The following is a 56130-nucleotide window of genomic DNA, read 5'->3' as shown; positions in this document are numbered from 1 at the left end:
GCCGCGATGGAACGGTTCGGTGCCGGCATCGCCGCGCAACTTCGCGCCGGAGATGTCGTGGCACTTTCGGGCGAACTTGGCGCGGGCAAGACGACGCTGGCCCGGGCGATCGTCTCCGCGCTGGGCCACGAGGGCGAAGTTCCGTCGCCAAGTTTCGCGATTATCGAGCTTTACGAACCGCCTGCAGTACGCCTGCCGCTCGTCCATGCCGACTTCTACAGGCTCTCGCATCCCGGGGAGGTCGAGCAGCTCGGCCTCGACGACTATCGCGAAGGTGCGGCGATGCTGGCCGAGTGGCCCGAGCATGCAGGTGGTTTCGGCCACGAGCCAGCCTGCCTTTCGATTGGGCTCGAGCATGCGACGAAAAGTGCGGAAACGGGACGGATTGCGATTGTCGAACCCGGTCCCGATTGGCTAGGCCGCCTGCCATGTCCGTAACCCTTCCCGAAGGTATCGAGCCGTTTCTCGACAAGGCCGGCTGGTCCGGCGCGAAGATCGAGCCGCTGGCGGGCGATGCCTCGTTCCGCCGATATTTCCGCGTCCGCCGCGATGGCGAGACCGCGATGCTCATGGATGCGCCGCCGCCCGAGGAAGACCCGCGACCGTTCCTGCGCGCCGCCCGGTGGCTCGACGAGAACGGCATGCGCGCGCCGCGTATCCTCGCCGAAAGTCCCGCTCGCGGACTTGTCCTGCTCGAGGATTTCGGCGAGGCGCGGATGCGCGATTATCTCGACCAGTGGCCCGACGACGAGGAGGCGGTGTACCGCACGGCGGTCGATGCCCTCGTCGAACTGCATACGCTTCCTCCCGGACCGTTCACGGCCTACGGACTTGCCGAGTACCAGCGCGAGGCGAAACTGCTGGTAGACTGGTATTGTCCCGCCCGGAACCTTTATGTCGACGGTCCCGGTTACGCGGCCGCCTGGGAAGAAGTGCTCAGTCCGTTGCTTCCGCGCCAGCGCCCCGGCGTAACCGTGCTGCGCGACTACCATGCCGAGAATATCATGTTGCTCGGCGCGCTCCAGAAGCAGGGCCTGCTCGATTTCCAGGACGCGCTGGTCGGGCACCCGGCCTACGACCTCGTCTCGTTGTTGCAGGATGCCCGCCGCGACGTCGCGCCCGATCTCGAACAGGGGATGCTCGAACGCTACCTGACCCGGACCGGCAGCGACAGGGAGACGTTCCTTGCCGACTACGCGCGGCTCGGCGCGCAGAGGAACGCCAAGATCGTTGGCATCTTCGTGCGCCTGAACCAGCGCGACGGAAAGCCGCGCTATCTGAACTACATTCCGCGCGTCTGGCGCCTGCTCGAGCGCGATCTCGCGCATCCGGCGCTGGCCCCGGTGGCGAAGTGGTTCGACGCCAACATCCCGGAAGCGCTGCGGCAGGCCGACGGCGGAGAATTCGGTAAATGACGAAGCTGGCCAGCGATACCGCGATGGTCCTTGCCGCCGGTCTCGGCAAACGCATGCGACCGCTCACCGCCTCGACTCCGAAGCCGCTGGTGCGCGTCGGAGGAAAGGCCCTTATCGACTACAGCCTCGACCAGATCGACGATGCGGGAATTCCGAAGGCCATCGTCAATGTCCATTACCTAGCCGATGCGCTCGAGGCGCACCTCGAGAAGCGCAAGCGTGGCCCGGAAACCTCGACTTCGGACGAGCGGGCGCTGCTGCTCGAAACCGGCGGCGGCATGACGAAGGCGCTGCCGCAGCTGCCCGACCCCTTCTTCTGTCTCAACAGCGACAATATCTGGCTCGACGGTCCGCGCAACGTGTTCGCCGAGCTTTCCGCGGCATGGGATCCCGAGCGGATGGATGCGCTCCTGCTCGTCGTTTCGCATGTCAGGGCGCTGAACTATCGCGGGAAGGGCGATTTCTACCTCGATCCGTTGGGCAGGGTCGCGCGGCGCAGGCCTGGCCGGATCGCGCCCTTCATATACACCGGGATACAGCTCGTGTCGCACCGCCTGATGCGCAATGCACCGGAAGGACCGTTCTCGACGAACGTCTTGTGGCAACGCGCGATCGAGGAGGGCCGACTGTTCGGCGCGGCGCACACCGGGCTGTGGTTCGAGGTCGGCGAACCGGCGGCGATCAGGCCGACCGAGGAGTGGCTGGCGCGTGCCTGAGGCGCGCGGTCCCCAGGTCTATTCGATTGCCGCGCATCGCGGTTTTGCAGATGCCCTCGTCGCCGGTCTGGTGCCCCGATACCGCGAAGAGGGGTTCGGACTTGCGCGCCTGACCCTGCTCTTGCCGAGCCGCCGAACGGTGCGGACCGTCACCGAGGCATTCGTGCGCCATTCGGGTGAAGGGCTCTTGCTCCCGCGCATGGCCGTCGTGGGCGATCTCGACCTCGACGAGACGCTCGGGCCGTTGCTCGATCCGCTCGGGGCGGGCGCGGACATTCCCCCTGCGTCCGATCCGACCCGGCGCTGGCTGAGGCTCGCAGCCATCCTGCGCGAAGTCGAGGGCGATGCGGCGGCCAGCGGTCCTGCCCTGCTTCGCCAGGCGTTCGAGATCGCCCGCACGATGGACCGACTGCTGGTCGAGGGTATCGCACCCGACGACCTCCTTTCCGAACGGGTGAGGGGGATCGTCAGCGAAGTTGCGAAACACTGGACGGACAGCACGCGCACGTTCCTGATGGTGCAGGCCCACTGGCTCGCCGAACTGGCCGAACGCGGGGAGGTCGATCCGCCGGCACGGCGCAATCTCCTGTTCGAGGGGGCTGCGCGGAGCTGGAGCGGCGATCCGCCGGGCCATCCGATCGTCGCTGCCGGCGTGACCAGTGCATCGCCCGCTCTCGCACGCCTGCTGCGAGTCGTGTCAGAACTGCCCATGGGAGCGGTGATCCTTCCCGATCTCGACCTTTCGCTCGATGAAGAGGTGTGGGATGCGCTGGGGACGGCAGGCAAGCCAGCAGCCGCTGGAGACCCGCCGTTCGGGACGCGGGACTGCAACGCGCACCCGCAATATCACCTCAAGCTGCTGCTGAACCGGATGGGTATCGCGCGAGAGGAAGTGCGGCCCTGGCATCGCGCGGGAGTATCCGCGGCACCGCCTGAGCGCAGCAAGGCGATTTCGAACCTGTTCCTGCCGCCTGCCGCGAGCGCGCGCTGGGTCGACCTTCCGGCCGAGCGACGCCGGCTTTCGGCGGTTCGCCTCATGGAAACGGCGCACCCCGGCGAGGAAGCCCAGGCCATCGCGATCCTCATCCGGCGCGCGCTTGACGAGCCGGAGAAGCGGGTCGCGCTCGTCACGCCCGACCGGGGGCTTGCCGCGCGGGTGGTGGCGCACCTGCAGCGCTGGGGCATCGTCGCCGACGATACCGGCGGACGACCGCTGTCGCAGACGGCTGCCGGGCGCGTCTTGCTGCTGCTTGCCGAAGTGGTGGCGGAGAGCGCGGCACCGGTTCCGCTCGTCTCGCTACTAGTCCATCCGATGGTTCGCGACGGGGAGGGGCGGGCGCAATGGCTCGACCATGCGCGCAAATTCGACCTTGCGCTGCGTGGGCCAAGGCCGGCGCCGGGCCTTGCTCCGCTGCGACTTCTCGCGGCGGAAAACGAGCTTGAAGCGTGGTGGGCGGAGGTCGACGCGATCCTTGCGCCGCTGTTTGGGCTGGGCGAGGAGGCAGCACTTGCCGAGTTGATCGAAACCCTGTGCAGCGCGGCCGAGGCCTTGTGCGGTGATCGCCTGTGGAGCGAAGCGCAGGGCAAGTCGCTTTCAGCCTTTGTCGAGAATTTGCGCGAAGCTGCCCGCGATGCCGGAACGCGCCTTGCCCCTGCGGACCTTGCGGCCGTACTGCGCGATGCGATGGACCGCGTTTCGGTACGTCCCCCGTGGGGCGGGCATCCGCGCGTCTCCGTCTATGGCTTGCTCGAAGCGCGCATGAGCCGCGCCGACCTCGTCATTTGCGGCGGTCTGGTGGAAGGGGTGTGGCCAGCCAGCCCCCCGACCGACGCGCTTTTGCCGCCCGCCGTACTACGCGCGCTCGGCGTGCCGGGAGCCGATTTTCGCACCGGCCTTGCCGCGCACGACCTGGCCGCCGCGCTGGGCGCGCCCGAAGTCGTGCTAAGCCACGCGCAACGCGACGAGGGCGGGCCGGTCATCCCCTCGCGTTTCGTGTTGCGCGTTCGCGCGCTGCTCGGCGACCTGCTCCCCGCTCATCTCGAAACCGAGGCGGTGCGGCTTGCGCAGGCTATCGACGATGCCGCGCCCGCTCCTTCCTATCCCCGGCCCGAACCGCGCCCCAACGCCGCGCAGCGCCTCGTCGATATATCCGCCACCGGCCTCGACCGGCTGCGCAGCGATCCGTACCAGTTCTACGCGGCCTCGATCCTCAACCTGCGGTCGCTCGACATCCTCGACGCTGAGCCGACGGCGGCGTGGAAAGGCATCGCGGTCCACGAGATCCTCGAGGCCTGGCATGCCGAGGGCAATCCTGCCGGGGAACTTGTCACCGTTGCCGAGGACGTGCTCGACCGGATGAGCGCTCACCCGCTGATGCGCTCGCTCTGGCGTCCGCGCCTGGTCGGTGCGCTCGAATGGATCGACCGGGAAATCGTGCGGCTGCGCGACGAGGAGGGCCGCACCGTCGCGGCATCGGAGGCGTGGGGCGACATGACCGTGCGCGGAGTACGCATCCACGGGCGCGCCGACCGGATCGACATGCTCCACGACGACGCACTCGCGATCGTCGATTACAAGACCGGCAGTCCGCCCACTCGCCGCATGGTCAAGGAAGGCTTCTCGCTCCAGCTTGGCCTGATCGGTCTCATCGCGCAGGCAGACGGCTTCGAGGAGGTACGCGGCGAGCCCGTTGATTTCGAGTACTGGTCGCTTTCCCGCGATCCCAAACGGCGCGACGAGGACGGGTTCGGATTTTGCTTCGAACCCTTTCGCACGTCCCGCGCCGACGGCGTGGCCAAAGAGGATTTCCTGGCGGCTACCGAAGCCTATCTTCACGATGCGCTGGACCGGTGGATTCTCGGCGAAGACCCGTTCACCGCGCGGCTCAATCCCGACGTCGGCAGTTACAACGACTACGACCAGCTCATGCGGCTCGACGAGTGGTTCACCCGGCTCGGCGAAGACGGAGGCGCGGCATGAGCGGCAAGGTCCACCCGCTCCACGGCAACCAGATGCGTGCCGTCGAACCAGACGAGACCGTCTGGCTTTCGGCCTCGGCAGGTACCGGCAAGACGCAGGTTCTTTCCTCTCGCGTGCTGCGCCTCCTGCTGCAGCGGGGTGTCGAGCCCTCGCAAATCCTGTGCCTGACGTTCACCAAGGCCGGGGCGACCGAGATGGCCGCGCGGATCAACGAACGGCTCGCGCGCTGGGTACGACTGCCCGCGACAAGCCTTGCCGAGGAGTTGCAGGCCATCGGTGCCGCGATCGATCCTGCGACGCAGGACCGCGCGCGTACCCTCTTCGCGTCGGTGCTCGACTGTCCCGGCGGTGGCCTGCGGATCGATACGATCCATGCCTTCTCGCAGTGGCTGCTCGGTGCCTTCCCGCTCGAAGCGGGATTGTCGCCGGGTACGCGGGCGATGGAAGATCGCGACCGGATCGTGCTGTTGCGCCAGGTGCTCGCGGACCTTCTCGTCAGGGCCGAGAGCGAACCGCTTTCCGATCCCAGCCTTTCGTCGGCGCTTGCGGACCTGTCGCTGCGCATGGGTCCCGACGCGGTCGAGGCCTATCTCCTTCGCTGCGCCGAATCGCGCGAGGCGTGGTTCGGGCCGGGAGCCTGGCAGGAACCGCTGCGGCCACGTGTGCTGCAACTTCTCGGGCTGCCTGCCGATGCCGACCGATCGCAGCTTGCCGGGCTGTGCGGAGACGACGTGTTCGATGTGGCCTCGCTCAGGAGCTGCATGGAGATCAACGCCGGGTGGAGCGCCGCTACCGGGCAGCACGCCGCCGCCGCAATCGCCGGGTGGCTCGCGGGCGATGCCGAGGCGCGGGGAAGGGGCCTCGATGCGCTTGCCGCTGTCTTCCTTACCAAGGACGGGAAGCCGCGCTCGACACGCTCGCAGGACAAGATCGACCCGGAATATGCCACGCACTGCGAGCGTGTCATCGCGTGCATCGCCGCCGTGGCCGAAACCCGGGCTCTGCTCGATCTTGCCGAGCGGCTCGTGCCGGCCCTGCGGCTCGGGCGTGCGTTCGCGCTTGCGTGGGACGAAGCGAAGCGACGCGAAGGTTTTATCGACTTCGACGACCAGATTCGCATCGCCGCATCATTGCTCAGCGACGCCGACTACGCGCAATGGATCGGCTATAAGCTCGACCGGCGCTTCGATCACATCCTCGTCGACGAGGCGCAGGACACCAACGCCTCGCAGTGGCGGATCATCGATGCCCTGACGCAGGAATTCTTCGCGGGCCTGGGCCAGCGCGGCGATGTCATGCGCACGCTCTTCGTCGTTGGCGATTACAAGCAGGCGATCTTTCGCTTTCAGGGCACCAGCCCCGAAAATTTTGAGCGCGCAAAACAGCGGGTGCGCGATGCGATGGCGGGTGCCAAGGAAAACGCCGAGCGCCAGCGTAGCAATTACAGGGCCCGCGAACTGCGCGACTACGGGCTCGACCGCAGCTTCCGGACGGCGCAGACGGTGCTCGACTTCGTCGACGCGGCGATTGCGAATATCGGTGCCGACGCATTCGGGCTTCCCGAGGCGCCCCAGAAGCACGAGGGAGAGGACCGGCCCGGCTATGTCGCGATTTGGCGTCCCGTGGGGGCAATCGACGAGGAAGAGGAGGACGAGCCCGAGGAGGGGGCGCAAGGCTGGCTCTCGCGGCCAGACCGGCAAATGGCCGAAAGGATAGCGCGGCAAGTCGCGCAATGGATGGACCCCGCCGGTCCCGGCTTTCCGCTGGTGAAAGGCGGCAAGCGGAGGGCGGGTCCGGGAGACGTCATGGTCCTGGTTCGCAAGCGGCGGGATCTTGCGGGCCTTGTCGTCGCACGCCTTCATGCCGCCGGCGTGGCCGTTGCGGGTGTCGACAGGCTGAGGCTCGGGGCACCGCTGGCGGTCCGCGATCTCGTTGCCGCGTTGCGCTTCGCCGCACAGCCGTTCGACGACCTCAACCTTGCCTGCCTGCTCGGATCTCCGCTCGTCGGGTGGAGCCAGGAACAGATACTCGAGCATTGCTACAGGCCAAAGCATACCGGGCTGTGGTCGCACCTGAGGCGGTCGAGCCACCCCGATGTGGCGGCGGCGATGGAGCTTCTTGGCGCCCTGCTGCGCCTTGCCGATTTCGAACCACCGCAGGCCCTGTTGCACTGGCTGCTCGTCGGTCCCTGGCAGGCGCGGCGCAAGCTGGTGGCGCGGTTGGGGCGCGAGGCGAACGATCCCATCGACGAATTGCTCAACGCCGCCAATTCCTTCGCCGCCAGCCACACGCCGGGGCTTGCAGCCTTCCTCAACTGGTTCGACGCGGGCGAGGGCGAACTGAAGCGGGAAGCGGGCAGCAGCGACAATCTCGTGCGCGTAATGACCGTCCACGGCTCGAAGGGATTGCAGGCACCCATCGTCATCCTAGCCGACGCTACGGGAAATCCGGACAACAGCCGCACCTCCGACCTGTCGCTGCCAGACCCGGCCGCGCCCGATCAGCGCAGCATACCGCTGCCCGGCCTCCGCAAGGAGGAGATCGCAGGCAGGCTGAAGGATCACGCGGAGCAAACTGCGCTCGCCGACCGTGAAGAGCACTGGCGGCTGCTCTACGTCGCGATGACCCGAGCCGAAGAAGCGCTTTTCATCGGCGGTGCGCTTGGCGCGCGCGAGAATGAGCCTGCCGATGACAGCTGGTATGCCAGGTTGCGCGGCCTCTTCCCCGCGGACGACTGGCGGGCCGATCCGATCTTCGGCGGCAGGCTGGAATGGGGGGAGATGCCGGAAACGGTGCCCAGCGATGACGCCGCGATCACGGGCCTGCCGCTCCCCGAGCCGCTGCCGCGCTGGCTTACGATCGTTCCTCCCGCCGAAGCACGCCCGCCAAGGCCGCTCGCACCGTCTGCGCTCGGCGAGGAGGAAGAGGCTCCCGATCCGCCCTATCCACCGGGAGCAGGGGAAGACGCCGCACGGCGCGGTACGACCATCCACAAGTTGCTGGAGCGTCTGCCCGATATTCCGGACGATCTTCGCGAAGAGGCCGGTAAGCGCTGGCTGCAGCGCAATGCCGCTGACTTCACGGAGGTCGACCGGGCCGCGATGCTGGACGGTGCGCTCGCCGTACTGCGCCATCCGGGCTGGCAGGAGCTGTTCTCGGGCGAGAGCCTTGCGGAAGTGCCGTTCGCCGCGACTGTCGGCGGCAGCGTCGTTGCCGGATCGATAGACCGGCTGCTCCTCGCGCCCGACCGTATTCGTGTCGTCGACTACAAGACCTCGCGGCGTCCCCCCGCCGACATCGCGGCGGTGCCGCGTTCGATCATGCGCCAGATGGCCGCCTATGCAGCCGCTCTCGAAAGCATCTATCCCGGACGCACGGTCGATGTCGCGCTGCTTTATACCTCCGTGCCGCTTCTGCTGCCGATCCCGCAGGACATGCTGGCGGAACACAAGCAGGCCTTGGTCGGTTCGGAGTAAAGCTATCGGCTGCGCGCCGTTGTCATTGTGCCGCGTGTCCCTAAATATTCGGCAAAGGCCAGACAGGAGTTCATAAATGCCCACCAAAGCCGTCACCGACGCCAGCTTCGAAGCCGATGTGCTCAACTCAGATACGCCCGTCCTCGTCGATTTCTGGGCGGACTGGTGCGGTCCATGCAAGATGATCGGCCCCGCGCTCGAGGAAATCAGCGAGGAACTGGAAGGCAAGGTGACGATCGCCAAGATGGACATCATGGCCAATCCCGACGTCCCGGGAAAGATGGGCGTCCAGTCGATCCCCTACCTCGTCCTGTTCAAGGATGGCGAGCCAGTTGCGCAGAAACTTGGCGCCGCGCCGAAAAGCCAGCTCAAGGGCTGGATCGAGAGCGAAATCTAGATCCGCGCCATTCTCCCGGCGAGTTCGTCCCACATGGCGGGCGTGGCCGCTCCGATCAGTCCGGGGCGGCCTTGCTCGTCCACGCGATAGGGCGAACCGTCGGGCCGTGCGGCCTTGCCCCCGGCCTCGTTCAGAAATAGCACGCCTGCCGCGTGGTCCCAGGCAAGCGTCCGCTCGAAGATCGAAACGTCGTTCTGTCCCAGGGCAAGGCGTGGGTACTGTTCGGCGGCGCAGCGCGGAATATCGACCAGCCGGTAATGTGGCGCGATATGCTCCTTCAGCTTCTCGCGCTGCGCATCGTCGACGAAAAGAAGCGAGATCGCCGCGACCGGTGGGCTTTCACCGCTGGGCTGCGCGGTGATCCTCTCTCCGTTCACGAATGCGCCGCCACCCGCCAGTGCGTGACAGAACCGTCCGGTCAGGCAATCGAAAATCCAGCCGCCTACCGCGATGCCATCCTGCGCCAATGCGACGAGCACGCCAAAAGGCGGTTTGCCGGCGGCGAAGTTGTTCGTCCCGTCGAGCGGATCGACGATCCAGCACAACTCCGCGCCGAGGGCGTCCAGCACCGCCGGGTCCTTGTGCGCCGCCTCCTCGCCGACGAAGGCAGCTTCCGGCAAAAGCGCAGGGAGGCGTTCGGCGAGGATCGCCTCGCTTTCACGGTCCGACACGGTGACGAGGTCGTCCTCCGCCTTGCTGGAGACCTGCGCTTCCGAAAGCGAGCGGTAGCGCGGCATGATCGCGCGGTCGCTCGCTTCCTGCATCGCCGACCTGACGCCCGCGGTCAGGCTTTCGGCGATCAACTGCGGTAGTCCGCGTTTATCGAGATGTATCCGTGCGTAAGATCGCAGGTCCAGACCGTGGAGCTCCCCTGACCCAGGCCAAGATCGATCTCGATCGAGACTTCGGAGCGCTTGAGGTGCTTCGCGACCGGTTCCTCGTCGTAGTCCGGCAATGGCTGCCCTTCGCGCGCCGCCCAGATGCCGCCGAACCCGATCGACAGCCGGTCGCGGTCGGCGGGCTCTCCCGCCTTGCCGACGGCCATGACAACGCGGCCCCAGTTGGCATCCTCGCCCGCTATGGCGGTCTTCACCAGCGGCGAATTGGCGACTGCAAGGCCGACCTTGCGAGCGCTCTCGTCGCTGATCGCACCGCTGACCGAAACCGAGATGAATTTCGTCGCGCCTTCGCCGTCGCGCACGACGAGGTGCGCGAGTTGCCTGCACACGTCACGCAGGGCAGCTGCGAAGGCGTCCGCGCCTGGATCGTCGAACGATGCAAGCTGCTTATTCCCAGCTTGCGCGGTAGCGAAAGCGAGCACGGTGTCGCTGGTAGAGGTATCCGAATCCACGGTGATGCAATTGAAGGCTTCGGCATTCGCCGCCGAAAGGCATTGCTGCAGGAAGGCAGGAGCGACGTCCGCATCGGTGAAGACATAGCCCAGCATGGTTGACATGTCGGGCGCGATCATGCCGCTTCCCTTGACGATCCCCGCGATCTCGATCCTTTTTCCGTCGACGATCGCGCTTGCCATTGCTCCTTTCGCAAAGGTGTCGGTAGTGCCGATCGTGTTGGCGGCATCCTCCCACGAACAGGGCTGAGCGCCGAACACCCTGTCCAGTCCCTCGCGCGCCTTGTCCTTGGGCAGCGGAACGCCGATAACCCCCGTGGACGAGACGAACACGTCGCCGGGCAGACAGTCGAGGTGCTCCGCGACCTGTTGCATGATCTGTTCGACTGCCTCGCGCCCGCGGTATCCGGTGAAGGCATTCGAGTTGCCAGCATTGACCACCAGCGCCCGCGCCGAACCGCGCGCAACGTTCTCGCGCCCGATCTCCACTTCCGAAGAGCAGCAGATATTGCGCGTGAAGACGCCCGCGACCGCCGTACCCTCGGCAAGTTCGACGTAGGTGAGGTCGCAGCGGCCCCAGGCCTTGTAGCCCGCGCGGGCGATGCGCGGCACGGCGCCCGATATCGCGGGCATATCCGGAAAGGGGACGGCAAGCGGCGAAGTCAAGTGGCTCATGCACCCGGCGCTAGCGCGTCGTCGCGTCAGGTCAAGCGGTAGCCGCAGCCCGCGCCGCGCGCCGCTGCCTTGACTTGCGCGCGGAGAACGCCTCGGTAGCGACCGCCATCGCCTGCGCGGCCAGCAGCGATACGGCGATGCCGCACACCGCGAACCATCCCGACTTGCCGAAACTCGCCGTCCACAGCAGCAGTGGCAGGTGAACGGCGTACAGCGGGAACGAGAGCGCTCCCAGCTTTTCGAGGACCCGATGGACCGAGGCCGGCGGCGTCGCCAGGGCGCACGCCCAGAAGAGGGCGGGGAACACAAATATCGTCACGAGCATGTCGCCCACCGGTCGGCTGATCGGCAGGTAACGCAGCGACATCGCGATCGCGATCGGACCGATGAGCGCGGCGCTCCACGAAAGGATCGGTTTGTACTGCCCCTTGGCAAACTTGCGACCGAACCAGATGCCGATGATGTAGGAGAATGCGATCCGGGGGAAAGACCAGGCGAAATTGCCCGCGTCCGGACCAAGGCCGTTCGCGCCGAAATGCAGGATTGTCCAGGCCAGCAGGGTGCCGGAGAGGAGCGCGACGGCAAGAAGTGTCCGGTCGCCCAGATAGCGCAGCAGGAAGGCATGCGCGATGTTGGCGACGATCTCGTGGAAAAGCGACCATTGCGGTCCGTTGAGCGGAAAGACCTGCCAGGACATCGTGAATGTCGGGATCATCGCCAGCGCCATGACGAGGAGAAGCGGAACGTCGCTCCAGCCCTCCGTGCTGCCCATGACCGCCGCACCGATCAGCGCGCCGACCGCGATTGTCGGCCAAAGCCGTTTCACCCGCGCGGCAAGAAATCCGAGGCCGGTCTGCCCCTTCGCCATCCGAGGCTCGGCCACGAGCGTCAGCACGAAACCGCTGAGGACGAAGAACATGTCGACGAAAAGGTAGCTGCGAGAGAACGGGGTCGAAATCCCGAACACGGTTCCGACATGGAAGAGCATGACGGCAATCGCGGCGATACCGCGCAATCCGTCGAGTTGTATCAGTCTTCCCGCATGTACTCCGGGCTGCATGAACTTCGTCCCCTCGTTTGGGCGACGAATAATCGGGAAATGGTTAAATCCCCGCAAAAGCACGGGGACTATTCGCCCTCGCCGTACTGGACGCGTCGGGGCGGAGCCCTTATCTGGCAGCAATGGCATACCGCCTGCTCCTTGCGATCGTGGCCCTGCTGTCCGGACTTGCTGCTCTTGCGGCCCCGACAAGTGCGCGCACGATCTACGGCGGAAATTGCGAGGTAAGCGCGCTCTCGCTCCCGGCTGCGACGCAGCCCGGCAAGGTGTCCGCAGCGTCGGTGTCCTTCGTGGACAGGACGCCCCGAACCACGACAATGCGGGCGTCCTCGCCGACCGGGTCGCGTGTCGCGCCCCCCGTTTCCACGGTGCAGACCGGGATCGACCGCGCGCACGAATAGCGCGTTCGCCCCTATCCGATCCCTTGGGGCAAGGTCGGCGTCAGCACGACCCGCCAGTCTGCATCCATCGATACGAAATCAGGAATTAAGCCATGTTCGGCAAGCTCGCCAAGTCTCTCTTCGGTTCGTCCAACGAGCGTTACGTCGCCTCGATCGAAAAGATCGTCCACCGGATAAACGCACTCGAGCCCGACATGGAGGCCCTCTCTGACGATCAACTGACGGGCCAGACCGCCAGGTTCCGCGAAATGCTCGAGGGCGGAAGCACGCTCGACGATATCCTTCCCGAAGCATTCGCGACCGTTCGCGAAACCTCGCGCCGGGTACTCGGCATGCGGCACTTCGATGTGCAGATGATCGGCGGTATCGTGCTCCATCGGGGCGAGATCGCCGAGATGCGCACGGGCGAGGGCAAGACGCTGGTCGCGACGCTCGCCGTCTACCTCAACGCGCTCGAGGGCAAGGGCGTCCACGTCGTCACCGTCAACGACTATCTCGCCCGTCGCGACGCGGAGTGGATGGGCCAGATCTACACGTTCCTCGGCCTTTCCGTAGGCGTCATCGTCCCTAACCTTGCCGAGCATCAGCGCCGCGAGGCCTATGCCGCCGACATCACCTACGGCACGAACAACGAGTTCGGCTTCGACTACCTGCGTGACAACATGAAGCATGAGCGGACACAGATGGTGCACCGTCCGTTCAACTACGCCATCGTCGACGAGGTGGACTCGATCCTTATCGACGAGGCGCGCACCCCGCTCATCATCTCGGGGCCCACCGATGACAAGTCCGACCTCTACATCGCGGTCGATGCCATCGTGAAGCGCCTCGAGCCCGAGGATTACGAGACAGACGAGAAGAGCAAGAACGTCACGCTGACCGAGGACGGCGTCGAGCGCGCCGAGCGCCTGCTCGAAGCGGAAGGTCTGCTCGTCGGATCGAACCTCTACGATGTCGAGAACACGCAGGTTGTCCACCATCTCGACCAGGCGCTGCGCGCGGTGGTCATGTTCAAGCGCGATACCGACTACATCGTGAAGGACGACAAGGTCGTCATCATCGACGAGTTCACCGGCCGCATGATGGACGGTCGCCGCTGGTCGAACGGCCTGCACCAGGCGGTCGAGGCCAAGGAAGGTGTGCAGATCGAGCCCGAGAACCAGACGCTCGCCTCGATCACCTTCCAGAACTACTTCCGCATGTATCCGAAACTGTCGGGGATGACCGGCACCGCCGCGACCGAGGCCGCGGAGTTCTTCGACATCTACAAGATGAACGTCGTCACGATCCCCACGAATGTGCCCGTGCGCCGGATCGACGAGGAGGACGAGTTCTACAAGAACACGACCGACAAGTTCCAGGCGATTGCGAAGCTGATTCGCGAGAAGAACGAGATCGGGCAGCCGGTTCTCGTCGGGACGGTGTCCATCGAGAAATCCGAACTGCTTTCGGACTACCTCAACAAGGAAGGCGTCGAGCACTCGGTGCTGAACGCCCGCTTCCACGAGATGGAAGCGCACATCGTTGCGCAGGCGGGGCGCCTCGGCGCGGTCACCATCGCTACCAACATGGCGGGGCGCGGCACCGACATCCAGCTTGGCGGCAATGTCGAGTTCCGCATCGAGGACGAACTGCGCGAAACGCCAGAAGGACCCGAGCGCGATGCCGCCATCGAGCGGATCAAGGCCGAAGTCGGGGAAGAGAAGCAGAAGGTGCTCGAGGCAGGGGGACTTTGCGTCATCGGCACCGAGCGGCACGAAAGCCGCCGTATCGACAACCAGCTTCGTGGCCGTTCGGGACGCCAGGGCGACCCGGGTCTGTCGAAGTTCTACCTGTGCCTCGAGGACGACCTCCTGCGCATCTTCGGACCCGACACCCTCTTCGCCAAGATGATGAACTCGAACCTTGCCGACGGAGAAGCGATCGGATCGAAGTGGTTGTCCAAGGCCATCGAGACCGCGCAGAAGAAGGTAGAGGCGCGCAACTACGAGGTGCGCAAGCAGGTCGTCCAGTACGACGACGTGATGAACGACCAGCGCAAGGTCATCTACGAGCAGCGTGCCGACATCATGGATGCCGATGCCGTGGACGACGTGTGCCACGACATGCGGCACGACACGATCAACACCATCGTGGCCGATGCCTGCCCGCCGGGTTCTTACCCCGAACACTGGGACATCGAGGGGCTGAAGGAGCGCTCAGGCGAAGTCCTCGGGGTCGATGCGCCGATCGACAGCTGGATGGAAGAGGACGGGATAGAGCCCGAGGTCATCGAGCAGCGGCTGACCGAACTCTCCGATGCGCACATGTCGGACAAGACGAAGGACGACGATCCCACGATCTGGCGCTCTGTCGAAAAGAGCATCCTGCTCGACCGGCTCGACCATCACTGGAAGGAGCACCTCGCCACGCTCGACGCGCTCCGCCAGGTCGTGTTCCTGCGCGCCTATGCACAGAAGCAGCCGATCAACGAGTACAAGCAGGAAGCCTTCAGCCTGTTCGAGCGAATGCTGGAGACGATCCGCGAGGACGTGACCCGCATCCTCTCGACCGCCAAGCTGCAGCTTTCCGCACCGCCCGCGGACGTCGAGCTTCCCGAATTGCCCGAATTCATGACCGGACAATTCGATCCGTTCTCCGAAGACGGCGAAACGATGATCGCGCCCCAGTCGGCCGGTACGGCGTCGGGTGCGGGCCTCGAACCGCTTCCACAGGGAACCGCTCCGCGCACGCCGGGGCAGGATCCCTACAAGGACATGGGACTGAGCCGCAACGCGATCTGTCCGTGCGGATCGGGCAAGAAGTACAAGCACTGCCACGGCGCGCTGGCGTAAGCCGGCTTCCGGGAGGGGGTGGAACGTGGACGAGCTGAAACAGAAGGCGGCGATCCCGGCGTTCGCTTCGTGGATCGATGCCTATCAGGTGCCCGGCGGAGCAGGCCTGAACCGGCGCCTGCGTGAAGCGATTGCGGCGCTGCAGGCCACGGACGGGGGAACGGAGCGCAGCAACCACGCCGGCTGGCATTCGCAATCCGATATCTTCGAACTCGCGGACCCGTCTTTCCGCGAGCTTTGCGTGCATCTCAGGGAAGGGCTGACGAAGTCAGTGCGTCGCTTCTGGAAGGACTTCGATCTTGCAAGGCATCGGCACAAGCTTGACGGCTGGGTGAACGTCAACCCGCAAAACGGCTTCAATGCGCCGCACGATCACGCGAGCAACCACCTGTCGGGGGTCTATTACGTTGCCTGCCCGATTTCCCGGCGGGACCACGGCGCAGCCATCGAATTCCTCAACCCCGCGCTGACATTCGAGGCACCGTTCGCACTGGGGCGCAAGATGTATCCAAAGCGCATGCTCGTCCGGCCCGGCGAGGGCGAAATGCTCGTCTTCCCCAGCCACCTCTGGCATTGGGTGCATCCGAACATGGCCCGGGACGAGCGTATCTCGATCGCCTTCAACATGACGGTGCTCGAAAAGGAAATGAGTTGAGGGCGTATCAGTACGGGATGCGTTCGCCGTCCCATGCAAACTGGTGTCCGCTGTCTTTCCCTTCCAGACCGTCGATGACCGAAAGGAGACGCTCGGCCGAGTAGGCGGGCGTGAACAGCTTTCCTTCGGGTACGCTCGACTGGAACGGTTCCGAAAGCGCGGTGTCGACCGTGCCAGGATGCAGCGTTACCGCGATGGCGCCCCTGTTGCGGCGACCGAGTTCGAGCGCGAAGTTGCGCACGATCATCACGAGCGCGGCCTTCGACGCGCGATAGCTGTGCCATCCGCCGAGCCCGTTGTCCCCGATCGAGCCGACACGTGCCGCCAGCGCCGCGAAAACGGGACGGCCCTCGCGCCTCAGAAGGGGGATGAAGTGCTTGCCGATCACCGCCGGCCCGATGGTGTTGATCGCGAACACTTCGGCCATCGCTACGGGATCGATTGCCGACCAGCTTTTCTCCGGACCGTATGCGTCTGTCTGGAGTACGCCCGTCGCCACGATGACGAGATCGAGCGGCCCGTGCTCACCGATGCGTTCGGCGGCGGCCTCTATCGACTGTTCCTGCTTGAGGTCGAAAGCGAACGGCTCGACCCTGGGGCGCCTTTCGACGGATTCGACGTTTCGCGCCCCCGCATGAACGACCGCGACATCTTCGCGATGCGCGAGTGCTTCGCAAAGCGCACGACCGACACCACCGGACGCGCCGAACACGCATGCGTTCAGGCCGGGAGATCCGTCATTCGTATCGACGATGCCGGACTATCCTCAGGGAACGATGATCGCCGCTTCGACCCGGCGATTTTCCGGCGCGGTAGCGTTGCGGTCCGGCAGGGGCTTCTGGAAGCCGTAGCCCTTGGTGACCAGGCGCGAGGTGTCGACCTGCAGTTCCTCGAGATACTTGGCGACCGAGGACGCGCGCTCACGCGATAGTTCTTCGTTGTAGGACGCCGAACCCGTCGCGTTGGTATGGCCCGAAATCTCGAACTTGCGGTCCGAAAGCTGCGGCGTCTTGAGCGCCTGGGCGAAGACGCGGATGTTCGCCTTTGCCTGGTCGGTCAGTTCGTACGAATTGTTGCGGAACGAGACGAGAAGGTCGTTGCGGCTGACCCCGATGGTCGGCTTCGGCGCGGGTTCGGCCTTCTTGCGCGGCGCGGGCCGGACGGGTGCGGTCGGACGCGAAGCGGGGCGGGCTGCGGCCTGCGCCGGCGCAGCAGCGGGGCTGGGTGTCGTTGCCTTGGGCTTGTTCTGGTGCGGCTGGAAGGAGAAGCCGCGCGTCGGCGCTTCTTCCTTGGCCTGCGAGGCATCGGCTTCGCATTCGCCCGTATAACGGCATACGATGTCGTCGACGGTAACCTGAGCCTGCGGTTCCGCGGCCTGTACCGCGACGGGCGCGAGCAGCGCCCCTGCGGCAAGCACGCGCATGGGTACGAAACTACGCATCCTGCTTCTCCCGGTAAGGAAATGTATGGCTACAGGATACCCGATTGGGCGATCTTTACAATGCACATCGCCCCATAATTGAATTACGCGTCAGTCGCGACGGGCATTAGACGTCAATGCGTCAGAACAAACGCATGATTTCAAACAGATGGATGAGGAGGAGAATGCCGTGCGAGCGGCGTCCGAGCGATTGGCGCTTGCGGAAGGAAAATGGCTCCCCGAGTAGGAGTATAACTGGCCTGTCCTGGGCGTTTCAGGATGTTGCACGGTGTAGCTTGAAAATCCCCAGAAAACCGAGCTTTCTTAGGATTTCCTGTTTCACAATGTCGCTTGACGTCTCGCCAAAGCGCACTACAAATGTGGGAACTGGGTGTGGGAACTGGAGAAATGGCTTCCAATGGGAAAGCTCACCGAACTCAAGGTCAAGAACGCCAAGCCGGGCGTCTACGGCGACGGCGCCGGGCTTTACCTGAGGGTGAAGCCGAGCGGTTCGCGTTCGTGGATATTACGGGTGCAGTTTCAGGGCAGGCGGGAGGATATCGGGCTCGGGGGATACCCAGCCGACCTTACGTTGGCCGAGGCGCGAGAGAAAGCCTACTATCTGCGCAAGCTGGCTCGCCAGGGGAAGAACGCGCGCGAGGAACGTGATCGCGAGAAGGTTCGCATTCCGACCTTCAGGGAAGCGATGCAGAGCGCCCACAACGAACTCTCGAAGGGCTGGAGCGAGAAGAACGCCGCCGCATTCAAATCTTCGCTGAGCGACCACGTGCTTCCCAAGCTCGGCAGCAAGCGGGTCGACCAGATAACCACGGCCGACGTGATCGCGACGCTGTCGCCTATCTGGACCGAGAAGCCGGCGATCGCGCAAAAGGTCCGGGTCCGCCTGATGCAGGTGCTGAGCTTCTCCAAAGCGCGTGGATGGCGCGCGGCTGCGTTGCCAGATTCGCGCGAACTGCGCGATGGCCTCGCAAAGCAGCCCAAGAGCGGAAACTTCGCCGCGATGCCCTACAAGCAGGTCCCCGACTTTCTTGCCGGGCAACTGGCGCTCGAACAAACCTCTGGGCGACTGGCGCTGCTCTTCACGATCCTGACGGCCGCGCGCAGCGGCGAGGTTCGCTCGGCGCGATGGGAGCATATCGATATCGAGGGCCGCAAATGGACGCGGCCCGCCGAACTCATGAAGACCGGCATCCAGCACGTCGTCACGCTCAACGATGCCGCGATCGCCATTCTGGAGCACGCCCGCAAGGCATTCGGCGAGGATGGGCTGATCTTCCCCGGTAGCCGCCGAGGCTCCTCGCTGAGCGACATGACGCTGACAAAGGTGATGCGCACGGCCGGCGAAGAGGCGACGGTGCATGGTTTCCGCTCCGCCTTTCGCGACTGGGCAGCCGAGGCAATGCCGACCGTCCCCGCGATGGTCGCGGAAATGGCGTTGGCGCACAACGTCGGCACGAAAACCGAGCAGGCGTACCTGCGGTCCGATCTTCAGGACCTGCGGCGCTCGCTCATGGATGCATGGGGCAGGTTCGCCGCCCCGTCTTTGTCAGGAGATGGAACCAACGTCGTGCCGATCGGCGCGGCTCAGAAATCGGCGTGAGCCGATAACAAGCGGGCCAGCGTTGGGGTGCCTCCCTTCGCTGGCCCTCACCACAAACCGACTAACCAAGGAGTCGAGAATATGGCTGAGACAGCCCTTAGCGCGCCCCAAGGCGCAAATGCACCCTTTACCTCTATGGCACCGCCCGCCGCTCTCATGCGCGTCCTGGGCCGTTTCGATCGCCAGCAGCTCGAAGGCTTTATTGCGGTGGCGATCGAGCTTGCCGACCTGCAGGATGGAGATCCGGACTGCGAGGGTCTGTGCGATGAGGACGAAATATCGCGCTGCACTGATTTTGGTCTCGCGGTTCGATCGGACGGCCCGGGCTGCGTTATTGGTGATCCCGATCGTGGCGTCGACGACGATGGCGAGGAAACGATGGCAGAGGACGCTTTCTGGCATGGTCCGATCATCAACGCTGGCCCCGGTTGCCCTGTCGCCGATCCGGGCGGATGCGAGCATGACGGACGCGAACAACAGGACGGTTACTGATCGCGTCCTGTCAGCCGGGCTTGTCTGCGAATGACGAGCCCGGCAATCTTTGCTCGCGAGGAATTACTCATGATTTCGAACCAACCGTTAGTGGCAAATTTCCGCGGAACGCCCATACTGATCGAAGTCAGCGCGCAAGGCGCTGCTCATCTGCTCGGGATTCTGGCCAAGCCGGGGACGCCTAATTCCGGAGCAAAAAAGCTCTTAGCTTGGAAATACCTCAACGACGGCGTGAAGCTACCGGGCCATCTGAGTTCTAACGAAGCTCGCCTTGGTGTCGAGGATGTTGGACGGCGCCTTCAACGGGCAGTTAAGGTCGGAGCAGCCTTCGAAATGAAGCTTTCCGAGATGATCGACCGTGCAGGGCTTGTAGAAGACGTGAAGCTGAAGGCTTTTGGCGCGCCAATTTCGGATACCTTGTCGATCCTGAAAGACTCCGCGGAGTGGGATTCGAAGTGGTCCAATTGGCGTCATGCCGCTCACCTCGCAGCGTTTCGCGCATGGTTATGTTCCAAAGCTGTAAGACAGATGTTCGTCGGCTCATCGCTTACAGAAAGATGGCCCAGTTTTTCTCTCTATCTACTGAACCAACCCTCGGATTGGATGCCGGAAACCGTCGATAACAGTTATGGCCGCCTTCAATTTGCAGGCGCCGTTGGAATGCAGTTTCCGAAGAGCACGCTCACGCCTGTTCTAATTTCCGAAAAATCCCCCCCCGCCTCGAAGTAGGTAAACGAGCAATGTTGCCCGCGTCGCAAGCTGACGCAGGAGACAACATGGAACAGATCACTGTAAGCATCTCGAAGGCTGCGGAACTCACGAGCCTTCACCGCGCCACCCTCTATCGGGCGATGGAATCTGGCAAGCTGCGTTCGTTCAAGGTCGGCAGCCGGCGTCTGATCGACGTCCAGAGCCTGCGCGAATTCGTGGGAGTGGCGGAAGCATGACCCCGGAACGAAAACGCCCCGCACGGGGCGGGGCGCTGATCATTCCTGGACCGGGCGATCAGCAATCCACATACTCCGAAACGCCCCGCACGGCAAGCCTTCCCGACCTTATCGCCCGCCATCTTGGCGAGCGCTTCGTGGCCGAACTGGCGGGAGGTCGGACATGACGGTGCTGCTTTTCGACGGGCTGATGGAGCGGGCCATCGAATACAGGGAATGCTCAACAAACCGGTGGCAGGCACGCTATATCGACGGCGGACTTCCAAACCTGCAGTCCGATCACTTTGCCACCCGGCATGAGATGTTCGAGTGGATCGATCGCACCTGTCATCGCAAGGCAGGGCTCCCCATCATTCCGTTCGATCCGAAGCGTCGCAAGCCTTCGGAGATCGAGCCCGAGCCTGTCCTTACCGACAGCGAGCGCTACGAGCAGGCCGTCGAGGAGCAGCGGCAGGGCGGTAAGACGCCGTCCGGGTGCACGGTGCTCACGTGGCGCCCGAGAGGGCTGGGAGGGCGGTCATGAGCCTCATCCTGTCCAGATTGTCCGGCGAGATCATCGCTCGAACCTGTCGCGGCCGAATATGCGAGGCAGGCTCTCCGCAGGCAGGGTGCTTTCGTCCGGAGCGCCGCTGCCGAAAATTCGAGCGGCCGAACCGTCCGTCGAAGAGGAGCGCGCAATGGTAGCGCTTAATCCCAAGCTCACGGGGAGCACGGACGTCCTTTCGAGGCCTACCCAGTCTTCCGATTGGCGTGAACGCCGCGTCATGACCTTCCGAGGGCAGCACGACACACACATCAAGACCGGGGAGGATTACTCGACGATCAGCCTGGGCGAGATATTCCGGGCAACACCGGCGCGGCGGGCAAAGTCGCATGCGCCGGCGATGATCCCGAGCACCTATCACGACTTCGACGGCCGCAATCACAAAAGGCAGCAGGAGGAGGGCACCTTCGTCGCGCTCGCGGGCGATATCGACGACGGCGATCATCCGCTTGAGACCGTTGTCAGGCTCGTGAAGGATTTCGCGGGCGCTTCTGCCTGGCTTGTCTATTCGAGCTCAAGCTCACGGCCCGGCAATCGCAAATGGCGGATCATTCTCCCCTTGGAAGAGGCGGTGGCGTTCCCGGAGTGGAACGACGCGCAGAACGCGTTCTTCGACGTCATGGAGAACCATGGCGTCAAGATGGACCGTGCGCTCGGGTACGCCGGGCAGCCTGTATTTCTTCCGAACGTTCCTGACGTCCATGACGGGACCGGGACCCGGCTGCGCAACGAGGATGGCTGGACACTCTACTACGAGAGGGAAACCAGCGGTGCGGACGCGCCCGGCTTGCCGCTCGATCGCGGGCCTGTTGCGGAGCGCATCCGGGTCATCGAGGAGCGCAGGGCGAGGGACGATGCCCTCAAGGAAAAGATCAGGCGCGAGGCCCAGCGCAAGCGTCAGGAGCGGATTGCTGCGGGCGATGAGAGCCTGATCGATGCCTTCAACGCGGCCAACGACGTCGAGACGCTTCTCCTGAGCCATGGCTATAAGCAGAGCCCGCGCAACCCGAAGGACTGGCGCTCGCCCAACCAGACGAGCGACAGCTATGCGACGCGCGTCGAGGGCGACAAGTGGATATCGCTCTCTGGCAGTGACGCTGACGCAGGGCTCGGCGCGCGTCATCCTTCCGGCTGCTACGGCGATGCGTTCGACCTGTTCGTCCACTACGAGCATGGGGGAAACCGCAATGCGGCGTTTCGAGCACTGCATCAGGAGCGCGGCGGTGAAACTCCACTTCACTGGCGAAATGACAATTTGGCTACCAACCGAGCGGAGCATAGTCCGGCCAATCCAGAGCCGAGCGCGACGGATGGTCCACAGCCGCTATTCCGCGAGGTTGGAGCACCGGCCCCATATCCCGTCGACGCCATGGGGCCGGTGCTGGCTCGTGCAGCTTTGGCACTTGAGGCTCTCGTAGATTTGCCGATCGCGAGCGCCGCGAATTCGGTTCTCGCTGTCGCATCGCTTGCCGCTCAAGGATGCGCGAACGCGATACTTCCTATCGATCAGGGTACCCCCGTACCACTGTCCCTCTACCTCCTTACGGTCCTGGACAGCGGGGATCGGAAGTCGACTGCGGACAAGAAAGCGCTCAAGCCAATCCATCAATTCGAACGCGAACTGAAGGAGATCGAGGCGGGCCAGCGGCAGAAGTACGATGCTGAAATGGCGGCCTACGACACGCACATCAAACACCTCAAGAATAAGCTGAAATCCGATCGGCATGCTCTTCAGGCAGCTCTCATGGAAATGGGCCCACCGCCTCACCCCCCTCTTTCCTCTGTGATTGCTCCGGCCGGCGATCAGACAATTGAGGGCCTATTCCGGATTTATCAGTATGGGCGCCCTTCGCTGGCAATGCTGTGCGACGATGCCGGAACGTTCCTCGGGGGATACAGCCTCAAGGCCGAGCAGAAAATCAGTACAACAGGCATCCTTTGCCGAGCCTGGGATGGTTCAAAGCTCGAAAGGATTCGTGGAGGCGATGGCAATACGATGCTGTACGATCGGCGCCTTGCCATGCACCTGATGGTACAAAGCGGGCTTGCACAGGACTTTCTCGGAGACGAGCGTTTTTCCGATCAAGGGCTGCTCGCTCGCTTCCTTATTGCGGCACCGAAAAGCTATGCAGGCAAGCGCATCCGCGACGATGTGCTTTATCAGCAGCAGGTCAGCCACAAGGAAGCTCATCTAGCGGCATACCACGACGCCATCGATCGGCTCGTCAGGCGGCCGATCAGATGGAGGGACAGCCGTGACCCCTCGCTGGGTGTCGAATTGGACAGCCTTCATCTCACCGCAGAAGCTCGCGCGCTCTGGGTCGATTTCGCCAACGAGTTGGAGCAAAAGATGGGTCCCGGCGGCGAGCTAGCGAGCCTGAAGGCTTTCGCTTCGAAGCTCCCGGAGAACGCGGGACGTATTGCAGGCATTCTCACCCTGGTAAACGATCCTGATGCTGTTGTGATCGAGCGGGATACGCTCGCTTCCGCGATAACGATCGCAAACCATTATCTATCGGAAACTGTCCGGCTCACGAACGCCGGTGGTATCGATCCCGAGCTTCGTAGAGCGGCCGAACTGCTGAAGTGGCTTAATGAACGCGGAGACCCCGTCATCGGCCTGTCCACTATCTACCAATACGGGCCAGCGTCTATCCGCGATGCGAAGAAGGCTCGGGAAGCGATGGGCGTTCTGGCTGAACACCGATGGGTGAAATCTCTAAAGGGCGGTGCTGAAATCGACGGCAAGCGGGTCCGCGAGGCTTGGCGCGTCACTTCACGAGCTTAGCAACTTTAGCAGCTTTAGCGCTATTGCCCTTCGAAATGGCAATTCTTCGATCCTAAAAACCTACTGACTAACCTCCTTTGATATATAAGGATTTTTTTAGAAGGGTGGCGTCAGTGCTAGATTGCCACTTTTTATGGGAGCCCTGCTAAAGTTGCTAATGTGCTAAGCCCCGAGGCGGAGATCCTCGTCGTAAGAGGAGTTGAGGAAGCCACCCAAACCCCTTCAATTGGACGAGTACGCGCGTACGCGCGCGCGAAGGCTTCCGAGGCGAGCGCCGGCTCGGCGAGCTGATGGCGGCTCAGAAAGAAGCTGGAGGACTCCAGCACGGCGGGGCAAGGGTTTTTGCAGAACCCTTGAATAAACCCATCACCCTGTCCGAAGTGGGCATCGACAAGAACCTTGCCGACAGAGCGCGCAAGTATGCGGCGATACCCGATGGCAGGAAGGTTATAATCCTGTACCCGGATGCCAACTGAAGGCCATAACACGCGCAGTTCCGGGCACCGCATGAGGGCCTTCTGCTCTAGCCCAACGTCGGCACCCACATTCACGGCGAATTCCGCAGCGTCCCGACCCCGGTAACCCCGTCTTAACCATTCCCGCTTAGTGCTCGGCAACGAAGGCAGCCAGGCCTCGTCATGTCCACAAGAGCCTGGCTGCCTCACCTACGACCTGGGCGGTACCCAGCCTCGTGGCGCGATGCAGAGCACAACCCTTTCGCCCTGTGTCGCGCCATGGTTCGCTGCGGACTGCGACGATCCTCTGCAAATCGGCAACTTTTCAACTCTCAAGTGGTTCTGCTGCTTAGGGAGAGTTTGCGATGAAAGTTCACATACGTGTCAGCCGGCACGACCAGGAGCTCGTTTCGATTGAGTATCCGATCGAGACGGACGGCACGCCGGCAAAAGCCGACATCTGGGTCGAGGCCGTTTGTGCTGCGGCGCAGGCCTGCAAGGCGAATTCGCTCGTCAGCGATATGCTTCTCGACGATGACACGGTGATCGAGTTTTCCATCACCCGGCAGAAACGAACCTGATTAGCGCCTGACCTCTGCCGGCTCTGGCACGCGCTCGATCGCCAGCGCATCGGCATGCTCGCGCGCCTGAGCCATGTCGTAGGTGGCCTGCATCCGCATGAGGGTATCGGCAGAGATACCAAAAGCCTTCTCGAACCGCAGCGCCATCTCCGCCGAAAGCGAGGCGTTGCCGTTGAACAGTTTGCTCATGGTCGGACGCGCGACGCCAAGCCTCCGCGCCGCTTCGGAGACAGACAGCCCGTAAGGCTTGACGATTTCCTCGCGCAACCAGACCCCGGCGTGGCAATGCAATGAAGGGTTTACCTGAAGCATGCCCGCTCCATAGCACGCCACCCTGACGACGGTAATTGCTCTTTCCCGCTGCCTGCACCTTCGGGCGCATGGGCGGCCCCGGCAATCTCACCTACCCACGGCACAAGGTCTATCCTCACCCGGATTATTCCATCCGCGCTGATCGCCTGAGGCCACCTCCCGAGGGTTTCAGGGAGGCGTACCTCGAAGAGGGCTGGGATTGCCATCCGGACTTTCAATGCGGTTGGAAAACATTCGCACGATGGATCGACCAGTGCGGCGGCGATGAACTGCGGGCAGCCCGCGCGGAAGTCGTCAGGACGAGGGGCAGGCGATTGCGGGGATGCGTCGGCACTGACCAGAAGACCGACAGCCGATGGTACGATCAGCGCTCGAAGCGCATCCCGGGATATTAACCAGCCCGCGTCCGTTCCCTGCTCTGCGCGAGATTGAAGACAGCCTGCAGTTCGAGAAGCTCTGCAGCCGGAACTCCGAACTGCTCCTCGATCCGGAGCGCAAGCGGGGCGGTGAGCCCGTACCGTCCTTCGAGGAACCCTGTGAGCGTCTCAGCAGTGACGGAAAGCTGCTTCGCCGCCTCGATCCGATCGATCCCTCGTGGTGCGAGCAGATGACTTTCGAACCATGCGCCGGGATGGGGGATTGCCTGCTGCGTGTGATTGAGAATTTCGAATCGTGATGGACCGTCCTCCGATTTAATCAACAATTTCCGTAAGTTAAGCAATGCGACCTTTATCATGGGCGCGCTTGTAGGAGGTCGCGCCACAATGTCGAGCAAAATGGTTAAAGCGACCGGATGCTGACGGCGGTAATGCGTTTCTCCCGCAGCGCCAGACTCGCTCTCAACCGGCACCCAGCCGGCCGCGCCGCCCGCCGCAGTTGCCCCGGGCCCAGGAGCCGAGAAAATGCCGATCTATCTAGACCCTTCGCGCAAGCAGGTTTCCGCCACCATTGCCCTCCAGAGCGATGGCAAGACGCTCCGTCCCGGTTACCGCGAGGTAGCGGCTGACGGCGAGCGCATCGCCTTCAGCATCCATGCCGCCGACAACGCGTTGGCATCGGCCAGCGTCTTCATGACCGACAGCGCAGGTGCCGACCCCGTCCAGGCTGCCGTCGACCGTCAGCATGCCGCACACGATACGAAGTTCGCGTTCCTCGGTGACCGCGCACCCGAGTTCGACCGCGCCCGCGCCGAATTCCTCGCACGCAGTCAGGACGTGAACCGCGAAGTCCGCGATGCCATCCGCGACGGCCGATACGAACCTTTGCCGGCTGGCAATCGTTCGGCGCGCGAACCCGGTCCTCAGCAGACGAGCGACGCCATGCCCGACCCCTCGGCGGTTCGCGACGCCGTTCGCAATGCCCGCTATGCGTGAGGGGACCGTGTCATGGCAAAGAGCATTGGCGAGCGCGTCAACAGCGCGCTGACCGAACCGCGTACCCGCGCGGCGGATATCGAAGCCCTCATTCCTGAAGTCACTGCCGAGCGCGACCGGCTGGCAGCACTTGCCGAGCAGGCCTCGGGCGATGCGGTCAACTTCGGGCTCGGCGAGAGCGATCGCGACGAGGCATCGGCGAAGGCGGACAAGGCCCGCCGCGAAGCCGAGATGCTGTGCCGCGCGATCGATCAGCTTGGCGACAGGCTGGGCGAGAAGCTGGCGAGCGAAACCCGCAAGACGAAGGAGCGCGAGCGCGCCGATGTCATTGCCGAGCGTGATGCGCTTGCTGCCCGGCTGCGCAGCGAGTGGCCGGAAATCGAGGCGAAGATCGTCGAGCTCCTGACGGCAGTCCGGGCAAACGACGAGCGCATGCGCGCAGCGGGCGTCTACGAGGCAAGCGCCGAAGCTGAAGCGCGGGGCTGCGATGGCATGTTCCGGGTGGGCGTTTCGAGCGTTCGCCGGCTGACGGAGATGAAGCTTCCCTCGTTCGACAGGCTGGCCGAACTTGCATGGCCGCCACCCGCGCGGATCGACAGCTACGCGCTCGACCTGGAGGACATCCGCGCAAAGCAGCTGGAGGCCGCCGAGAAGGCGCGCCTTGCCGAGCTTGCCTCGTGGAAGCCTCACAGGTTCACGACCGGCTTCGCGCATCAGTCGGGCCACTACATCGAGGTGAAGACGAAGCTCGATCCGTCCGAGCCGACGCCGACCGTCGTGCCGATCTACAACACCCGGCGCGTGCACGAGGATCCGGCCGAGACTTACGAATATCTCATCACCGCCGCGACCGCCGAGCGGCTGCGCGGTCTTGGCTTCACGGTCGAGCGTATCGACGCGCTTGGGCCGGAGAAGGTCCAATGAACGGCTTTTCGGCAGCGTCCCCCCAGTTGCCGGCAACCGTGGCGGGAGTGCTTGGTGAGGGCGCTCCCGCCCGACAATACCGGGACAGCCTATGCCACGCGAACAGTATACCGATGCCCACGTCGAGCGCCTGCTTGAGCAACTCGCCGAGGGCAAGTCGCTCATCACCATCTGCGCCCAGGATGACATGCCGAGCCGGTCGACTGTCTACAACTGGATGCTTGAGGACAGCGAGCTTGGCTGGCGCGTTCTCGAAGCGCGAGAAGTGGGCTTTCACCTGCGCGCCGAAATGGCCGTCGCCGCTGCCAAGAACGCCAAGGATCCGCTCCCGGGCCGATTGGCGTTCGACAGTGAGAAATGGTACCTCGGCAAGCTGTCTAAGGCGTTTGCCGAGAAGCCCGTTTCGATCGGGCCTGTCGTAAATGTCGACGTCGGCGAGGCCTTTGATGCCGTCGCAAAGGCACTTGAAAAAGCTGCCGCAGCAATTGCAGGCAGCGGTACGAGCACGAAGCCAGTGGTTATCGAGGGCGAGACCCGACCAGGTAACGCCTCCGGGCGACTGGCCGATATGGCTGGCGATGGCGGGAAGGGGCTGGGGAAAGACCCGGACGGGAGCTGAGGACGTTGCGTGGTTCGGCGCCCAGCATGCCGGTTCGCGCATCGCGATCATCGCTCCGACCTTTGCCGACGCGCGCGATACCTGCGTCGAAGGCGAGTCCGGGCTGCTTGCGGTGCTTCCCAAGGTTTGCGTCGACCACTGGAACCGCAGCCACGGCGAACTCGTGCTGTGGAACGAGACCCGCTACAAGCTTTTCAGCGCAACCGAGCCCGAGCGACTTCGCGGACCGCAGCATCACCGCGCATGGGGAGACGAGGTCGGTGCATGGCCCGACCCGTCCGCATGGGACCAGATGCTTTTCGGGCTTCGGCTCGGACGGCATCCGCAAGTCGTGGCGACCACGACGCCGCGCCCGACGCCGCTCATTCGCAAGATCGTTCGTACGCCCGGTGCGATGGTCACGCGCGGCTCTACCTTCGACAACTCTGCGAACCTGCCAGAGGGCACGCTCGCGCACCTGAAGGACCGCTACGAGGGCACGAGGCTCGGGCGACAGGAACTCTACGCAGAACTCCTGGAGGACGTGCCGGGCGCTCTCTGGACGGCCGAGATGATCGATGCGCAGCGCCTGCGCGCGGCTCCCGAACTTCGCCGCGTCGTCGTGGCGGTCGATCCCTCGGGCACGAAGGGCGACGGACAGGGCGATGACATTGGTATCGTCGTGGCCGGCAAGGGCACGGATGATCGGTTCTACGTGCTGGAGGATGCATCCTGCCAGTTGAGCCCGGATGGCTGGGCCCGCCGTGTCGCGGGAGCCTTCGAGCGCTGGCAGGGCGATCGGGTTGTCGCGGAAAGGAACTTCGGCGGCGCCATGGTCGAGGCCGTGCTGCGCACCGCTGCGAAGAACCTGCCGGTCCGCATGGTGACCGCCAGCCGGGGCAAGATCGCAAGGGCCGAGCCGGTCGCCGCGCTCTACGAACAAGGCAAGGTCTCGCACTGCGGAGAGTTCACCGCGCTCGAAGACCAGCTCTGCGCCATGACCGGTGGCGGATACGTGGGCGAGGGTTCGCCGGACCGGGCAGATGCGCTCGTCTGGGCTCTCTCGGACCTGAGTGGCAGCAAATACAGATACTCGCTTGCGGAGGTTCTATGACTGGCAACGTCATCGACCTGCGGGAACGCCTGCGCCTGGGCCGGCAGGAAGCCGACGCAGAGGCCTTCACAAGCGCGATTGAGGCGATCGCCGCATCCTACCCGCCCGAGGCCGCCTCGACGCCCCGCGAGGCGCGTGAAGCCCATTTCTCGCTGGCCCAGCAGCTCGCCTGGACGCTGCGCTTCGGAAGCAAGGCCGAGATCGAGGCAGCAATTCTCGCACTGGAGGATGCGCACCTGTGAAGCCGAAGAACCCTCTCGTTCGCCGGCAGGAGGCCGTGGCTGCCACGATGGAGCGCTTTCGGGGGAAGTGTTTCGCGTTCGGTTCGGTTGACTGCGCCAAGATGACGGCCTTTCACCTCAGGCAGCTGGGGCACAAGGTCAGGCTGTCGAAGGCAGGGCAGTATCGCTCGCTGAAGGGCGCTGTCGGGGCTCTGAAACGCCTTGGGTACGATACGCTGCCCGATGCAATGGACGGCCACGGCTTTGCGCGCATCGCCCCTGCATTCTGCCTCATCGGCGATATCGTCTCTGTCCGGAGCGAACACCCGATCGGTGCGCTCGCGATAGCGGCGGGCAACGGCAACTTCCTCGGCTTCCATGAAAGCCACGAGATGCCGACGATCATGCTCATCCCCGAAATCGAAACCGCATGGAGGGTCCTGTGAAGGTCCTGAAGACCGTCGCCATCGTCGCGTCCGTCGTGGCGCTCGCCGCAACCGGTATCGGCGCGCTGGCCAGCGCCGGGCTCGTCAGCGCTTCTGTCGGCGCCACCGCAGCAACGATTTCCACCATTGCGGGCATCACCGCGATTTCGCCGCTCATGGCATCCTTCGAGCTTCGGAAAGGGCCTTACCCATGACCGTCATCAACTCCTTCGTGCAGGGCGACCGTGCGTACCTGCTCACCGATACGGCATGGCTCGAAAGCGGTTCGGGCAAGCTCCTCATGAGCCACAGCAAGATCATCGAGGGCGGGGCCTTCCCCTGGGCCCTCGCGCTAACCGGCGACGCCCATCTCTACATTGTTCGCGCGCTCATCGAAGAGCGACGGCCGCGCAGTGCGCGGGAGTTCGTCGAGACATTGCCCGCGACGATCGCAGAGGTACGCGATGCGGTTCGCGATCCGACGTTCACGATGGGCGTTCGCCTTGCAGCATGGTGCGAGGATACGGGCAAGGCGCGCATCTTCCACCTCGATACCGACGCGGACCGTTGTGCCTTTCTCGGCATCGATCCGTGGGAGGTCTGCGAGATCTTCGCGTTCGCTCCGCTGTCGACCGACCATGCAAATCCCGTCGATCGCATCACTGCCGAAGTCGGCAAGGACATAACGCCCGAAGTGCTGACGGACCCTGGCAGGTTCGATCCGGAAGCGGACGGGCTGCGGCTGATCGAGGCCCAGCGTCGGCACCTGCGGTTCCCGGTGAAGGGCAGCGAGCCTGTCGCGGTCATTGGAGGCTCGGCGCAGCTGACGTGCGTGAGCCGCGAAGGCGTTGCCTCGAAGATCCTGCGCATCTGGGGAGGCGACGAGGTGGGCGAGGTGCTCAGGCCAGAACCCGAACCGGAGCGCGTCGCATGACCGATAGCCCGCGCGAGAAGATGCTGCGCAAGTTTCGCCGCTACGGTGGCGGACCCGGCAGTGCGTTGTTCCGTGCGGTCAACGCAGCGCTCATGGAGGCAGCGGACCTCGTGAAATCCGATGCGCATCACCTCATCAGCCGGGGCTCGGTGGAAGGAAGAAACCACGCACCCTCTAAGCCGGGTGAGCCACCGAACCGGGAGACCGGAACGCTCCAGGCACACATCGAAGTGACGCAACCCAAGCCGCTCGTGTCGCGTGTCGCATCCGAGGCAAGTTACGCTGCCGCGCTCGAATTCGGCACCTCGAAGATGGCAGCGCGTCCGTACATGCGCCCCGCACGCGACCGGAAGCGCGAGGAGGCAAGGCGCCGGCTCAACAAGCATCTCAAGATCCTGAAAGGCAAATGACATGACGAAGCCCATTACCGCAGTCGACCTTCCGTTCGCCGATGGCACCTATCGGTTCTGGCTGACCCTCGCACCGCTCGCCGAACTCGAGCGCACGCTCTCCGAGCTTGCAGCAAATGCACCCGAAAGGCCTGCCTCGATGCTCGGGCTCGAATGGCAGCTGCGCTCCGGCATCTCGCTCACCGAGGAGGGCAAGGCGGTCTACACGGGCGCTGCGGACTCTTCGGCGGTGAAAGCCATTCGAGAGACCATCCGCCTTGCCCTTGTCGGCGGCAATCTTGCCATCGTCGACGGCGAAGAGCGCGAAGTGAGCCCGCAGCGAGCGAAGGAACTCGTCGAGACCTACGTCTACCCCGAGCGCCCGCTTGGCGAAGCGGCGGCGATGGCCTGGCGCATCCTTGGCGCTGCCGTCTACGGAGATACGCCTTCGGCATCGAGCGAGGAGAAGGCCGATGCCTGATATCGATCCCGTCATCTTCGAGTTTCACGCGCGGGTGAACGGGTACCTTGCCGATATCAACCGGACGACACGAACCGTCGACCAGAAAATCGGCCTGCAGGAACGCCGCATCAAATCGCTCGAAACTCAGATGGCGAAATCGAGCACCGCGATCAGCGGCCATCTTCGCGGCCTTGCCGGCACACTGGCCACCTACTTCACGGGCCGCGAGCTTACAGGCCTGATCGACAACTTCACCCGGCTCCAGAACCAGCTGCGGGTGGCCGGCCTAGAAGGCGATGCACTTGCCAAGGTGCAGGAGCGCCTGTTCGAGGTCGCCAACCGCTATGGCGTGGCTGTCAATTCGCTTTCCGAACTCTACGGCAAAGCGGCCCAGGCCCAGAGAGACCTCAACGCGACTACCGGGGATCTTCTTCAGATCACCGAAGCGACCGCGCAGGCCCTGAAGATAACCGGCACCTCGACTGTCCAGGCATCAGGGGCCATTCTAGGCCTTACTCAGGCCCTTTCGTCCGGCATAGTGCGTGCCGAGGAATTTAATCAGATCAACGAAGGCGGTCTTAGGCCGCTGCTGCAAGTCGTCGCTGCAACCGACAAGTGGAACGGGTCGGTTGCTAAACTGCGTAACGCGATCGTGGAAGGCCAGGTCACCTCGGACGAATTCTTTCAGGCCATCCTCGCAGGCTCCGAGATGCTTGAGCAACAGGCAGCCAAGGCGACGCTCACGCTTGAAGGCGCGTTCACCGCACTGCAGAACCGGCTCGTGCAACTGATCGGCGGCGCTGCCGATGCCCATGGAGCGACGCAGGCTCTCGCGAGCGCGGTGCAGGCTCTGGCGGACAACCTTGAAGACATTCTGCCCATTCTCGCCATCATTGGCGCTGCGATCGGCGGCAGGATGGCTGCCGCACTTGTGAGGATGAGCGGTGCGGCAACAGCAGGTTCGGCAGCCGTATTCGCGTTGCGCGCCCGGATGGCAGGTGCCGCTACCTCGGCCGAGGCGCTCACCTTCGCCGGGCGGGGTGTTGCTGGCGTGTTCGGAGGCCCCGTTGGCCTTGCGGTGACCGCCCTGACGCTCGGGCTCGGATATCTGATTGCCACGACCGAGAACGCAGAAGACAGGCTCAACCGCTTGAGCGATGCAGCGTCGCGCGCCGAAAAGGAAGCCGACGATCTTGAGCAGAGGCTTCGCGATGCGGGCGTCGCCATTGCCGATACCGGCACGGCGGCCGATCGCACGAGCAGCAAGGTGGATGGCCTTGCCGGCGCCTTCGTCCGGGCGAAGAACAAGGCCTTCGAGCTCGTCGACGCGCTCAACAAGCTGGGTCTGGCACGCATTGCAAACAGGCTGGGAGAGATCCGGGAGGAGCGCGCGCAAATCCGCCGCGACGCCGTCACGAGAGCCTCCACGTTGGGCCAGACACGAACCGGGGATGCCTATGCCGTGCAGGGCAGGGCACGTCCCGATCGCTTTGCCGCATCCGATGCCGCATCGCTCGCTCAGCTGGCGAAGGAAGAGGCTGCGCTCAACCGGCAGGCCATCGCGATCGCGAAGGGAGTGGCTGCAGGCGTTGACGTCACCTCCCCCACCTCGATAAGCGGTACGCCTGCAGCGAGCACCGCAAGCGGAAGCGGTCGCAAGGGGAGCGCCCGTGGCTCGTCAGGCCCTACGGCGGCAGAACTCAACGCCCGGTATCGTGACGAGGTCGACAGGCTGCAGAGCGAGGAACTGCGGGCAAAGTTCGACCTTGCGACGAACGCCGAGGACAGGGCCGAACTTGCCCGGAAAATCCTGTCTCTCGAACGCGATGAACGCCTGCGGCAGATTGCTTCGGAGCGCGACTACACGGCCGAGCAGAGGGAGGCGATGGAAGCGGCCATCCACCGGCTCTACGGAGGCGACGGCATTGTCGACGGGCAGGGCAACATCATCGCCGAGGGAAGGCCGGGCCTTCTCATGCAACAGGTCATGCGCGACCTGATGGAGCGCGAGGCTGATCTAGCGAACGACATGCTCGCACGGCAGGCAGGCACCCTCGAAGCATGGGCCGACCTCGAAACGAACACGCAGGAGCGCAACCGGCTCGAACGCGACGCCCTTGCGATCCATCAGCAAATCGAGCGCAACCTGCTCGACCAGGAAATCGCATCGGGACAGGTCGCCGATGCCGAGCGCGCCCAGGCGGAGCTTGCCAGCCTTCAGGCAGCTGCACGCGTACGGCTTTCGCGCAACCAGATGACGCCAGGCCAGCGCTACGCCTTCGACTTGCGCACGTCCGCAGAGAACGTGAACGAGGCTGTCGAGGCAATACAGGTGCGCGGCCTCGACAGCCTGAATGATGGCCTCGTGGATGCTGTCATGGGCGTCAAAAGCCTTGGCGACGTGTTCAAGAACGTTGCCGACCAGATCATCGCCGACTTGCTGCGTATCGCCATCCAGCGCTCGATCATAGGCCCGCTTGCGGATGCCATCTTTGGCGGCATTGGCGCTGCCGGTGGGGGCGGTCCGATCGACCTGCTTGCCGGAACGCCTTATGCCGGCGGAAGGGCCTCAGGCGGGCCTGTAGCGCCCGGCAGGCTTTACCGAGTGAACGAAGGCGCGTCACCGGGCCGGGTGGAAGCGTTCGTGCCCAACGTCGGCGGCGATATCATTCCTCTGGGGAGGATGAATGCTGCGATGGCCGGCGCGCCTGTCAGCCAGAGCATCAACGTCACGGTGAATGCCCGCGACGCTGTCCTCACGCATACCGTCAGGGAATGGGTTGCGCAGGGCGTGCAGATAGCGACGCAGGCTGGTTCGCAGATTGGCGCCAAGCAGGCCGAAGCGCGCATGGCCAGCCGATCGCGGCGCAGGATACCGGGCTAGGGGTTGAGCAGTATGTCTAGTGACGAACCAACAGATCACGCGGCAGCGATACAGCTGCAAGCTGACAGCGCTGAGATCGCTGCAATCGTAATGGCGGCAGTTACATCAAAAGCCGAACGCAGCAGGGAGACGCTGAGCGGACGGCATATGACTGCTGGCATCGAAATGATGCTCGCGGCTGCTTGGAATTTCGCCGAGGCCGCAGACGATAACCAGGACGGACAGCGCGCAAAGAGGTACGCGAGATTGCTGCGTAATCACGCAGATTCGGTCGAAAAGCTAGGTTGAGCGGGAAAGGCCTGCGCTCGCGGAACCAGCGCCCTTCAGCTTTCCCTGAGAAGAGGCGCTAGCACCGAGGCTTCCACGGTACCTTTCCAGTGCAGCGATATCTCTGAATCGAAGCTGCAGCCGAGGGTGGAACTGGAGCAAGCCTGCGCGTCCTTTCGACGGGATCAGGGGCCTCATCAAATCCACCTGAACTTCGGAGCGCCGGTCATCGCCGTAATGAAGATATCGGTGCCGGGTCCAAGCGGTTCGAATGCCGGACTCGTCGTGCTGTCCAGCGTAAGGGTAAGGCTGGGCGCGGACGAGGGTTGGTTCTGCGCGATTGCGAAGGTCACCTCCTCGCCGCTACCGACATAGAAGACTACGCCGCTTGCGCCAATCGGGCGATCGGGGAGAATTGCGCCATTTGTGGTTCCATCGGGAACGGCCGTTAGATCGCAATTAGCGGCGAGCGTGACGACCGGATCGGCTTCTACAAGCCTACCGGCACCGCCTTCGAAGTCAGGGAGTTGGTCTGCCATAAGATCCTCGCTTTTGCTGCTGCGAGGATGGCAAGGTGGGGGCCGGAAATTACCGCCATAACAGGAGATCAGTGGCTTGCTGGCAGCTTATCTCACAATCGCTTGGATCTTTTCACTGGCATGGCAACTGGCGCGCGTTGCTGGCGAAGGGCGGATCGAGGACTACGTGCGGCTCGTCCGGAGCCATGCGGATGCGGCGGAGCGTATTGCCAACAAGTCGTTTGATGATCGGGGCAGGTAATCATATGGCTTTTATATGGAATGGGAGACGCCCTGGTTTGGCTTCGCGATGAGCGCTGCATTCGCCTTCATCCGATGGCGCTGGCCCATTCTGCCACGAGAGATCGCCTCAGGTGGGCTGATCGCAAGCGTTGCAGTGATCGTACTGTCTTGGCTCAGTCTACCTTGGATTTTAGTCGCTTCTCTTTCGCTTAATGCAGGTTTTGCGACGGGCTGGGTCGACGCTTTTCTGACGCGCCGGAAGGGTATTGGAGGAAGTTCAACCAGCACAATCCCCATTAGCAGTGAGCGACAGCGTAAAATCGACGCTGGTCGAAAATTGGTCACCGATTATAATCGGCAGTCTGGCGAATTAAGTTTCGCCCGGTTCTTGGCGACGGAGGAAGCGTGGCTGGCGGTCAGACAGCATTTGAATCCAGAAGTCGTGAAGAAAATTGAAAATCCTCGCCTCACAATGTCGTCCCGAGGCGATGTGCGCGATGGCAAGCTATATCTATTGAGAGACGAACTCGATCGCTTAGAGCGAGAATGGGACTTAACCTGAGTGCATTTTGCCAGACATGGCAAGGTCAGGTGAGAAGCTACCAATCCTTAACCTAGCTACTGTATCCGGAGTGCGGACGCCACATCCTGCAGCCGTGGCAATCCATGTTGGAGAAGGCCCGGCGCGCCCCTTGCGACCGGGCCTTTTTCGTTTTCCGTCAGTTTCCCTTCAAGCTGCTCAGCTCAACGGCAGCCTCGTTGAGCTTGTCGCGATCGTGTCCGAAGCGCCGCATGAGATCCTTGGCTTGGCGGAGGCGAGGCTTGGATCGAGGCGAGGGGCATAAAAAACCCCGCTGTGCGCGGGGCAAAGGGCCGCATGCTTGGGGTGAGTGCACTATTGTGCCTGCGAACGGTCTATCGGACCAGCGCCACGCGTCAACTCGCTTCATGAGCAGTCAGCAATTCACATTAAGGAACCGGAAGGGCATTCTTGATTTAGGACGTCCGCGCCGCTACGTCGGCTGGCGTTCATTGAAGACCCGGAACTTTTCGCCCGGTGCCCCCTGGTGCCGGGCAATTTGTAAACGCCAGCGCCGGAGGACTAACAGAAGTTGTCGACAAAGGCGCAACTCTGTGATTCCATTCGCAATATGGAACGTGGCCAGCCCCATCCTCATCCTGAACCGTCGCCTTTGCGGCCAATGACCCTTGCGCAGGAGCAGGCTGCCGCGTTCGAGGAGGATCGACGGAAAGGTTTGCGACCCTGGCGTCAACTCCGCGCATGGAAGGTTCCATTCTTCGCAAGCTGACCGAACTTCAAAATGCTGAGAGACTGGCTCGAACTAGGCGCGATCGCACTGATGATCGTTCTGGCGGCGATCTTGCTGCTCAATTGAGCGCGATTCGTGTCGATCTTCACGAGGTTTCAGGTGTGGGGACCGGAAACGACTGAAGTCAATTTCCTTAAATATTTCAACACGTTATGTGAGAAAAATGGCTCCCCGAGTAGGATTCGAACCTACGGCCATTCGATTAACAGTCGAATGCTCTACCGCTGAGCTATCGGGGAGCGACCCTGCGATGTCTCCATCGCCGGGCAGGGGTGCGCCTATAGCAGCATGAAGACGTTTGGCAAGCCGTTGATGTCTCAAAATTCGGGCAGCGGCCCGGGTGGCCTCAGACCTGGAACTGCTCGGCGAAAATGCGCTCGTCGAGTGAGCTGGCGCGGTCGAAAAGCAGCGTGAGCTTGCGATCGTGCGCGACGGCGACGCGCACTTCGCTGATGTCGCGCACTTCCTTCTGGTCGGCCACGGCCGCGACGGGCCGCTTGTCCGGTTGCAGAACCGTGAACGTCACCCGCGACTTCTCGGGCAGGATCGCGCCCCGCCACCGACGCGGCCGGAACGGACTGATCGGCGTGAGGGCAAGGAGCTTCGAATCGAGCGGCAGGATAGGGCCGTGCGCCGAGAGGTTGTAGGCCGTGGAACCTGCCGGCGTGGCCACCAGCACACCGTCGCAGGAAAGTTCGGGCATGCGCAGCTTGTCGTTGACGCGCACTTCAAGTTTCGCGGTCTGGCGTGTTTCGCGCAGCAGCGAGACCTCGTTGATGGCGTGGAAACTGTGTTCGGTGCCAGCGTTGGTGACGGCGGTCATTTTAAGTGGCGTGATCGAGATCGGCTTGGCCTTCTCGATCCGTTCGATCAGGTGCCTGCTGCTGCGCGGCTTGTTCATGAGGAAGCCCACGGTGCCGTGGTTTACCCCGAATGCCGGTATCACGCGGTCGTTGTCGAGCATGCCGTGAAGGACGTGCAGCATGTATCCGTCGCCGCCAAGCACGACGAGCGCCTCGGCCTCCTCGGGCGCGACCCAGTCGTGCGCATCGGCAAGCGCATGCCGCGCCTCCTGGGCGCGCGGTCCATCCGATGCGACAAGTGCCAAACGCATGAAAACCCTCTCGATCCCGCGCCACAGATATGGCGGCGGTTACGGTTTGGCAAAGGCTTTGCCGTATTTCCGCGCAAATGGAAGGCGATGGGCTCCACCACGGCCACGGGCCGCGCGATGCGCTGACGGGCCTGCCGGGCCTCGACGTGCTGCAGCAGCGCATCGGGGAATGGCAGGATGCGGGCACGGAGCCGTTGGCGCGCGCGCACGTCCACGCCATGCTCGTGAGGCTGCGCCGCTTCGATGCGGTCAACCTCGCCTACGGAGCGGCGGCGGGGGACGGTGCGCTGGCCAAGGTAGCGGTCCGCATGGTGCGCTTCGCCAATTCCGAACTTGAGGGACAATGGATCGTCTCTCGCAGCAGCGGAGGCAGTTTCCTTCTCGCGGCGAGAGAGCGCTGCAGCCGCGAGCGCTGGCAGCTCGTCGCGGAGCAGCTTGCCGACGCGATTGCGCGCCCGATCGCGGTTCCGGCGGGGCTGTTGCGCCTGTCGCCGCGCATCGCTCTGCTGCGCGGCCTCGAGGGCGAGACGGCCGATTCGATGCTCGACAGGCTTGGCCATGCGCTGGCCGGGGCGGAGCGGAAACCCGGCATGCGCCTTGCCTGGGCGGACGGAGACATCACGCCGCCCGGACACAGTGCCGCGGAACTGGAAGCAGACCTCCTGGGCGCCATCGACAACGACGAGATCGAAATCGTCTACCAGCCGCAGTTCCGGCTTCCCGACGAGATCCTGACCGGTGCCGAGGCGCTGGCGCGGTGGAATCATCCCCGCCTCGGGCGGATCGGGGCCGAGACTCTGTTCGCGCTGGCCGAGAGGACCGACCATGTCGCGCCGCTTTCACGCCACATCGCCCGCCGCGCGCTGGAAGGCGCGGCGCTCTGGCCCGCCGACCTGCGGCTTTCGCTGAACGTCACGCCAGCCGATCTTGCGAGCGGCAGTTACGCGGCGCAGCTGTGCGAGAAAATTGCGGAGACCGGCTTTCCGGCAGAGCGCCTGACGCTCGAGGTGACCGAGCAGGCGTTGCTTCACGACATCGATCGCGCGGCCCGCACCATGGCCGAGCTCTCGGCGAAGGGCGTGCGCATCGCTCTCGACGATTTCGGAGCGGGGTTCTGCAACTTCAGGTACCTGAAGGTCTTGCCGCTGCATTACCTCAAGCTCGACCGGACGATGATCGACGGGATCACCTCTGACCCGCGCGACCTTGCGATATTCCGCGCGATGGTCGCGATGGCCGGCGCACTCGATCTGGAGGTCATAGCGGAGGGCGTCGAAGACGAGGCGCAGCGCGCGCTGATTGCGCGCGAAGGCTGCCGCTTCTACCAGGGCTTCCTGCGCGCGCCGCCGATGGAGCCGGCGCACTTCCTCGATCTTGCCGAAGACTAGGCGGGTTCGACCTGCTTCTGCGCCTTGCGCGCGATGGCTCCGAGGCCCCTCGTAAGCTGGAAAAGGCCGTTGAGCCGGGCCTTGGGATCGCCCCAGGCGCGGTTGACCTGAAGCTTGTTGTCGGGGCGCAGCTTGATCGTGCCCTCGCGCCTGGAGGCATATTCGACGAGCCCCGCCGGATCCGGAAAGCTGTCGTTGTGAAAGCTGACCAGCGCGCCGCGCGGCCCGACGTCGATCTTCGAGACCTGCGCCTCGATCGCCTGCCGCTTGATCTCGATCAGCTTGATCAGGTTGATCGTCGGCTGCGGCAGGGCGCCGAAGCGATCGATCATCTCGGCGGAGAGCGCCTCGATCTCCTGCTGCTCGGTCGCATCGTTCAGGCGGCGATAGAGCGCCATGCGCACGGCAAGGTCGGGCACGTAGTCTTCCGGGATCATGATCGGTGCATCGACGGTTATCTGAGGCGAGAACTTCTCGGTCTGCTTCGTGAGGCCCAGCTCTCCGGCCTTGGCAGCGACGATCGCATCTTCGAGCATCGACTGGTAGAGTTCGAAGCCGACTTCGCGGATGTGACCCGACTGTTCGTCGCCCAGCAGGTTGCCCGCGCCGCGAATGTCGAGGTCGTGGCTGGCAAGCTGGAAGCCGGAACCCAGACTGTCGAGGTCGCCAAGGACCTTGAGGCGCTTCTCCGCGACTTCGCTCAGCGAGGTGTTCGCAGGCGTCGTGAGGTAAGCGTAGGCGCGAAGCTTGGATCGTCCGACGCGGCCGCGAAGCTGGTACAGCTGGGCAAGTCCGAACCGGTCGGCGCGATGGATGATGATCGTGTTCGCCGAGGGTATGTCGAGACCGCTCTCGACGATGGTGGTCGAAAGAAGCACTTCGTACTTGCCCTCGTAGAACGCACTCATCCTTTCCTCGACCTCGCCAGCGCCCATCTGGCCGTGGGCAGTGACGGCCTTGATTTCGGGCACGTTCTTCGCAAGCCATTCCTCGACTTCGGGCATGTCGGCGATGCGCGGGACGACGATGAAGCTCTGACCCCCGCGATGGTGCTCGCGCAGAAGGGCCTCGCGCATCACCATGTCGTCCCACTCCATGACGTAGGTGCGGACTGCGAGTCGGTCGACCGGCGGGGTCTGGATGGTCGACAGCTCGCGCAGCCCCGACATGGCCATCTGCAACGTTCGCGGGATCGGTGTGGCGGTGAGCGTCAGGACATGGACATTGGTGCGAAGCTGCTTGAGCTTTTCCTTGTGGGTAACGCCGAAACGCTGCTCCTCGTCGACGACGACGAGGCCGAGGCGCTTGAAGCTGACCGACTTGGAAAGGAGCGCATGCGTGCCGATCACCACATCGAGCGTCCCGTCGGCGAGCGCGGCGCGCGTCTCCTTCGCTTCCTTCTCGGGCACTAGGCGCGAAAGCCGCCCGACCTTGAGCGGAAAGCCTGAGAAGCGCTCGGAAAAGCCCTTGTAGTGCTGGCGGGCAAGGAGCGTGGTGGGCGCCACCACCGCCACCTGCCGCCCGCTCATCGCCGCGACGAAGGCCGCGCGCAGCGCGACTTCGGTTTTGCCGAAGCCGACATCGCCGCAAACGAGGCGGTCCATCGGCTTGCCGTCGGCCAAGTCCCTCAGGACGTCGTCGATGGCGCGATCCTGATCGTCGGTTTCTTCCCACGGGAAGCGGTCGACGAACTGCGGGTAGGAGGATTCTTCCGGCTCGATCACCGGGGCCTTCTTGAGCGCACGTTCGGCAGCGGTCTTCATCAGCTCGCCGGCAATCGCCTGGATCCGCTCCTTGAGCTTCGAGCGGCGCTTCTGCCAGGCTTCGCCGCCAAGCCGGTCGAGAGGCACGGCTTCCTCGGCGCTGCCATAGCGCGACAGGACCTCGAGATTCTCGACCGGGATATAGAGCTTGTCGCCGCCGGAGTACTCCAGCATCACGCAATCGTGAGGGCTCTGGCCCACCGGGATCGACTGCAGGCCCTCGTACTTGCCGATACCGTGGTCCATGTGCACGACGAGGTCGCCGGGCGTCAGCGCCGCCAGTTCGGCAAGGAAGGCGTCGGCGTCCTTCTTGCGCTTCTTCCGCCTGACGAGCCTGTCGCCGAGAATGTCCTGCTCGGTAACGAGTTCGATCTCGTCGTTGGCGAAGCCGGTCTCGAGAGGGAGGACGAGGGCGGACGGTCGCCCTTTCGCGGCGAGGCCCAGCGCCTGCTGCCAGTCTTCCGCCAGCGCGGGCTCGGGCGGGACCGCTTCGCCGAGGATCGCCGCGATACGTGCGCGGCTGCCGGTCGAATAGGCAGCGACGATCGCCTTGCGCTTGGCCTTCGCAACCGAGTGCAGGTGTTTGGCCGCCGCATCGTAGGCATTGTCGCCGCGCGCACGTTCCGGAGCGAAATCGCGCGAATTGCGGAATCCGAAATCGACTACCTTGCCGCTTTCGGGCTGAGCGAAGGGATCGGCACGGTGCACGGGCCAGGCTGACAGCTTCGCGTCTAATTCATCCTGCCCGAGGTACAGTGCACCGGTATCGAGCGGTCGATAGCTGCCGGGAGCCTTGCCGGAGGTGTCCCTGCGAGCAGCGCAATAGTCGGCGATGTCCTTGAGGCGCTCTTCCGCAGCGCCCATCGCGGCGTTGTCGATCACGACGAGGTCGTATTCGGAAAGGTGGTCGAACAGCGTGACCATCTTGTCTTCGAACAGCGGGAGCCAGTGCTCCATCCCGGCGAGGCGCCGCCCGTCGCTGACTGCCTGGTAGAGCGGGTCGCCGGTCGCGTTCGCTCCGAACAGTTCGCGATACCGGCTGCGGAATCGCTTGACGCTGTCATCGTCGAGCAGGGTCTCGCTTGCCGGAAGGAGCAGGTGCCGGTCGACAGCGCCGGTCGAGCGCTGGTCGTTGGGATCGTACAGCCGCAGCGTCTCAAGCTCGTCGCCGAAGAAATCGAGCCTCAGGCCCTTGCCAAGGCCCGATGGCACGATGTCGAACACCGAGCCGCGGACTGCAAAATCGCCTGCATCGATCGCGGTATCGCTCCGAGTGTAGCCCTGCCGCCGGAGCAGGGCAACGAGGCTGTCGCGCCCGATCTCCATGCCCGGCTCGATAAGGCGTACCGACTCGCGGATTCGGAATGGGGTCAGCACGCGCTGGAGCACAGCGTTGATCGTGGTGACGAGAAGCTGAGGTTTGTCGCTCTTTCGCTGGAGGCGGTGGAGTGCCGAAAGCCGGCGCGCGCTTACCGAGTGTGCGGGGCTGGCCCGGTCGTAGGGCAGGCAGTCCCATGCGGGAAACTCTATGACGTCGAGTTCGGGCGCGAAGAAGGCGGCGGCATCGGTGACGCTGCGCATCTCGGCATCGGCTGTCGCGACAAAGACCGCGCGCCCGGATTTCTTCGCGGTTTTCGCCGCGCGGGCCAGGTCAGCCATGACAAGCGGCTGCGCGCCGCGCACGATGGAGGCGAGCGTCAGGGGCGAACTGGCGGAAAGGATGCGGTCGAAGTCTGGCATGGAAGGGAAGGGCGCGAGATAGCCTTTCGGGCGGGAATTTCAATCGCGGCGCGCGCGATCGGGTCGAGTGCAAAGCGTTTCGCGACCTCCGGGGTTCCGCATTCGGAGCGAGCCCCTATAGGGCGGCGAGCACAAGGGAGACGGACATGGCCGAAAAGCAGCTATCGGGTAAGCGAGCGCTGGTGACGGGCGCATCGAGCGGCCTCGGCGAGCACTTCGCGCGGCTACTCGCGGAAAACGGCGCGGACGTGGTGGTGGCCGCGCGCCGGGTGGAGAGGCTCGAACGGCTTGTCGGGGGGATCGCCGAGGAGTTTGCGGTCGATGCAAGGGCGCTCGCCCTCGACGTGACTGACAGCGGTTCGGTCAGAGACGCCATCGGCGAGGCGGGCGACATCGACATACTCGTCAACAACGCCGGGGTCACCAATTCCAAGCCGGCGCTCGACCAGACCGAGGAGGATTTCGACTGGATCGTCGATACCAACCTGAAAGGGGCGTACCTCGTCGCGCTGGAAGCGGCGCGCGGCATGCGCGAGCGGGGCAAGGGCGGCGCGATGGTGAACGTCGCGTCGATCCTGGGATTGCGGCAGGCGACCACCGTTCTGCCCTACGCGATTTCCAAGGCCGGCGTCGTCCAGATGACCAGGCAACTCGCGCTCGAACTGGCAAGGTACGAAATTCGCGTGAACGCCCTCGCGCCGGGCTATATCCTCACGGACATCAACCGCGAATTCTTCAGCCAGGCAGCCGGAGAAAAGCTCATCAAGCGGATTCCGCAACGGCGGCTGGGCCAGATCGAGGACCTCGACGGACCGTTGCTGCTGCTCGTGTCGGACGCGTCGCGGTACATGACGGGCACGGTGATACCCGTCGACGGAGGTCACCTTGTCTCTGGGCTCTAGGCCTCAGCGCGGGATTTCGACGTAGTCGAGCTTCTGCATCGCCGACATCTGGGGGCCGTCGAACCGGACGGGCACTGCCTGCGTACGTAGCGCCCATGCCATGACATCGACGTCGTCCTCTTCGAGCAGCGCCTCGAACCAGTCCATCTCCGGCTCGCCCCAGGTGGCATGGTAGCGATCGAAAAAGCCGCCGATCATGTAGTCCGCCTCGCGCGTGCCGCGGTGCCAGGCACGGAATTTCAGGCGGCGGAGGCGCGTCTCTTTGTCCATGGCCGCGCGGTAGGGCGAGCGACGGATGGAGGCAAGGGCAAAGCCCGGCTATAGGCCCGTCATGCGCCCCGAACGCCTCAACAGCCTGTTCGCCGAAACCGCCAGTCTGAAGGGCGTGGGGCCGCAGCTTGCCAAGCCGCTCGAAAAGCTCGGCCTCACGCGAGTTAAGGACCTTGCCTATCACTTGCCCGACCGCTTCGTGGAGCGCCGCGCGGTAACCGACCTCGACGAAGCATCGGTCGGGGAGAACATCGTCGTCGCGCTGACCGTGCGCGAGCACCGCGCTTCGTCGGGGCGAGGGCCGTACCGTATCCTTGCCGAAGACGCGGTGGGCAACGTCTGTACGCTAACCTATTTCGGCAGGGCATCCTACACCGCGCGCAAGCAGCTTCCGACCGGCGAGAAGCGGTGGGTGGCAGGCAGGCTCGACCAGTTCGGCCAGATGCTGCAGATCGTGCACCCGGACCATGTCGCGGAGGACAGCGCATCGCTGGGCGGGCGGCTGTGCGAACCGGTCTACGCGCTTTCGGAGGGTCTGACGCAAGGGCGCGTCGCTTCGCTCGTCGCGCAGGCGCTCGACTTGCTGCCCGACCTGCCCGAATGGACCGAGCCGGGCCTGCTGGAGCGGATGGGGTGGCCGGGCTGGGCGACGGCACTTCGTTCGGCCCACAAGGGCAGAGACGCAGCCGCGCGCGACCGACTCGCCTACGACGAACTGTTCGCCAACGCCCTCGCGCTGATGCTGGTGCGCGATGCCAACCGCACGCGACGGGGTACGCCGCTCGCAGGAGACGGCGCCTTGCGCGCGAAACTCGACCTGCCGTTCGCGCTGACCGGCGCGCAGCAGCGCTCGATCCGGGAGATCGAGGGCGACCTCGCGCAGGAATCGCCGATGCTGCGCCTGCTGCAGGGCGATGTCGGATCGGGCAAGACCGTGGTCGCGCTCTCCGCCATGCTTGTTGCGGTCGAGGCAGGCAAGCAGGCGGCGCTGCTGGCGCCGACCGAAATCCTCGCGCGCCAGCACCACGAGACACTGATGCGCATGGCGCGCGGCACCGGCGTCGAGATCGCGCTCCTGACCGGCCGCGACAAGGGACGTCCGCGCGAATCGATCCTGATGGGCCTGCTCGACGGGAGCATCGACATCGTCGTCGGCACCCACGCGATCTTCCAGGACAGTGTCGCGTACAGGGACCTCGCGCTCGTGGTGATCGACGAGCAGCATCGTTTCGGCGTCGGCCAGCGCCTGATGCTGGCGCAGAAGGGGAGGCGCACACCGCACTGCCTTGCCATGACCGCGACGCCGATCCCGCGAACGCTGACGCTGGCACAATACGGAGAAATGGACGTCTCCCGGCTCGACGAGCTGCCGCCGGGGCGGCAGGCGATCGATACCCGTGTGGTTGCGGCCGAGCGGATCGAAGATGTAGTCGGTGGTCTGGCCCGCCACATCGATGGGGGAGGGCAGGCCTACTGGGTTTGCCCGATGGTCCGCGAAAGCGAAGGCGAAGACATCGCCGCCGCCGAGGCCCGCTACGCCCAGCTTGCCGAACGGTTCGGGCACGATGACGTGGTTCTCGTCCATGGTCAGCTCAAGCCAGACCTGAAGGACACCGCGATGGAGCGCTTCGCCAGCGGTGCCGCCAGGCTTCTGGTCGCGACAACGGTGATCGAGGTCGGAGTGGACGTTCCCAACGCGACGCTCATGGTGATCGAGCAGGCCGAGCGCTTCGGCCTGGCCCAGCTTCACCAGTTGCGCGGGCGCGTGGGGCGCGGCGCGGCCAGGTCCGTCTGCCTGCTGCTTCGCGGAGAGGCGCTGTCGGAGGTCTCGCGCGAGCGGCTGGCGCTGATGCGCGAGACGCAGGACGGCTTTCGCCTCGCCGAGGAGGACCTTCGCCTGCGCGGCGGCGGCGAGCTTCTCGGCACTCGCCAGTCGGGCGATACGCCGTTCCGCATCGCCTCGCTCGAACAGATCGAGAAGCTTCTGCCGATCGCGCACGACGACGCGCGCCTGCTGATGGAGCGCGACGGCGGCCTCACCGGCGAGCGAGGAGAGGCCGCCCGGCTTCTGCTATACCTGTTCGAGCGCGACTACGGCGTCCAGCTGTTGCGCGGGGGTTAGGGCAGCGATCTGTAGAATGCGAGTTGCATGTCCTCGGCCAGGCATTCGAGGATGGGCGGCACGAGGCGGTCGTGGAAGTCGATCGACATGTGATGGTCGAACGCCGCTTCGTCCTTGAAGGATGCCACGACCTGGAAAAGGTCAGGGTCTTCCTCGGACTGCAGGAGCTCGTAGACCAGTGCATTGGGCTCGTGCTCGAAGACGAGGCCCTTCAGTTCGGCCTGGAGCGCGATCATTTCGTCGCGCTTTTCGGGTTTGGTGCGAAGCTGCGCGATGAAGCTTTTTCCGGCCATCGGCTCAGTCCTTCGGATGCGGTTCGAGATCGTGGAGAAGCTCGCGCTCGTAGCTGCCGTCCATGCACGCGATCATGCCGTCGATAAGCGGCTTGTTGATCTCGTACTCCATGTGCTGCTTGTCCGCCGCCTCGTCCACGAAGCTTTCGAGCACGGCGAACATGCCGGGTTCGGACAGGCGGAAGAACTGGAAATGCAGCGTCCCCGGCTCCTTGGGCGCCTGCTCCTCCATCTTGCGGGCAAGCGCGATGAACTCTTCCTGCTTGTCGTCCTTGATCCTGAACCGGGACAGGAAACTGTAGGCCATGTTTTCGTTTCTCCTCAGGCGCCTGGGCGCGACTTGTGATATTCGATCCAGCTCGGCAACCGCTCGGGGAAATCGGCAGGTCCGGGCTCGTCGTAGGCGAGATTGCGGTCGGATCGCAGCAGGATACCGGGATATTCGGACACCGGGACATAGTAGAGGAACTGGATTTCACGCTCGGCGAATTTCCATCCTGCCGGTGTGTTCCGGTACTTGTCCGCATAGCGCAGCGCCGTAACCATCATCATGCCCTTGCGCTTAAGCTCGGCGTGCCCCGATACGCGCCCCGTCGCTTCGACCGATCCGTCGCCGACAAAGTCGATCTGCACGTCGTGCATGAAGTGGTGACCGGGGCCCAGAACGTCGAAGCGGCCATGATACTGCTCGATGATCGCGTCGGGCCCTTGCGCGAACATGACGCCGTCCGCGGACTTCAGGATGCCGTCGTCGGTGAACAGGTTGCGCACCGCCTCGATATTGCGATCGTCGATATCGAAGCAGTAGTGCGCGATTAGCTGGCGGATCTGCGATTCGGCCTCGAGCCTGGCGATGCGGGCTTCCATGTCGCTCATGCGTTCGTGCCTTCCAGATAGCTTGCGATCCTGTAGACGGGATCGCCCTTGCCCCATTCACCGATGGGCCGGAGCGTCTCGTTCATCCCCTGGTCGAGGATCTGGTTGGAAGCGTGGCTGGCGTTCCAGTCCATCACGACCATGCGGCGCAGGATGCGCCATTCGCCGTCGCGCTTCTCGAACCGGTCGAGGTATCGGCCCGCCATCACGAACATCTCGTGATCGGGATCGAGGCCCTTGCCCGCAAGCTGCCCGAAATAGCGCGATCCCAGCATGTCTTCTGCCATGCCGTTGCGCACCCGGCAGGCCGAATAGAGGTAGCTCTCGCTTGCCGCGTGGTCGCCATCGACATCGATCTGCACGTTGAGCAGGCAGTGCGTGCCCATCGTGAAGTACTTCGTGATCTCCGAGATGATGAACGGCACGAATTCCCCGGCATTGCCGGAGTAGATGCCGTGTATGTCCTCTCCGTCGGACCAGTACACGGTCTCCATGAGTTCCAGGTCCGCCCGGTCGAGCGCGCGGCAGTACCGGGTCAGCACGTCGTAGACGTCGCGTACGGCAACGAGTTCTGCAAGGCGTTCGCGTGCCGCGCTCACGGCTTGTTGTTCCAGACGGGGTCGCCCGCGCCGCGTTCGCCAAGCGGGCGCAGGGTCGCGAACATGCCCTGGTCGAGGATTTCGTTCGAGGGCCGGCTCTCGTTCCAGTCCATAACGACCTCGCGCCGGAAGATGCGCCACTCGCCGTTGCGCCGCTCGAACCTGTCGAGATAGCGCCCGCCGAAGAAGAAATGGTGGTGCTTCGGATCGAGTCCGCCGCCCTTGAAGCGCTCCATGTAACGCGAACCGAAGATTTCCTCGCCCTTGTCCTCGCGAACCTTGTGGTAGGCGAAAAGGTAGGTTTCCGTCGCTGCGCGGTCGCCGTCGACTTCCATGTGCACGTTCATGATGCCGTGCATCGTCACCTCGAACCACTCCTGGATTTCGCGGACGATGAATTCGGCGAATTCGGCTGCATTGCCGTCGAAGACGCCGTGCGAGTCCGATCCGTCTGACCAGTAGACGCTTTTCATGAGCTCGACGTCCGCGCGATCGAGCGCGCGACAGTAGGTCGTCAGGACGTGGTAGATGTCGCGCCGCGCGAGCAGGTCTTCGATGTCGGCGTCGGAAACCGCGCTTGCGGTTGCGGTGGTAGCCATTGTCACTCTCCCAGTTCGCTCCTTCGCGGAGTCATTCCTCGAAGGGAGGATAAGCCGACAGGAGAAAAAAACAAACATGTTTGCCTTTGCCCGGCGGGTCCGCGTGCGCCTTTCTTGCCACACCCATGCGGATTTCTGCGGAAAAAAACATTCATGATTGATTGCCAATGTCCGACATGCTGTTATCAAACCTGCATCACCCGCAGGTAATGGCGGGGATCCAAAGGAGAGGAGCAGGGGATGAAAGCTACCAGTCTTTATCGTTCGACGTGCATGATCGCTCTGGTCGCGGCAGGAATGTCCGCACCGGCGTATGCGCAGGACAGCATCGATCAGGCCGGGCCCGAGACGGTTCCGGCAGGCCCCGTCGACGACGGTCCGGCGCCCGAACCCACGATGCGCGGCGGCCTCAACGAGATCGTCGTCACGGCTACGCGTCGCGCCACCGACCTGCAGACCACGCCAGTCGCAGTCTCGGCGGTCGACACGCAGCTTATCCAGCAGTCGGCGCCGCGCGATGTCGGCGACCTTGCCGCGTTCGTTCCGAACTTCTCGGCCGCCACGATCGCCAACTTCAATGCCGCCTCGTTCGCCATGCGGGGCGTCGGCCAGACCTCGATCATCATCTACTACGAACCGCCTGTGGCCGTCCTCGTCGACGACTTCGTGATGCCGTCGGTGCAGACCCAGCTTCTCGATACCTTCGACATCGAACAGGTCGAGGTTCTTCGCGGTCCGCAGGGTACCCTGTTCGGCAAGAACACGACGGGCGGCGCGGTCACCATCCGCACCAAGCGACCGGAAATGAACTACGTCGGTGCCGAGGCGCAGGTCGAGGTCGGCAGCTTCGGCACGTTCAACATGAAGGGCTCGGCCAACCTGCCGATCGGCGACATCGCCGCGCTCCGCCTCGTGGCCGGGTACGAATCCTCGGATGGCTATTACAAGAACGGCGCCTGCTACGGCCCCGTCCAGGGTTTCGTTCCGAGCAAGTTCGACGGTGTCGAGGGCTGTCTCGACGGAGAGACGCTTGGCGGGACCAGCGTGATTTCCGCGCGGGCCAAGCTGCTCGTCCAGCCCAGCGACCGGTTCGAGGCGCTGATCCAGTACGAATTCTTCCGCGACGATTCCGACGTGGTTCCCTCGGTCAACGTGAACGATGAATATACCGGTACGGTGCCGTTCCTTTCGGATCTTCTCGGCACGATCAGGCCGAATCCGAACAGCAACGATCCGCTCGACAATGCTGCCTACACCGGCCGCAATGCCGGCGGGCTGTTCCTACAGAAGGGCCAGCGAATCTACGTCGACGGCATTTATGCCAACCTCGAGTTCGATGCGGACTTCGGTACGTTCACCTCGGTCTCCGGGTACCGGTTCCAGCGTTCGCGCATTCCGAACTCGTATGCCGGCGCGACCGCGGTTGCACCTGACGGTACGTATCTTTCGTTCTTCGATGCCAGCCGCGACGATGATCGCAAGACCTGGCAGCAGGAACTCCGCTTCGCCAGCGACTTCGCAGGACCGTTCAACTTCGTTGCCGGCGGCTTCTACCAGAAGGACAAGACTTCGTTCTGTGTGCCGCAGCTTCTGGGTTTCCTCGACCTGACCAACGGTCCGCTGCCTTTCGGCAACTGGAACGATACGATCTACACGTTGTGCAATGCGCAGAACGCCACGTCGAAGGCCGTGTTCGTCGAAGGAACCTTCGAGGTTACCGATCGCCTCTCTATTACGGCAGGCGGACGCTACACCTGGGAAGACAAGACCTGGTTCGGTCGCCAGCAGGTCTTCTACGAAGCGCTCAATGGTGGGTTCGATCCCTCGCTTCCCGGCCAGATCAACACGCCGCTCGACGCCAACGTTTTCGACTATCCGGCGGGCGTGATCAGCGTTGATGGCAGCTGGAGCGAGCCGACCTACCGGGCCAGCATCAGCTACGAAGCGACCGACGACCTCTATATCTACGGAACGTATTCGCACGGCTTCAAGGGCGGCGGCTTCAACGACCAGGCCGGTAACTTCGGCGCGTTCGGCGATGACCTCGATGCCTTCCGCGTGGCGGCGCAACCGACCAATCCCGAAACAGCCGACAGTTTCGAGGCCGGCTTCAAGTCCGAGTTCCTCGACAACCGCGCTCGCCTCAACGTCACGGCCTTCTACGTGAAGTACAAGGACCTGCAGAAGCAGCTGAACGTCCCGATCATCGTGAACGGCCAGCCGAACCAGCTGACCACCTTTGTCAACGCGGCGAGCGCCGAGGTGAAGGGCCTCGAGGTCGAGGCTTCGGCCAATCCGTTCGAGGGCTTCACCCTACGCGGCGTGCTTGGCTACCAGGACGGCAAGTACAACCGTTACGAATCGACTGGCGCAGGCTATGATCTCGCGACCGCCCCGCTCGACCGCGCGCCGAAGTGGCAATGGACGGTCAACGGCACCTACGAGGTTCCGGTTACGTCGGAATTCGACCTGACGCTGAACGGTTCGGTCGCTTATGTCGGTCGCAACCTCAATACGCAGGCGATCACCGATCCGGACGGCAATACCTACCTCAACGCCCGTACTCTGGTGAATGCGTCGATCACGCTGAACCAGGTGGACGACAAGTACTACGTCCGCCTGATCGGCCAGAACCTGACCGACGAGCGGTACAAGGTCGCCATCCAGAACGTTGCCGGCCTGTGGCAGAATGCCCAGTACGGCCCGCCGCGCTACTTCGGCGTGGAAGTCGGCTTCAAGTTCGGCGAAAACATGTAACAGGCTTGGCCCCCGCGCAGGTTTGCCTGCCGGGGGCCGGACCCGTTCTTGGGGGGAGGCGGGTCGCAAACGAATAGAATTCCGGAGAATCCCCCATGCCCGAAGCAAACCTCGAAGAATACCTTCGCGAGAGGGTCGTCGATCCGAAGGCGGCTCCCGACGATTTCGGCGCGAGCCAGCCGTTCGTCGACAATGGCTGCGGCCCGATCTCGCCAGACCGCTACTACTCGCGCGAATGGATGGAAAAGGAGCGCGCGCTGCTCTGGCCCAAGGTATGGAACTGGGCCTGCCGCGACGAGGACATTCCGGAGCCGGGCGATTACGTGCAGTTCGAGATCGGCCGGGAAAGCTTTGTCGTCGCACGCGGCGACGACGGCAAAATCCGCGCATTCTACAACGTCTGCCCGCACCGCGGTAACCGCCTTGTCGACGATGCCGACGGATCGCGACCGATAGGCTTTGTCTGCCGCTTCCACAACTGGCGCTTCGATCTCGACGGGAAGAACGCCGAAGTCACCGACCGCGAGACCTTCCGGCCCGAGGCCCTGTGCCGGAACCTCGACCTGCGCGAGGTGCGATGCGATACCTGGGAAGGTTTCGTGTTCATCAACATGGACGACGAGGCAAGGCCGCTGATCGAGCAGATCGGCCCGCTTGCCGAGCATGCAGCACCCTACCGCATTGCCGACATGCGGATCATGCGCCGCGTGCAGGCGGTGTGGGAATCGAACTGGAAGATCGGCGTCGACGGGTTCAACGAGGCCTATCACGTCCATTCGATCCATCCGCAGATCCTGCCGGTCTTCAACGATTACCACGCGCAGATCGACCTCTTCCCCAACGGCATGAGCCGCATGACCACGAAGTTCGCGCATCAGAGCCCGCGCATGGAGCATGAGGGCCTCAATCCCGTGCTCAGGGCGATGATGGAGGAAGTCGGCCTCGATCCCGACTCGTTCGAGGGCCGCATGGAAGACGTCCGCCCCGCGATCCAGAAGGCAAAGCGCGAGCGCGCCGACCGGCTCGGCATCGACTATTCGCGCTTTACGGACAACCAGCTTACCGACGACTGGAACTACGACATTTTCCCGAACATCCAGATGGGTATCCATCCGGAAGGGATCAGCATGCTCTACTTCCGGCCGCATCCGTCGGATCCGCGCAAGTTCATCTTCGACGTCATCGTCATGATGCACCCGCAGGACAATCCGGACATCCTTCCGCCTGCCTACATGGGCTTGCCCGAAGGCTGGGATATCTCGGGCAAGGAACCGGCGCAGATCGAGGTGATCGACTGGGAAGAGGGCGGCCTCGGCGAACTGTTCGACCAGGATGCTTCGCTGTTCCGCGACGTCCAGCGCGGGGTGGAGAGCCAGAGCTACGAGGGCGCAATCCTCTCCGAACAGGAGCAGCGCATCGGGCATTTCCACGCCGAGCTCGAACGCTACCTCGGAATGCGCTGAGGTTCGTTCACCGCCCGATCACGCACACTGGATCAAAAGAGACTTATGAAGACCCGTTCGCTTGCCACCCGTCCGAGCAGGACCCGCCTTGCCCTGGGCATCGCAACCGCCGTCGCCCTTGCAGGCACCTTCGCCACCGGCGCTACCGGCCAGCAAGGCACGCCCGAATGGCTTGCCGAGCTGAGCGACGACAGCGCGGGCGGCGACTGGCCTGCCTTCGGGCGCACTTATGGCGAGCAGCACCACAGCCCGCTCGACCAGATCAACACCGACAACGTTGACGAGCTGGGCCTGGTCTGGGCGCTGGACCTGCCCGTGGGCAACCCCGCGACCGGGCCGATCGAAGTGAACGGCACGATCTATACCGCCACCGGCTACAGCGTGATCCGCGCCATCGACGTAGAAACCGGCGAGGTGAAGTGGACTCACGATCCCAAGGCCCCGCAGGCGTCGGGCATGAAGCTGCGGCAGGGCTGGGGCAGCCGTGGCATCGCCTACTGGAACGGCAAGGTCATCACCGCGACGCAGGACGGACGACTGATCGCGCTCGATGAGGAAACGGGCGCGCCGGTGTGGACGGCCAAGACGCTGGAAGACGACGCGCTCCGCTTCATCTCCGGCGCGCCGCGCGTGTTCGACGGCAAGGTCATCATCGGGCACGGCGGGGCCGACAGCGGCCCGATACGCGGTTACGTGACCGCGTGGGATGCCGACACCGGCGAATATCTCTGGAAGTTCCATACCGTCCCCGGCAACCCCGCCGACGGCTTTGAAAGCGAGGCCATGGAAATGGCCGCGAAGACCTGGTCAGGCGAATGGTGGAAGCTGGGCGGCGGCGGTGCGGTCTGGAATTCGATCACCTACGACGAGGCGAACGACCAGATCCTTCTCGGCACCGGCAACGGCGCGCCGTGGAACCACAAGATCCGCTCGCAGGGGGAAGGGGACAACCTGTTCCTGTGTTCGATCGTCGCTCTCGATGCGAAGACCGGCGAGTACAAGTGGCACTACCAGATCAATCCCGGCGAAAGCTGGGACTTCAATGCCTCGATGGACATGGAACTGGCCGACCTCGTCATCGACGGCGAGGAACGCCAGGTCGTCATGACCGCGCCCAAGAACGGCTTCTTCTACGTCATCGATCGCACCGACGGTAAGCTGATCTCGGCCGAGCCGTTCGTCGAGGTGACCTGGGCGGAGCGGATCGATCTCGAAACCGGTCGTCCCGTAGAGGCCGAAGGCGTGCGATACGAAGGCGGACCGGTCACCTTCCGGCCGACACCGCTCGGAGCGCACAGCTGGATGCCGATGGCATTCAGCCCCGACACCGGCCTTGTCTACATCCCGGCAATCGACCTTGAAGTGACGTTCGACGATGCCGGGATCACGCCCGAGAATTTCGAGTTCACCGAGGGCATGGGACTTTCCCCCGGCGTCGGATACGCGATCGGCGACGGCGGCAAGGACGTGACGGGGTGGCTGATCGCCTGGGACCCGGTGAAGCAGGAGCCGCGCTGGCGACTGCCGATGCCCGTCCACCTCACGGGCGGCGTCCTGAGTACCAGCGGCAACCTGGTTTTCCACGGCCAGCCCGACGGCAGCTTCACTGCCTACGATGCCGGGACCGGCAAAAAGGCATGGCAGTACGATGCGAAGGCGCCCGTCGTCGCGCCTCCGATCTCTTACAGCCACAAGGGCAAGCAGTACGTGACCGTCATCGCCGGGATCGGCACGAGCGCGGGCCTTTTCGGACCGATGTTCAAGCAGTACGGCATCGATTATCGCATGCAGAAGCGCCGCGTGCTCACGTTCGCGCTTGGCGGCGACAAGACCCTGCCCGAAAACGAGCCCTACACTCCCGTGGCCTTTCCCGATGCCGATTACATGCCGAACCCCGAACTTGCCGAACTTGGCGAGGGCATATTCAACATGCGGTGCGCGGTCTGCCACGGTACCGGTGCGATCGCCGGGGGCACGGCACCCGATCTTCGGACCTCGATGATTGCAGCCAACGAGCAGGCGTTCCGCGCTGTGGTGCGCGATGGCATTCTCGTGCCGAACGGCATGCCCGCTTACGGAGAACTCACCGACAGGGAACTGGCCGGTCTGCGACAGTATGTGCGGGCGCGTGCCGAGATGCTGCGTTCGGGCAGGAACGACAGCGAATCGGCTTCGACCGTGAAGCCCAACATGGGTAAGTGAGCAGGCACCGCGCCCGGCCGGGGCGCGGCGTCCACCAATTCAGAGCGAGCGAACCGGGTCCTTGCCGTCCCAGCCTTTTGCCGCGTCCTTGATCATAGCGAAGGTGTCCAGCATCGGCTGATGCGGCTCGACGACCTCGATGATCGGCGAAAGCCCTTTCTCGTACGTGTCGAGATAGACGAACCGCGACATCGGCAAAGCGCCTTCCAGAAGGAACGGGGTCCCGCGCGACCGGGCATCGGCGAGGACGTCGTCGAACCGGTCTGTGAAGGTGCCGAAATGGTGGATGCCGCTCTGCCCCGATTCGAGAAACTCGGTGTAGGTCGTGTGCGCCTCGCCGGGCTGGATGAGCTCGATCATCATGTCGCCGCTGAACGATATCGCGACGCCGCCGAAGACGGGAGTGTCGCCCGCAACATCGTCGTCGCGAATCTTGAGGTACGAAAACGGCAGGGGAAGCGGAAAGGTGAAGAACGGACCGACGCACAGCTTTTCCGTCCAGTGCGCAATCGCCTTGTCCAGATCCGGGACCACGTAGGCTACCTGGAACACGTCGCCGTAGATATTGCTCATCGTGTATACTCTCCCGTGTCGCAATCAGGGCGCATTTTGTCCGATTGCCCTTGCCAAACAATCATGCATGTTTTTTAATGGGTGTCTATTCCCGGAGGTTCCACTGCTCGCGGGTAAAGCCAACACTGCCGCAAGAGCAGGGCGACAGATCGAAACCCGTCAACGACGGAGAGGACAGATGATGAAGCTCGATTTCGAAGACTGGAACATTCACGTCGGCACGCCGCACCCGTTCAACAAGCGTGCGCCGAAGATCGATAACGGCACTGACCGTCCTTCGCCGGCGCGCTATCACGACGACGAGTTCGCGCATGAGGAGTGGGAGAAGGTCTTCGCCAGGAGCTGGCTGCTGGCCGGTCCGGCATCCGACATTCCCGAGCCGGGCGACTTCTTCAAGTTCGACATCGGCCCCGAAAGCTTCATCGTCGTTCGCGGCGAGGACGGTGCGATCAAGGCGCACTACAATGTCTGCCCGCACCGCGGCAGCCAACTTGTCGAGAGCGACTTCGGCACTGTCGAGCAATTTACCTGCCCGTTCCACAGCTGGCAGTTCGACCTCGAGGGGCACAATACCAAGGTTACCGATGAAGAGACTTTCCGTCCGGAAGTGCTTTGCCATGACCGCAACCTCACTTCGGTTCGCTGTGAAGTGGCGGTCGGCCTCG

55 protein-coding genes, 1 tRNA gene and 2 pseudogenes (2 of these 58 cut by a window edge) are annotated in these 56130 nt (G+C 63.8%); 41 read left to right on the top strand and 17 right to left on the bottom strand.

What is annotated here, in order from left to right:
* From tsaE to trxA, 6 genes are all read left to right on the top strand, one after another.
* A protein-coding gene (gene tsaE, locus FHS75_RS04355; protein WP_179406459.1) for a tRNA (adenosine(37)-N6)-threonylcarbamoyltransferase complex ATPase subunit type 1 TsaE crosses the window boundary here: on the top strand, positions 1-438 show its 3' portion. Its footprint begins 24 nt before the window's first position; 438 of the gene's 462 nt are visible here — the last part of the coding sequence; its start codon lies beyond the left edge, outside the window; it ends in the stop codon at positions 436-438.
* A complete protein-coding gene (locus FHS75_RS04350; protein WP_179406458.1) occupies positions 429-1415 on the top strand; it encodes an aminoglycoside phosphotransferase family protein in 987 nt (328 codons plus the stop codon). Before tsaE ends, FHS75_RS04350 begins: the two co-directional genes overlap by 10 nt.
* Positions 1412-2131, top strand: coding sequence for a nucleotidyltransferase family protein (locus FHS75_RS04345; RefSeq protein ID WP_179406457.1), 720 nt, complete (start codon positions 1412-1414; stop codon positions 2129-2131). The genes FHS75_RS04350 and FHS75_RS04345 overlap by 4 nt, the downstream gene beginning before the upstream one ends.
* On the top strand, positions 2124-5111 hold the full coding sequence (locus FHS75_RS04340) for a PD-(D/E)XK nuclease family protein (protein WP_179406456.1): 2988 nt from the start codon (positions 2124-2126) through the stop codon (positions 5109-5111). The genes FHS75_RS04345 and FHS75_RS04340 overlap by 8 nt, the downstream gene beginning before the upstream one ends.
* On the top strand, positions 5108-8587 hold the full coding sequence (addA, locus tag FHS75_RS04335) for a double-strand break repair helicase AddA (RefSeq protein WP_179406455.1): 3480 nt from the start codon (positions 5108-5110) through the stop codon (positions 8585-8587). Before FHS75_RS04340 ends, addA begins: the two co-directional genes overlap by 4 nt.
* Positions 8588-8663: 76 nt before the next feature.
* Positions 8664-8984 (top strand): thioredoxin, encoded by a 321-nt coding sequence (gene trxA, locus FHS75_RS04330; protein WP_179406454.1) that lies wholly within the window; start codon positions 8664-8666, stop codon positions 8982-8984.
* Here trxA and FHS75_RS04325 read toward each other — a convergent pair.
* From FHS75_RS04325 to FHS75_RS04315, 3 genes are read right to left on the bottom strand one after another with little or no spacing between them, the layout of a single operon-like run.
* Entirely contained in the window at positions 8981-9787 is an 807-nt protein-coding gene (locus FHS75_RS04325; protein ID WP_229735490.1) for an inositol monophosphatase family protein, read from the bottom strand. The two genes, trxA and FHS75_RS04325, sit on opposite strands and share 4 nt — an antisense overlap.
* Complete coding sequence (argJ, locus tag FHS75_RS04320; protein WP_179406453.1) at positions 9784-11010, bottom strand: bifunctional glutamate N-acetyltransferase/amino-acid acetyltransferase ArgJ; 1227 nt, start codon at positions 11008-11010, stop codon at positions 9784-9786. The genes FHS75_RS04325 and argJ overlap by 4 nt, the downstream gene beginning before the upstream one ends.
* Before the next feature lie 31 nt (positions 11011-11041).
* Positions 11042-12070 carry an acyltransferase family protein gene (locus FHS75_RS04315; protein WP_179406452.1) on the bottom strand — a complete coding sequence of 343 codons (1029 nt, stop codon included), beginning with the start codon at positions 12068-12070 and terminating at the stop codon, positions 11042-11044.
* A 122-nt stretch (positions 12071-12192) separates the two neighbouring features.
* On the opposite strand from FHS75_RS04315, the gene FHS75_RS04310 reads away from it, so the two are divergent.
* From FHS75_RS04310 to FHS75_RS04300, 4 genes and pseudogenes are all read left to right on the top strand, one after another.
* Positions 12193-12471: a hypothetical protein gene (locus tag FHS75_RS04310; RefSeq protein ID WP_179406451.1), complete on the top strand. Its 279-nt coding sequence runs from the start codon at positions 12193-12195 to the stop codon at positions 12469-12471.
* 92 nt (positions 12472-12563) lie between these two features.
* Positions 12564-15089, top strand: a pseudogene (secA, locus tag FHS75_RS04305) (preprotein translocase subunit SecA); the annotation flags it as partial.
* Positions 15084-15305, top strand: a complete 222-nt coding sequence (locus FHS75_RS18230) for an SEC-C metal-binding domain-containing protein (RefSeq protein WP_425325955.1) — start codon at positions 15084-15086, stop codon at positions 15303-15305. The pseudogene secA and the gene FHS75_RS18230, both read left to right, overlap by 6 nt.
* A gap of 25 nt (positions 15306-15330) precedes the next feature.
* Complete coding sequence (locus FHS75_RS04300; protein WP_179406449.1) at positions 15331-15960, top strand: TIGR02466 family protein; 630 nt, start codon at positions 15331-15333, stop codon at positions 15958-15960.
* Positions 15961-15967: 7 nt separating this feature from the next.
* On the opposite strand, the gene FHS75_RS04295 is transcribed toward FHS75_RS04300, so the two are convergent.
* Positions 15968-16672 (bottom strand): SDR family NAD(P)-dependent oxidoreductase, encoded by a 705-nt coding sequence (locus FHS75_RS04295; RefSeq protein WP_179406448.1) that lies wholly within the window; start codon positions 16670-16672, stop codon positions 15968-15970.
* A gap of 54 nt (positions 16673-16726) precedes the next feature.
* Complete coding sequence (locus FHS75_RS04290) at positions 16727-17401, bottom strand: OmpA family protein (protein WP_179406447.1); 675 nt, start codon at positions 17399-17401, stop codon at positions 16727-16729.
* 397 nt (positions 17402-17798) lie between these two features.
* On the opposite strand from FHS75_RS04290, the gene FHS75_RS04285 reads away from it, so the two are divergent.
* The 9 genes from FHS75_RS04285 to FHS75_RS04245 all read left to right on the top strand — a co-directional run bounded on the left by FHS75_RS04285 (position 17799) and on the right by FHS75_RS04245 (position 24808).
* Positions 17799-19001 carry a tyrosine-type recombinase/integrase gene (locus tag FHS75_RS04285; protein WP_179406446.1) on the top strand — a complete coding sequence of 401 codons (1203 nt, stop codon included), beginning with the start codon at positions 17799-17801 and terminating at the stop codon, positions 18999-19001.
* Positions 19002-19082: 81 nt separating this feature from the next.
* Positions 19083-19493 (top strand): hypothetical protein, encoded by a 411-nt coding sequence (locus FHS75_RS04280; protein ID WP_179406445.1) that lies wholly within the window; start codon positions 19083-19085, stop codon positions 19491-19493.
* A 69-nt stretch (positions 19494-19562) separates the two neighbouring features.
* Positions 19563-20222 carry a hypothetical protein gene (locus FHS75_RS04275; RefSeq protein WP_179406444.1) on the top strand — a complete coding sequence of 220 codons (660 nt, stop codon included), beginning with the start codon at positions 19563-19565 and terminating at the stop codon, positions 20220-20222.
* A 47-nt stretch (positions 20223-20269) separates the two neighbouring features.
* A complete protein-coding gene (locus tag FHS75_RS04270; protein WP_179406443.1) occupies positions 20270-20440 on the top strand; it encodes a helix-turn-helix domain-containing protein in 171 nt (56 codons plus the stop codon).
* Complete coding sequence (locus FHS75_RS04265; RefSeq protein ID WP_179406442.1) at positions 20437-20607, top strand: hypothetical protein; 171 nt, start codon at positions 20437-20439, stop codon at positions 20605-20607. The genes FHS75_RS04270 and FHS75_RS04265 overlap by 4 nt, the downstream gene beginning before the upstream one ends.
* Positions 20604-20963 carry a hypothetical protein gene (locus tag FHS75_RS04260; RefSeq protein ID WP_179406441.1) on the top strand — a complete coding sequence of 120 codons (360 nt, stop codon included), beginning with the start codon at positions 20604-20606 and terminating at the stop codon, positions 20961-20963. Before FHS75_RS04265 ends, FHS75_RS04260 begins: the two co-directional genes overlap by 4 nt.
* 154 nt (positions 20964-21117) lie before the next feature.
* Positions 21118-23772, top strand: a complete 2655-nt coding sequence (locus FHS75_RS04255) for a YfjI family protein (RefSeq protein ID WP_179406440.1) — start codon at positions 21118-21120, stop codon at positions 23770-23772.
* A 290-nt stretch (positions 23773-24062) separates the two neighbouring features.
* Positions 24063-24248: a hypothetical protein gene (locus FHS75_RS04250; RefSeq protein WP_179406439.1), complete on the top strand. Its 186-nt coding sequence runs from the start codon at positions 24063-24065 to the stop codon at positions 24246-24248.
* Positions 24249-24592: 344 nt separating this feature from the next.
* Positions 24593-24808, top strand: a complete 216-nt coding sequence (locus FHS75_RS04245) for a hypothetical protein (protein WP_179406438.1) — start codon at positions 24593-24595, stop codon at positions 24806-24808.
* On the opposite strand, the pseudogene FHS75_RS04240 reads toward FHS75_RS04245, so the two are convergent.
* A pseudogene (locus FHS75_RS04240) lies at positions 24809-25162 on the bottom strand (HigA family addiction module antitoxin); the annotation flags it as partial. It abuts the gene before it with no gap.
* Between the two features lie 313 nt (positions 25163-25475).
* Here FHS75_RS04240 and FHS75_RS04235 point away from each other — a divergent pair.
* From FHS75_RS04235 to FHS75_RS04180, 13 genes are all read left to right on the top strand, one after another.
* Positions 25476-25796, top strand: a complete 321-nt coding sequence (locus tag FHS75_RS04235; protein WP_179406437.1) for a hypothetical protein — start codon at positions 25476-25478, stop codon at positions 25794-25796.
* A 226-nt stretch (positions 25797-26022) separates the two neighbouring features.
* Positions 26023-26493 carry a hypothetical protein gene (locus FHS75_RS04230; RefSeq protein ID WP_179406436.1) on the top strand — a complete coding sequence of 157 codons (471 nt, stop codon included), beginning with the start codon at positions 26023-26025 and terminating at the stop codon, positions 26491-26493.
* Between the two features lie 12 nt (positions 26494-26505).
* Complete coding sequence (locus tag FHS75_RS04225) at positions 26506-27417, top strand: hypothetical protein (protein WP_179406435.1); 912 nt, start codon at positions 26506-26508, stop codon at positions 27415-27417.
* Between the two features lie 91 nt (positions 27418-27508).
* Complete coding sequence (locus FHS75_RS17790) at positions 27509-28036, top strand: terminase small subunit-like protein (RefSeq protein ID WP_229735488.1); 528 nt, start codon at positions 27509-27511, stop codon at positions 28034-28036.
* The gene (locus tag FHS75_RS04220; protein WP_229735487.1) at positions 27996-29129 is read left to right on the top strand and encodes a phage terminase large subunit family protein; all 1134 of its coding nucleotides are present in this window, start codon (positions 27996-27998) and stop codon (positions 29127-29129) included. The genes FHS75_RS17790 and FHS75_RS04220 overlap by 41 nt, the downstream gene beginning before the upstream one ends.
* Positions 29126-29371, top strand: coding sequence for a hypothetical protein (locus FHS75_RS04215; protein ID WP_179406433.1), 246 nt, complete (start codon positions 29126-29128; stop codon positions 29369-29371). The genes FHS75_RS04220 and FHS75_RS04215 overlap by 4 nt, the downstream gene beginning before the upstream one ends.
* The gene (locus tag FHS75_RS04210; protein ID WP_342356000.1) at positions 29368-29796 is read left to right on the top strand and encodes a DUF6950 family protein; all 429 of its coding nucleotides are present in this window, start codon (positions 29368-29370) and stop codon (positions 29794-29796) included. The genes FHS75_RS04215 and FHS75_RS04210 overlap by 4 nt, the downstream gene beginning before the upstream one ends.
* The gene (locus FHS75_RS04205; RefSeq protein WP_179406432.1) at positions 29793-29990 is read left to right on the top strand and encodes a hypothetical protein; all 198 of its coding nucleotides are present in this window, start codon (positions 29793-29795) and stop codon (positions 29988-29990) included. The genes FHS75_RS04210 and FHS75_RS04205 overlap by 4 nt, the downstream gene beginning before the upstream one ends.
* The gene (locus FHS75_RS04200) at positions 29987-30709 is read left to right on the top strand and encodes a hypothetical protein (RefSeq protein ID WP_179406431.1); all 723 of its coding nucleotides are present in this window, start codon (positions 29987-29989) and stop codon (positions 30707-30709) included. The genes FHS75_RS04205 and FHS75_RS04200 overlap by 4 nt, the downstream gene beginning before the upstream one ends.
* On the top strand, positions 30706-31119 hold the full coding sequence (locus FHS75_RS04195; RefSeq protein ID WP_179406430.1) for an HK97-gp10 family putative phage morphogenesis protein: 414 nt from the start codon (positions 30706-30708) through the stop codon (positions 31117-31119). Before FHS75_RS04200 ends, FHS75_RS04195 begins: the two co-directional genes overlap by 4 nt.
* A gap of 1 nt (position 31120) precedes the next feature.
* On the top strand, positions 31121-31579 hold the full coding sequence (locus FHS75_RS04190; RefSeq protein ID WP_179406429.1) for a hypothetical protein: 459 nt from the start codon (positions 31121-31123) through the stop codon (positions 31577-31579).
* Positions 31572-34445 (top strand): tape measure protein, encoded by a 2874-nt coding sequence (locus FHS75_RS04185; RefSeq protein ID WP_179406428.1) that lies wholly within the window; start codon positions 31572-31574, stop codon positions 34443-34445. The genes FHS75_RS04190 and FHS75_RS04185 overlap by 8 nt, the downstream gene beginning before the upstream one ends.
* 12 nt (positions 34446-34457) lie before the next feature.
* Positions 34458-34733 (top strand): hypothetical protein, encoded by a 276-nt coding sequence (locus tag FHS75_RS04180; protein ID WP_179406427.1) that lies wholly within the window; start codon positions 34458-34460, stop codon positions 34731-34733.
* A gap of 176 nt (positions 34734-34909) precedes the next feature.
* Here the strand turns inward: FHS75_RS04180 and FHS75_RS04175 are convergent, their stop codons facing one another.
* The gene (locus FHS75_RS04175) at positions 34910-35251 is read right to left on the bottom strand and encodes a hypothetical protein (protein ID WP_179406426.1); all 342 of its coding nucleotides are present in this window, start codon (positions 35249-35251) and stop codon (positions 34910-34912) included.
* A gap of 76 nt (positions 35252-35327) precedes the next feature.
* On the opposite strand from FHS75_RS04175, the gene FHS75_RS04170 reads away from it, so the two are divergent.
* Positions 35328-35492 carry a hypothetical protein gene (locus tag FHS75_RS04170; RefSeq protein WP_179406425.1) on the top strand — a complete coding sequence of 55 codons (165 nt, stop codon included), beginning with the start codon at positions 35328-35330 and terminating at the stop codon, positions 35490-35492.
* Positions 35493-35507: 15 nt separating this feature from the next.
* On the top strand, positions 35508-36035 hold the full coding sequence (locus FHS75_RS04165) for a hypothetical protein (protein WP_179406424.1): 528 nt from the start codon (positions 35508-35510) through the stop codon (positions 36033-36035).
* A gap of 933 nt (positions 36036-36968) precedes the next feature.
* Here FHS75_RS04165 and FHS75_RS04160 read toward each other — a convergent pair.
* Positions 36969-37043, bottom strand: a tRNA-Asn gene (locus FHS75_RS04160).
* 107 nt (positions 37044-37150) lie between these two features.
* On the bottom strand, positions 37151-37918 hold the full coding sequence (locus tag FHS75_RS04155) for an NAD kinase (RefSeq protein ID WP_179406423.1): 768 nt from the start codon (positions 37916-37918) through the stop codon (positions 37151-37153).
* A gap of 77 nt (positions 37919-37995) precedes the next feature.
* Here FHS75_RS04155 and FHS75_RS04150 point away from each other — a divergent pair, with 77 nt between their 5' ends.
* On the top strand, positions 37996-39306 hold the full coding sequence (locus FHS75_RS04150; protein WP_179406422.1) for an EAL domain-containing protein: 1311 nt from the start codon (positions 37996-37998) through the stop codon (positions 39304-39306).
* Here FHS75_RS04150 and mfd read toward each other — a convergent pair.
* The gene (mfd, locus tag FHS75_RS04145; RefSeq protein WP_179406421.1) at positions 39303-42809 is read right to left on the bottom strand and encodes a transcription-repair coupling factor; all 3507 of its coding nucleotides are present in this window, start codon (positions 42807-42809) and stop codon (positions 39303-39305) included. The two genes, FHS75_RS04150 and mfd, sit on opposite strands and share 4 nt — an antisense overlap.
* A gap of 146 nt (positions 42810-42955) precedes the next feature.
* On the opposite strand from mfd, the gene FHS75_RS04140 reads away from it, so the two are divergent.
* On the top strand, positions 42956-43711 hold the full coding sequence (locus tag FHS75_RS04140; protein ID WP_179406420.1) for an SDR family NAD(P)-dependent oxidoreductase: 756 nt from the start codon (positions 42956-42958) through the stop codon (positions 43709-43711).
* A gap of 3 nt (positions 43712-43714) precedes the next feature.
* Here FHS75_RS04140 and FHS75_RS04135 read toward each other — a convergent pair whose 3' ends face one another.
* On the bottom strand, positions 43715-43981 hold the full coding sequence (locus tag FHS75_RS04135) for an FAD assembly factor SdhE (protein ID WP_179406419.1): 267 nt from the start codon (positions 43979-43981) through the stop codon (positions 43715-43717).
* A gap of 61 nt (positions 43982-44042) precedes the next feature.
* Here FHS75_RS04135 and recG point away from each other — a divergent pair, with 61 nt between their 5' ends.
* Complete coding sequence (gene recG / locus FHS75_RS04130) at positions 44043-46103, top strand: ATP-dependent DNA helicase RecG (protein ID WP_179406418.1); 2061 nt, start codon at positions 44043-44045, stop codon at positions 46101-46103.
* On the opposite strand, the gene FHS75_RS04125 is transcribed toward recG, so the two are convergent.
* The 5 genes from FHS75_RS04125 to FHS75_RS04105 are packed head-to-tail and all read right to left on the bottom strand — an operon-like array spanning position 46100 to position 48470.
* Positions 46100-46396, bottom strand: coding sequence for a putative quinol monooxygenase (locus FHS75_RS04125; RefSeq protein WP_179406417.1), 297 nt, complete (start codon positions 46394-46396; stop codon positions 46100-46102). The genes recG and FHS75_RS04125 overlap by 4 nt on opposite strands.
* A 4-nt stretch (positions 46397-46400) precedes the next feature.
* A complete protein-coding gene (locus tag FHS75_RS04120; RefSeq protein WP_179406416.1) occupies positions 46401-46703 on the bottom strand; it encodes a putative quinol monooxygenase in 303 nt (100 codons plus the stop codon).
* Positions 46704-46717: 14 nt separating this feature from the next.
* Positions 46718-47272 carry a nuclear transport factor 2 family protein gene (locus FHS75_RS04115; RefSeq protein ID WP_179406415.1) on the bottom strand — a complete coding sequence of 185 codons (555 nt, stop codon included), beginning with the start codon at positions 47270-47272 and terminating at the stop codon, positions 46718-46720.
* On the bottom strand, positions 47269-47871 hold the full coding sequence (locus FHS75_RS04110; protein ID WP_179406414.1) for a nuclear transport factor 2 family protein: 603 nt from the start codon (positions 47869-47871) through the stop codon (positions 47269-47271). The genes FHS75_RS04115 and FHS75_RS04110 overlap by 4 nt, the downstream gene beginning before the upstream one ends.
* Complete coding sequence (locus FHS75_RS04105; protein ID WP_179406413.1) at positions 47868-48470, bottom strand: nuclear transport factor 2 family protein; 603 nt, start codon at positions 48468-48470, stop codon at positions 47868-47870. The genes FHS75_RS04110 and FHS75_RS04105 overlap by 4 nt, the downstream gene beginning before the upstream one ends.
* A 240-nt stretch (positions 48471-48710) precedes the next feature.
* Here FHS75_RS04105 and FHS75_RS04100 point away from each other — a divergent pair, with 240 nt between their 5' ends.
* The 3 genes from FHS75_RS04100 (at position 48711) to FHS75_RS04090 (ending at position 54892) form a co-directional block, all read left to right on the top strand.
* The gene (locus FHS75_RS04100) at positions 48711-51227 is read left to right on the top strand and encodes a TonB-dependent receptor (protein ID WP_179406412.1); all 2517 of its coding nucleotides are present in this window, start codon (positions 48711-48713) and stop codon (positions 51225-51227) included.
* A gap of 95 nt (positions 51228-51322) precedes the next feature.
* Positions 51323-52690, top strand: a complete 1368-nt coding sequence (locus tag FHS75_RS04095) for an aromatic ring-hydroxylating oxygenase subunit alpha (protein WP_179406411.1) — start codon at positions 51323-51325, stop codon at positions 52688-52690.
* Between the two features lie 45 nt (positions 52691-52735).
* On the top strand, positions 52736-54892 hold the full coding sequence (locus FHS75_RS04090) for a PQQ-dependent dehydrogenase, methanol/ethanol family (protein WP_179406410.1): 2157 nt from the start codon (positions 52736-52738) through the stop codon (positions 54890-54892).
* A 39-nt stretch (positions 54893-54931) separates the two neighbouring features.
* Here FHS75_RS04090 and FHS75_RS04085 read toward each other — a convergent pair whose 3' ends face one another.
* Positions 54932-55465, bottom strand: coding sequence for a VOC family protein (locus FHS75_RS04085; RefSeq protein ID WP_179406409.1), 534 nt, complete (start codon positions 55463-55465; stop codon positions 54932-54934).
* A 181-nt stretch (positions 55466-55646) separates the two neighbouring features.
* Between FHS75_RS04085 and FHS75_RS04080 the strand changes: the two genes are divergently transcribed.
* Positions 55647-56130, top strand: partial view of an aromatic ring-hydroxylating oxygenase subunit alpha gene (locus FHS75_RS04080; protein WP_179406576.1) — the start only. The gene runs 872 nt beyond the window's last position; the window shows 484 of its 1356 coding nt (coding positions 1-484); it begins with the start codon at positions 55647-55649; the stop codon falls past the right edge of the window.

The sequence above is a fragment of the Novosphingobium marinum genome, from assembly GCF_013408095.1.
Taxonomy (GTDB): domain Bacteria; phylum Pseudomonadota; class Alphaproteobacteria; order Sphingomonadales; family Sphingomonadaceae; genus Novosphingobium; species Novosphingobium marinum.
The sequence above is the reverse complement of the archived record's forward strand: the minus strand, read 5'-3'. Positions and strand labels throughout refer to the sequence as shown.

Coding starts and splice junctions, on each gene's coding strand:
- FHS75_RS04255 (WP_179406440.1), top strand. CDS start 21,118: ATGGTAGCGCTTAATCCCAAGCTCACGGGGAGCACGGACGTCCTTTCG.
- FHS75_RS04315 (WP_179406452.1), bottom strand. CDS start 12,070: ATGCAGCCCGGAGTACATGCGGGAAGACTGATACAACTCGACGGATTG.
- FHS75_RS04155 (WP_179406423.1), bottom strand. CDS start 37,918: ATGCGTTTGGCACTTGTCGCATCGGATGGACCGCGCGCCCAGGAGGCG.
- FHS75_RS04195 (WP_179406430.1), top strand. CDS start 30,706: ATGACCGATAGCCCGCGCGAGAAGATGCTGCGCAAGTTTCGCCGCTAC.
- FHS75_RS04180 (WP_179406427.1), top strand. CDS start 34,458: ATGTCTAGTGACGAACCAACAGATCACGCGGCAGCGATACAGCTGCAA.
- FHS75_RS04265 (WP_179406442.1), top strand. CDS start 20,437: ATGACCCCGGAACGAAAACGCCCCGCACGGGGCGGGGCGCTGATCATT.
- FHS75_RS04125 (WP_179406417.1), bottom strand. CDS start 46,396: ATGGCCGGAAAAAGCTTCATCGCGCAGCTTCGCACCAAACCCGAAAAG.
- FHS75_RS04350 (WP_179406458.1), top strand. CDS start 429: ATGTCCGTAACCCTTCCCGAAGGTATCGAGCCGTTTCTCGACAAGGCC.
- FHS75_RS04150 (WP_179406422.1), top strand. CDS start 37,996: ATGGAAGGCGATGGGCTCCACCACGGCCACGGGCCGCGCGATGCGCTG.
- FHS75_RS04105 (WP_179406413.1), bottom strand. CDS start 48,470: ATGGCTACCACCGCAACCGCAAGCGCGGTTTCCGACGCCGACATCGAA.
- FHS75_RS04085 (WP_179406409.1), bottom strand. CDS start 55,465: ATGAGCAATATCTACGGCGACGTGTTCCAGGTAGCCTACGTGGTCCCG.
- FHS75_RS04345 (WP_179406457.1), top strand. CDS start 1,412: ATGACGAAGCTGGCCAGCGATACCGCGATGGTCCTTGCCGCCGGTCTC.
- FHS75_RS04290 (WP_179406447.1), bottom strand. CDS start 17,401: ATGCGTAGTTTCGTACCCATGCGCGTGCTTGCCGCAGGGGCGCTGCTC.
- FHS75_RS04165 (WP_179406424.1), top strand. CDS start 35,508: ATGGAATGGGAGACGCCCTGGTTTGGCTTCGCGATGAGCGCTGCATTC.
- FHS75_RS04095 (WP_179406411.1), top strand. CDS start 51,323: ATGCCCGAAGCAAACCTCGAAGAATACCTTCGCGAGAGGGTCGTCGAT.
- FHS75_RS04310 (WP_179406451.1), top strand. CDS start 12,193: ATGGCATACCGCCTGCTCCTTGCGATCGTGGCCCTGCTGTCCGGACTT.
- FHS75_RS04245 (WP_179406438.1), top strand. CDS start 24,593: ATGAAAGTTCACATACGTGTCAGCCGGCACGACCAGGAGCTCGTTTCG.
- FHS75_RS04175 (WP_179406426.1), bottom strand. CDS start 35,251: ATGGCAGACCAACTCCCTGACTTCGAAGGCGGTGCCGGTAGGCTTGTA.
- recG (WP_179406418.1), top strand. CDS start 44,043: ATGCGCCCCGAACGCCTCAACAGCCTGTTCGCCGAAACCGCCAGTCTG.
- FHS75_RS04230 (WP_179406436.1), top strand. CDS start 26,023: ATGCCGATCTATCTAGACCCTTCGCGCAAGCAGGTTTCCGCCACCATT.
- argJ (WP_179406453.1), bottom strand. CDS start 11,010: ATGAGCCACTTGACTTCGCCGCTTGCCGTCCCCTTTCCGGATATGCCC.
- FHS75_RS18230 (WP_425325955.1), top strand. CDS start 15,084: ATGACCGGACAATTCGATCCGTTCTCCGAAGACGGCGAAACGATGATC.
- FHS75_RS04090 (WP_179406410.1), top strand. CDS start 52,736: ATGAAGACCCGTTCGCTTGCCACCCGTCCGAGCAGGACCCGCCTTGCC.
- FHS75_RS04190 (WP_179406429.1), top strand. CDS start 31,121: ATGACGAAGCCCATTACCGCAGTCGACCTTCCGTTCGCCGATGGCACC.
- FHS75_RS04120 (WP_179406416.1), bottom strand. CDS start 46,703: ATGGCCTACAGTTTCCTGTCCCGGTTCAGGATCAAGGACGACAAGCAG.
- FHS75_RS04200 (WP_179406431.1), top strand. CDS start 29,987: ATGACCGTCATCAACTCCTTCGTGCAGGGCGACCGTGCGTACCTGCTC.
- FHS75_RS04220 (WP_229735487.1), top strand. CDS start 27,996: ATGGCGGGAAGGGGCTGGGGAAAGACCCGGACGGGAGCTGAGGACGTT.
- addA (WP_179406455.1), top strand. CDS start 5,108: ATGAGCGGCAAGGTCCACCCGCTCCACGGCAACCAGATGCGTGCCGTC.
- FHS75_RS04185 (WP_179406428.1), top strand. CDS start 31,572: ATGCCTGATATCGATCCCGTCATCTTCGAGTTTCACGCGCGGGTGAAC.
- FHS75_RS17790 (WP_229735488.1), top strand. CDS start 27,509: ATGCCACGCGAACAGTATACCGATGCCCACGTCGAGCGCCTGCTTGAG.
- trxA (WP_179406454.1), top strand. CDS start 8,664: ATGCCCACCAAAGCCGTCACCGACGCCAGCTTCGAAGCCGATGTGCTC.
- FHS75_RS04285 (WP_179406446.1), top strand. CDS start 17,799: ATGGGAAAGCTCACCGAACTCAAGGTCAAGAACGCCAAGCCGGGCGTC.
- FHS75_RS04215 (WP_179406433.1), top strand. CDS start 29,126: ATGACTGGCAACGTCATCGACCTGCGGGAACGCCTGCGCCTGGGCCGG.
- FHS75_RS04250 (WP_179406439.1), top strand. CDS start 24,063: ATGGCGGCTCAGAAAGAAGCTGGAGGACTCCAGCACGGCGGGGCAAGG.
- FHS75_RS04275 (WP_179406444.1), top strand. CDS start 19,563: ATGATTTCGAACCAACCGTTAGTGGCAAATTTCCGCGGAACGCCCATA.
- FHS75_RS04260 (WP_179406441.1), top strand. CDS start 20,604: ATGACGGTGCTGCTTTTCGACGGGCTGATGGAGCGGGCCATCGAATAC.
- FHS75_RS04135 (WP_179406419.1), bottom strand. CDS start 43,981: ATGGACAAAGAGACGCGCCTCCGCCGCCTGAAATTCCGTGCCTGGCAC.
- FHS75_RS04270 (WP_179406443.1), top strand. CDS start 20,270: ATGGAACAGATCACTGTAAGCATCTCGAAGGCTGCGGAACTCACGAGC.
- mfd (WP_179406421.1), bottom strand. CDS start 42,809: ATGCCAGACTTCGACCGCATCCTTTCCGCCAGTTCGCCCCTGACGCTC.
- FHS75_RS04100 (WP_179406412.1), top strand. CDS start 48,711: ATGAAAGCTACCAGTCTTTATCGTTCGACGTGCATGATCGCTCTGGTC.
- FHS75_RS04280 (WP_179406445.1), top strand. CDS start 19,083: ATGGCTGAGACAGCCCTTAGCGCGCCCCAAGGCGCAAATGCACCCTTT.
- FHS75_RS04140 (WP_179406420.1), top strand. CDS start 42,956: ATGGCCGAAAAGCAGCTATCGGGTAAGCGAGCGCTGGTGACGGGCGCA.
- FHS75_RS04235 (WP_179406437.1), top strand. CDS start 25,476: ATGGTACGATCAGCGCTCGAAGCGCATCCCGGGATATTAACCAGCCCG.
- FHS75_RS04225 (WP_179406435.1), top strand. CDS start 26,506: ATGGCAAAGAGCATTGGCGAGCGCGTCAACAGCGCGCTGACCGAACCG.
- FHS75_RS04115 (WP_179406415.1), bottom strand. CDS start 47,272: ATGAGCGACATGGAAGCCCGCATCGCCAGGCTCGAGGCCGAATCGCAG.